Origin of the sequence: Bradyrhizobium sp. SEMIA (assembly GCF_014844175.1) — a bacterium.
GTDB lineage: Bacteria > Pseudomonadota > Alphaproteobacteria > Rhizobiales > Xanthobacteraceae > Bradyrhizobium > Bradyrhizobium arachidis.
The window spans coordinates 851,291-906,995 of the sequence record NZ_CP046601.1 but is presented as its reverse complement, the minus strand read 5'-3'; the positions used below and the strand labels follow the sequence as shown (position 1 = coordinate 906,995).

55 protein-coding genes and 3 pseudogenes (2 of these 58 cut by a window edge) are annotated in these 55,705 nt (G+C 65.0%); 28 read left to right on the top strand and 30 right to left on the bottom strand.

The genetic code is table 11. From position 1 onward, the window contains the following. Positions 1-734 carry the 3' portion of a winged helix-turn-helix domain-containing protein gene (locus tag FOM02_RS04330; protein ID WP_027562004.1) on the top strand. Its footprint begins 817 nt before the window's first position, so only the last 734 of its 1,551 coding nucleotides appear in the window; its start codon lies beyond the left edge, outside the window; its stop codon occupies positions 732-734. A gap of 46 nt (positions 735-780) precedes the next feature. Here the strand turns inward: FOM02_RS04330 and FOM02_RS04325 are convergent, their stop codons facing one another. From FOM02_RS04325 to FOM02_RS04310, 4 genes are all read right to left on the bottom strand, one after another. After that, on the bottom strand, positions 781-1,620 hold the full coding sequence (locus FOM02_RS04325) for an alpha/beta fold hydrolase (RefSeq protein WP_159073947.1): 840 nt from the start codon (positions 1,618-1,620) through the stop codon (positions 781-783). A gap of 79 nt (positions 1,621-1,699) precedes the next feature. After that, on the bottom strand, positions 1,700-2,269 hold the full coding sequence (locus FOM02_RS04320; RefSeq protein ID WP_027562002.1) for a DUF2147 domain-containing protein: 570 nt from the start codon (positions 2,267-2,269) through the stop codon (positions 1,700-1,702). 32 nt (positions 2,270-2,301) lie between these two features. Next, positions 2,302-2,958 (bottom strand): DUF3313 domain-containing protein, encoded by a 657-nt coding sequence (locus tag FOM02_RS04315; RefSeq protein WP_027562001.1) that lies wholly within the window; start codon positions 2,956-2,958, stop codon positions 2,302-2,304. Positions 2,959-3,238: 280 nt separating this feature from the next. Beyond that, a complete protein-coding gene (locus FOM02_RS04310) occupies positions 3,239-3,877 on the bottom strand; it encodes a TetR/AcrR family transcriptional regulator (protein ID WP_027562000.1) in 639 nt (212 codons plus the stop codon). 216 nt (positions 3,878-4,093) lie between these two features. Between FOM02_RS04310 and FOM02_RS04305 the strand changes: the two genes are divergently transcribed. The 4 genes from FOM02_RS04305 to FOM02_RS04290 all read left to right on the top strand — a co-directional run bounded on the left by FOM02_RS04305 (position 4,094) and on the right by FOM02_RS04290 (position 9,292). After that, positions 4,094-5,644 (top strand): ABC transporter substrate-binding protein, encoded by a 1,551-nt coding sequence (locus FOM02_RS04305; protein ID WP_027561999.1) that lies wholly within the window; start codon positions 4,094-4,096, stop codon positions 5,642-5,644. A 218-nt stretch (positions 5,645-5,862) separates the two neighbouring features. Then, positions 5,863-6,834 carry an ABC transporter permease gene (locus FOM02_RS04300; protein WP_027561998.1) on the top strand — a complete coding sequence of 324 codons (972 nt, stop codon included), beginning with the start codon at positions 5,863-5,865 and terminating at the stop codon, positions 6,832-6,834. Continuing rightward, positions 6,831-7,670 (top strand): ABC transporter permease, encoded by an 840-nt coding sequence (locus FOM02_RS04295; RefSeq protein ID WP_027561997.1) that lies wholly within the window; start codon positions 6,831-6,833, stop codon positions 7,668-7,670. Before FOM02_RS04300 ends, FOM02_RS04295 begins: the two co-directional genes overlap by 4 nt. 2 nt (positions 7,671-7,672) lie before the next feature. Then, positions 7,673-9,292: an ABC transporter ATP-binding protein gene (locus tag FOM02_RS04290; protein ID WP_027561996.1), complete on the top strand. Its 1,620-nt coding sequence runs from the start codon at positions 7,673-7,675 to the stop codon at positions 9,290-9,292. Positions 9,293-9,307: 15 nt separating this feature from the next. Here FOM02_RS04290 and FOM02_RS47055 read toward each other — a convergent pair whose 3' ends face one another. Continuing rightward, a complete protein-coding gene (locus FOM02_RS47055; protein WP_084334632.1) occupies positions 9,308-9,577 on the bottom strand; it encodes a hypothetical protein in 270 nt (89 codons plus the stop codon). Between the two features lie 291 nt (positions 9,578-9,868). Between FOM02_RS47055 and FOM02_RS04280 the strand changes: the two genes are divergently transcribed. The 3 genes from FOM02_RS04280 to FOM02_RS04270 all read left to right on the top strand — a co-directional run bounded on the left by FOM02_RS04280 (position 9,869) and on the right by FOM02_RS04270 (position 11,334). Continuing rightward, positions 9,869-10,045, top strand: a complete 177-nt coding sequence (locus FOM02_RS04280; protein WP_156950906.1) for a hypothetical protein — start codon at positions 9,869-9,871, stop codon at positions 10,043-10,045. Beyond that, entirely contained in the window at positions 10,042-10,251 is a 210-nt protein-coding gene (locus FOM02_RS04275; protein WP_027561994.1) for a hypothetical protein, read from the top strand. The genes FOM02_RS04280 and FOM02_RS04275 overlap by 4 nt, the downstream gene beginning before the upstream one ends. A 153-nt stretch (positions 10,252-10,404) precedes the next feature. Continuing rightward, positions 10,405-11,334, top strand: coding sequence for an AEC family transporter (locus FOM02_RS04270; RefSeq protein ID WP_027561993.1), 930 nt, complete (start codon positions 10,405-10,407; stop codon positions 11,332-11,334). 12 nt (positions 11,335-11,346) lie between these two features. Here the strand turns inward: FOM02_RS04270 and FOM02_RS04265 are convergent, their stop codons facing one another. Both FOM02_RS04265 and FOM02_RS04260 read right to left on the bottom strand, forming a co-directional pair. Further along, positions 11,347-11,631, bottom strand: coding sequence for a hypothetical protein (locus tag FOM02_RS04265; protein ID WP_027561992.1), 285 nt, complete (start codon positions 11,629-11,631; stop codon positions 11,347-11,349). Positions 11,632-11,672: 41 nt separating this feature from the next. Next, positions 11,673-12,437: an ArsR/SmtB family transcription factor gene (locus tag FOM02_RS04260; RefSeq protein ID WP_051378605.1), complete on the bottom strand. Its 765-nt coding sequence runs from the start codon at positions 12,435-12,437 to the stop codon at positions 11,673-11,675. Between the two features lie 115 nt (positions 12,438-12,552). On the opposite strand from FOM02_RS04260, the gene FOM02_RS04255 reads away from it, so the two are divergent. The 7 genes and pseudogenes from FOM02_RS04255 (at position 12,553) to FOM02_RS04225 (ending at position 23,299) form a co-directional block, all read left to right on the top strand. Further along, a complete protein-coding gene (locus FOM02_RS04255; protein ID WP_027561991.1) occupies positions 12,553-12,957 on the top strand; it encodes a RidA family protein in 405 nt (134 codons plus the stop codon). Between the two features lie 84 nt (positions 12,958-13,041). Further along, positions 13,042-13,362: a hypothetical protein gene (locus tag FOM02_RS04250; RefSeq protein ID WP_027561990.1), complete on the top strand. Its 321-nt coding sequence runs from the start codon at positions 13,042-13,044 to the stop codon at positions 13,360-13,362. A gap of 223 nt (positions 13,363-13,585) precedes the next feature. Further along, positions 13,586-14,311 (top strand): outer membrane protein, encoded by a 726-nt coding sequence (locus tag FOM02_RS04245; RefSeq protein WP_027561989.1) that lies wholly within the window; start codon positions 13,586-13,588, stop codon positions 14,309-14,311. A gap of 166 nt (positions 14,312-14,477) precedes the next feature. After that, the gene (locus FOM02_RS04240; protein WP_027561988.1) at positions 14,478-16,631 is read left to right on the top strand and encodes a methyl-accepting chemotaxis protein; all 2,154 of its coding nucleotides are present in this window, start codon (positions 14,478-14,480) and stop codon (positions 16,629-16,631) included. A gap of 218 nt (positions 16,632-16,849) precedes the next feature. Beyond that, positions 16,850-17,911, top strand: coding sequence for an MBL fold metallo-hydrolase (locus tag FOM02_RS04235; RefSeq protein WP_027561987.1), 1,062 nt, complete (start codon positions 16,850-16,852; stop codon positions 17,909-17,911). Positions 17,912-18,154: 243 nt separating this feature from the next. Next, the gene (gene hemA / locus FOM02_RS04230; protein ID WP_027561986.1) at positions 18,155-19,384 is read left to right on the top strand and encodes a 5-aminolevulinate synthase; all 1,230 of its coding nucleotides are present in this window, start codon (positions 18,155-18,157) and stop codon (positions 19,382-19,384) included. Between the two features lie 407 nt (positions 19,385-19,791). Next, positions 19,792-23,299: pseudogene (locus tag FOM02_RS04225) on the top strand (NahK/ErcS family hybrid sensor histidine kinase/response regulator). Between the two features lie 7 nt (positions 23,300-23,306). Here the strand turns inward: FOM02_RS04225 and FOM02_RS04220 are convergent. The 4 genes from FOM02_RS04220 to FOM02_RS04205 all read right to left on the bottom strand — a co-directional run bounded on the left by FOM02_RS04220 (position 23,307) and on the right by FOM02_RS04205 (position 26,249). After that, complete coding sequence (locus tag FOM02_RS04220) at positions 23,307-24,128, bottom strand: SDR family NAD(P)-dependent oxidoreductase (protein ID WP_027561984.1); 822 nt, start codon at positions 24,126-24,128, stop codon at positions 23,307-23,309. A gap of 18 nt (positions 24,129-24,146) precedes the next feature. Further along, positions 24,147-24,701, bottom strand: coding sequence for a cytochrome P460 family protein (locus tag FOM02_RS04215; protein ID WP_027561983.1), 555 nt, complete (start codon positions 24,699-24,701; stop codon positions 24,147-24,149). A 71-nt stretch (positions 24,702-24,772) separates the two neighbouring features. After that, positions 24,773-25,801, bottom strand: a complete 1,029-nt coding sequence (locus FOM02_RS04210; protein WP_027561982.1) for an alpha/beta fold hydrolase — start codon at positions 25,799-25,801, stop codon at positions 24,773-24,775. A 28-nt stretch (positions 25,802-25,829) separates the two neighbouring features. Then, positions 25,830-26,249, bottom strand: a complete 420-nt coding sequence (locus tag FOM02_RS04205) for an organic hydroperoxide resistance protein (RefSeq protein ID WP_027561981.1) — start codon at positions 26,247-26,249, stop codon at positions 25,830-25,832. Between the two features lie 198 nt (positions 26,250-26,447). Between FOM02_RS04205 and FOM02_RS04200 the strand changes: the two genes are divergently transcribed. Continuing rightward, positions 26,448-29,288 carry an ATP-binding protein gene (locus tag FOM02_RS04200; RefSeq protein WP_265441458.1) on the top strand — a complete coding sequence of 947 codons (2,841 nt, stop codon included), beginning with the start codon at positions 26,448-26,450 and terminating at the stop codon, positions 29,286-29,288. A 105-nt stretch (positions 29,289-29,393) separates the two neighbouring features. Here FOM02_RS04200 and FOM02_RS04195 read toward each other — a convergent pair whose 3' ends face one another. Then, a complete protein-coding gene (locus FOM02_RS04195; RefSeq protein ID WP_027561979.1) occupies positions 29,394-30,065 on the bottom strand; it encodes a response regulator in 672 nt (223 codons plus the stop codon). 340 nt (positions 30,066-30,405) lie between these two features. On the opposite strand from FOM02_RS04195, the gene FOM02_RS04190 reads away from it, so the two are divergent. Next, a complete protein-coding gene (locus FOM02_RS04190; RefSeq protein ID WP_181411734.1) occupies positions 30,406-32,031 on the top strand; it encodes an MFS transporter in 1,626 nt (541 codons plus the stop codon). Positions 32,032-32,153: 122 nt separating this feature from the next. On the opposite strand, the gene FOM02_RS04185 is transcribed toward FOM02_RS04190, so the two are convergent. Both FOM02_RS04185 and FOM02_RS04180 read right to left on the bottom strand, forming a co-directional pair. Then, positions 32,154-32,627, bottom strand: a complete 474-nt coding sequence (locus FOM02_RS04185) for a secondary thiamine-phosphate synthase enzyme YjbQ (protein ID WP_027561977.1) — start codon at positions 32,625-32,627, stop codon at positions 32,154-32,156. Between the two features lie 132 nt (positions 32,628-32,759). Next, a complete protein-coding gene (locus FOM02_RS04180; RefSeq protein ID WP_027561976.1) occupies positions 32,760-33,293 on the bottom strand; it encodes a hypothetical protein in 534 nt (177 codons plus the stop codon). Positions 33,294-33,651: 358 nt separating this feature from the next. On the opposite strand from FOM02_RS04180, the gene FOM02_RS04175 reads away from it, so the two are divergent. The 5 genes from FOM02_RS04175 to FOM02_RS04155 all read left to right on the top strand — a co-directional run bounded on the left by FOM02_RS04175 (position 33,652) and on the right by FOM02_RS04155 (position 36,286). After that, positions 33,652-34,026 carry an AtpZ/AtpI family protein gene (locus FOM02_RS04175; RefSeq protein ID WP_027561975.1) on the top strand — a complete coding sequence of 125 codons (375 nt, stop codon included), beginning with the start codon at positions 33,652-33,654 and terminating at the stop codon, positions 34,024-34,026. 111 nt (positions 34,027-34,137) lie between these two features. Continuing rightward, a complete protein-coding gene (locus FOM02_RS04170; RefSeq protein WP_027561974.1) occupies positions 34,138-34,887 on the top strand; it encodes a F0F1 ATP synthase subunit A in 750 nt (249 codons plus the stop codon). Between the two features lie 53 nt (positions 34,888-34,940). Further along, a complete protein-coding gene (locus FOM02_RS04165) occupies positions 34,941-35,168 on the top strand; it encodes a F0F1 ATP synthase subunit C (RefSeq protein WP_018643436.1) in 228 nt (75 codons plus the stop codon). Positions 35,169-35,228: 60 nt separating this feature from the next. Beyond that, the gene (locus FOM02_RS04160; RefSeq protein ID WP_027561973.1) at positions 35,229-35,795 is read left to right on the top strand and encodes an ATP synthase subunit B; all 567 of its coding nucleotides are present in this window, start codon (positions 35,229-35,231) and stop codon (positions 35,793-35,795) included. A gap of 5 nt (positions 35,796-35,800) precedes the next feature. Next, positions 35,801-36,286 (top strand): ATP F0F1 synthase subunit B, encoded by a 486-nt coding sequence (locus FOM02_RS04155; RefSeq protein WP_265441457.1) that lies wholly within the window; start codon positions 35,801-35,803, stop codon positions 36,284-36,286. A gap of 453 nt (positions 36,287-36,739) precedes the next feature. Here the strand turns inward: FOM02_RS04155 and FOM02_RS04150 are convergent, their stop codons facing one another. From FOM02_RS04150 to FOM02_RS04130, 5 genes and pseudogenes are all read right to left on the bottom strand, one after another. Continuing rightward, positions 36,740-37,396, bottom strand: coding sequence for a hypothetical protein (locus FOM02_RS04150; protein WP_027561971.1), 657 nt, complete (start codon positions 37,394-37,396; stop codon positions 36,740-36,742). Between the two features lie 129 nt (positions 37,397-37,525). Next, a complete protein-coding gene (locus tag FOM02_RS04145) occupies positions 37,526-38,113 on the bottom strand; it encodes a GNAT family N-acetyltransferase (RefSeq protein WP_011084002.1) in 588 nt (195 codons plus the stop codon). A gap of 40 nt (positions 38,114-38,153) precedes the next feature. Then, complete coding sequence (locus tag FOM02_RS04140) at positions 38,154-39,443, bottom strand: M16 family metallopeptidase (RefSeq protein ID WP_027561970.1); 1,290 nt, start codon at positions 39,441-39,443, stop codon at positions 38,154-38,156. Continuing rightward, a pseudogene (gene thrC, locus FOM02_RS04135) lies at positions 39,440-40,753 on the bottom strand (threonine synthase). The gene FOM02_RS04140 and the pseudogene thrC overlap by 4 nt, the downstream one beginning before the upstream one ends. Positions 40,754-41,299: 546 nt before the next feature. After that, positions 41,300-41,944 carry a response regulator transcription factor gene (locus tag FOM02_RS04130; RefSeq protein WP_027561968.1) on the bottom strand — a complete coding sequence of 215 codons (645 nt, stop codon included), beginning with the start codon at positions 41,942-41,944 and terminating at the stop codon, positions 41,300-41,302. A gap of 86 nt (positions 41,945-42,030) precedes the next feature. Here FOM02_RS04130 and FOM02_RS04125 point away from each other — a divergent pair, with 86 nt between their 5' ends. Beyond that, the gene (locus FOM02_RS04125; RefSeq protein WP_027561967.1) at positions 42,031-43,374 is read left to right on the top strand and encodes a histidine kinase; all 1,344 of its coding nucleotides are present in this window, start codon (positions 42,031-42,033) and stop codon (positions 43,372-43,374) included. 97 nt (positions 43,375-43,471) lie between these two features. Here FOM02_RS04125 and FOM02_RS04120 read toward each other — a convergent pair whose 3' ends face one another. The 9 genes and pseudogenes from FOM02_RS04120 to coxB all read right to left on the bottom strand — a co-directional run bounded on the left by FOM02_RS04120 (position 43,472) and on the right by coxB (position 50,575). Next, positions 43,472-43,837 carry a nuclear transport factor 2 family protein gene (locus FOM02_RS04120; RefSeq protein ID WP_027561966.1) on the bottom strand — a complete coding sequence of 122 codons (366 nt, stop codon included), beginning with the start codon at positions 43,835-43,837 and terminating at the stop codon, positions 43,472-43,474. Between the two features lie 116 nt (positions 43,838-43,953). Then, positions 43,954-44,706, bottom strand: coding sequence for an SURF1 family protein (locus FOM02_RS04115; RefSeq protein ID WP_027561965.1), 753 nt, complete (start codon positions 44,704-44,706; stop codon positions 43,954-43,956). Beyond that, complete coding sequence (locus tag FOM02_RS04110; protein WP_027561964.1) at positions 44,703-45,104, bottom strand: DUF983 domain-containing protein; 402 nt, start codon at positions 45,102-45,104, stop codon at positions 44,703-44,705. The genes FOM02_RS04115 and FOM02_RS04110 overlap by 4 nt, the downstream gene beginning before the upstream one ends. A gap of 99 nt (positions 45,105-45,203) precedes the next feature. Beyond that, positions 45,204-46,100 (bottom strand): cytochrome c oxidase subunit 3, encoded by an 897-nt coding sequence (locus tag FOM02_RS04105; protein ID WP_027561963.1) that lies wholly within the window; start codon positions 46,098-46,100, stop codon positions 45,204-45,206. A 76-nt stretch (positions 46,101-46,176) separates the two neighbouring features. After that, complete coding sequence (locus FOM02_RS04100) at positions 46,177-46,830, bottom strand: cytochrome c oxidase assembly protein (RefSeq protein WP_027561962.1); 654 nt, start codon at positions 46,828-46,830, stop codon at positions 46,177-46,179. Between the two features lie 5 nt (positions 46,831-46,835). After that, entirely contained in the window at positions 46,836-47,000 is a 165-nt protein-coding gene (locus tag FOM02_RS04095) for a hypothetical protein (protein ID WP_018644977.1), read from the bottom strand. Positions 47,001-47,007: 7 nt separating this feature from the next. Then, a pseudogene (locus tag FOM02_RS04090) lies at positions 47,008-47,950 on the bottom strand (heme o synthase). A gap of 60 nt (positions 47,951-48,010) precedes the next feature. Continuing rightward, positions 48,011-49,627, bottom strand: coding sequence for a cytochrome c oxidase subunit I (gene ctaD / locus FOM02_RS04085; RefSeq protein WP_027561960.1), 1,617 nt, complete (start codon positions 49,625-49,627; stop codon positions 48,011-48,013). 90 nt (positions 49,628-49,717) lie between these two features. After that, positions 49,718-50,575, bottom strand: a complete 858-nt coding sequence (coxB, locus tag FOM02_RS04080; protein WP_027561959.1) for a cytochrome c oxidase subunit II — start codon at positions 50,573-50,575, stop codon at positions 49,718-49,720. A gap of 447 nt (positions 50,576-51,022) precedes the next feature. Here coxB and FOM02_RS04075 point away from each other — a divergent pair, with 447 nt between their 5' ends. Beyond that, on the top strand, positions 51,023-51,568 hold the full coding sequence (locus FOM02_RS04075) for an invasion associated locus B family protein (RefSeq protein ID WP_027561958.1): 546 nt from the start codon (positions 51,023-51,025) through the stop codon (positions 51,566-51,568). A 6-nt stretch (positions 51,569-51,574) separates the two neighbouring features. Here the strand turns inward: FOM02_RS04075 and FOM02_RS04070 are convergent, their stop codons facing one another. Beyond that, on the bottom strand, positions 51,575-51,862 hold the full coding sequence (locus tag FOM02_RS04070; RefSeq protein WP_035730640.1) for a hypothetical protein: 288 nt from the start codon (positions 51,860-51,862) through the stop codon (positions 51,575-51,577). Between the two features lie 170 nt (positions 51,863-52,032). On the opposite strand from FOM02_RS04070, the gene tldD reads away from it, so the two are divergent. Genes tldD through FOM02_RS04050 form a run of 4 tightly spaced genes read left to right on the top strand, consistent with a single transcriptional unit; the run spans position 52,033 to position 55,166 of the window. After that, on the top strand, positions 52,033-53,460 hold the full coding sequence (tldD, locus tag FOM02_RS04065; RefSeq protein ID WP_027561956.1) for a metalloprotease TldD: 1,428 nt from the start codon (positions 52,033-52,035) through the stop codon (positions 53,458-53,460). Beyond that, a complete protein-coding gene (lepB, locus tag FOM02_RS04060) occupies positions 53,457-54,233 on the top strand; it encodes a signal peptidase I (protein WP_027561955.1) in 777 nt (258 codons plus the stop codon). Before tldD ends, lepB begins: the two co-directional genes overlap by 4 nt. 10 nt (positions 54,234-54,243) lie before the next feature. Further along, entirely contained in the window at positions 54,244-54,591 is a 348-nt protein-coding gene (locus FOM02_RS04055) for an MmcQ/YjbR family DNA-binding protein (RefSeq protein WP_027561954.1), read from the top strand. Positions 54,592-54,599: 8 nt separating this feature from the next. Next, complete coding sequence (locus FOM02_RS04050; RefSeq protein WP_027561953.1) at positions 54,600-55,166, top strand: nucleotidyltransferase family protein; 567 nt, start codon at positions 54,600-54,602, stop codon at positions 55,164-55,166. Between the two features lie 132 nt (positions 55,167-55,298). On the opposite strand, the gene FOM02_RS04045 is transcribed toward FOM02_RS04050, so the two are convergent. Then, a protein-coding gene (locus FOM02_RS04045; RefSeq protein WP_027561952.1) for a PAN domain-containing protein crosses the window boundary here: on the bottom strand, positions 55,299-55,705 show its 3' portion. Its footprint extends 172 nt past the window's final position; only the last 407 of its 579 coding nucleotides appear in the window; its start codon lies off the right edge, out of view; its stop codon occupies positions 55,299-55,301.

Below are 55,705 nucleotides of genomic sequence, written 5' to 3'. Positions count from 1 at the left end.
TGCGGGCGCTGTCGCATTACTGGCGGGTGACGCGGCAGGATCACGAGGCCGCGCAGGCGCTGCTCGAGCGCGCGGTCGGGATCGATCCGAACTACGGCCAGGCATTGTCGGTGCTGGCGGCCAACCACATGTTCGGCGTGCATCTCGGCTGGGCCGAACTTGCCAGTGTGGCGCCGGCCGCGGAGGCCGCCGCGCTCAGTGCGGTGCGCTGCGACCACGAGGATGCCTGGGCGCATGCCGCGCTCGGCAGCGTGTTCTTCTCGACCCGCAGGCTTTCGAACGCGCTGTCCGAGTTCGAGCAGGCGCTCGCGCTCAATCCGAACTTCTCGCTGGCGCAGGGCTATTACGCGCTGGCGCTGTCCTATGCCGGACGCTCACGGGACTCGTTCGACGCGGCGCAGCGGGCGATCCGGCTTTCGCCGCGCGATCCATCGCTGGCGATCTATCACGGCATCGCCGGCTATGCCCGCTTCACCGAGCGGCACTATGACGAGGCCATCGCGCTCGCGCGCGAGGCGATCCGCTACCGCGGCGACCTCACCGGCGCCTACCGCGTGCTCGCGGTATCCGCCGGCATGATCGGCGACAGCGCGCTGGCGGAGAGCGCGTTGGGCGAGCTGCGCCGCACCCAGCCGGGCATCTCGCTGCACTGGATCGCGACGCAGCTGCCCTGGGCCACCGAGGCCGACCGCGAGCATTATCTGGAAGGGTTCCGGCGAGCGGGGTTGCGGTGAGGCACCCTCCCTTACCCTCCTCCTCCGGGGGAGGGTAAGGTCGCACTCACACCTCCGACGCAAACGCGTCGAGCAGCGCGTTGAAGGCGTCGGCCTTCTCCCATTGGGTGGAATGGCCGGCGCCGGCGACGATCTGGACTGCGCTGCGCCACAGCGTCGGCGCGGTCAGGCGCTGGAGATAGCCGAGACCGACGATCTGCTCCTCGCTGCCCTGCACGATCGCCAGCGGAACCTTCAGGTTGCGGACAATCTCGATCTCGTCGGCGAGGCCGCCTCCTTGTGCGACGGCGCCAAGGCAGGCGCGGGCATTGCCGTCGGTCCTGCGAAAATCCTCAACAACGAAATCGGGCACCGGCGCATAGCCGGGCGCAAAGGCCGTATGCACCCATTCCGCGATCTGGGCCTCGGTCGGCGCAGCCGTGAAGGCGGTGGGCGAGAGGTTCTTAAATCCGGCAAAACCCTGCGGTCCGCTGCCGACCGGCGGCGTGCCGAAGATCATCAGGCCCGCGGCCATGGGCAGCAAGGCTGCCGCGTTGAGCACGGCGTGACCACCAAGGCTCCAGCCGACGACCACCGCATTCCTGAGATTGAGCTCGTGCGCCACGGCCGCGATCGCCGTAGCATAGCCACGGCCGGAATAATCGTTCGCGGGGTTTGGCGGCGGCGAGGACTGACCATGTCCGGGCAGATCGATCGCGATGATGCGGTACTTGGTCCCGAGCGGGCCCTGCAACTGCTTCTGCCAGATGTGCGACGAGGAGGAATTGCCGTGGATGAGGAGGATCGGACGCCCCTCACCTGCGCTTTCAAAACCCGCGATGGTCTGCGCGCCGATCTTCAAGTGCAAGGGGCGCAATTCTGGGTTCGGAAACGGCTGGTCGCTCATATTGCCCCCCGGCATGGTTCTCGATGTTGATTGCGAACCAATCTGGCATGCCGGACCCAACAGCGCCACCGCAGGTCCGCTACTTCGCCTTTACCTGGATCGGCTTCGGCGCCGGCACAGCGGCCCATTCCTTGTCCGCGCGGGGGCCGTTGAGATCACCGGTCAGGCCGACGAGCTGGCCGGGCAGCACGTCGAGCGTCTGCTGCCAGGTCTGGGTCTGGCACAGGAACTTTATGAGACAGCCCTTGAGCTTGAGGCGGTCGGAAGACTCGCGCCAGAGCGAGACCGAATAGAACTTGCCGTCTTCGGCATTATAGATTTCGCCGGCAAACCGTCCCTCGGCCGTCGCCTGCAGGCCCATGATGAGCTGATGACCGAGCAGCGCGCGGGCACGCTGGTCGGGATCCGGATTCTGGCTGTCGCGATAGGGCTGGCCGCGCTTGTCGGCCGGCTCCTTCATCCAGACGATGAAGCCGCAGATGCGATCGCGCGAGGGACCGCAGCGCTCGAGCCGGATGCGGGCGCGGCCGTCCTCGACCAGCCAGGTGCCGCTCGGATCAGGCGGCGCGGCGGCGCCGGCGCGGCCGCCAAAAGCCATCAGGACGATCGTGATCACGATGCGCAGCACGAAACGAAGCAAGAAATTCATCAATGGCACCTTTCGTTGGATGGGTCGCAGCGTCAGTTCAGTTGCGTCATCAGCGCGTCGGCGCCCTTGTCGAGGCCGGCGGTAGCGGCCGCGAGCGCACCTGCGGTGGCCTTGATGTCGTAGGCGCCGGGATATTGCTTGGTGACGTAGGCGCTGATCAGCCTGGAGGTCGTGGCGTCGAAGATCTCGACGCCGTAGATGACCGAGCCGGTCAGCATGCCCTCGCCGTCGCGCGCGGCCTGCACGCCGTTATAAACCGCGCCGGCCATGTCGAAGCGGGAGAGTGTACCCAGCACCGGCGTGTTGGTGACGGCGCCGGTGAGCGTCAGCCTGATCCGCAGCGTGTTCGGCCCGCGCTCGCGCACCAGCGCGAAGCGGCCGCGCAGCCGGTCGGCGAAGCAATTCTGCATGTAGGCGGCGAGCGTCGCCTTGTCCTTGTTGGACATGTCGCCGAACTGGTGATCCTTGCCGCGATAGATCAGGACCGGATCGAGGATCACTTTATTATAGGCGCGCCAGTCGACCGGCGTGGAATAGCGATAGGGCACACGCCCGTCCGACTTGTCCGGCGCCATGTAGGCCGACGACGCCATTTCAGAATAGGGCACCGGCGCGACCGTGGCGCAGCCGGCTGCGGCCGCGCAAAGCACCAGCGTTCCCAGACCGCGCAACGCGATCGAGCGATCCATTCCAGACTCCTCTAGCGGCTTTTGTGAAAGGCCGATTTTGAACAAGGCCTTAGGAAAGACTCGGTGACCGCAGCCGCGTATGGGACCAGACGCGGCTGCGGCGCTCACCATCGCCGGCCCGGGGCTTCGTCCGGGGCCAATTCGGAAGCCCCGGGTCGTCTCAGTGTTTCGATTTATAAAACCGACCAGTTGGTTTGTAAAGCCGCGAAATGACAGCCTGACGCATTTGGCCGCAGGCGCGGCTTTGTGCAGGTCATGGCAAGGTTTCGTTAACGATGAATCAGGCGCGCTTGCGCCGGGTTGCGGCCTTTGCCGCCGATGGCGCGGCGGATTTGGTGCTGCGCGTAGTGGCCGGCTGCTCGAGGCCGGTCCATTGCGCGTCATCGAGCAGACGCGCGAACAGCCGCTGGTGCTCGTCCTTGCCGAGCGGCGACATGCCGAACAGCGAGCTCAGCAGCAGCCCCATCGCGCCGGCCCAGCGCAGCATCGCTAAATCGGGATCGGCGGCCTCGTCCCTGATCGCCGCCATCCGCTCCATCTCGCGCTCGCGCGGCAGCGCCATCAGGCGGGGATTCTCGACCATGGCCGCAACCAGCGCCAGCGCGGCGGAATTCGGCGAGGTCGCGGCTTCGCGCACGGTGGCAAGCTGGGTCGCCAGATTGGGATTGGCGGAGGTCTTGCTTACCTTCGCCATGTAGGCTGTCGAGAATTCCTCGAAATGCGCCATCTGCCGCTCGAGCAACGCCTTCAGCACCGCCTCCTTGGTGCGGAACTGATGCATCACGCCGCCCTTGCTGAGGCCGCTCTCGCGCGCGATCGCGTCGAGCGTCAGCCGGCCGGGGCCGTCGCGCGCAATGATCGCGATGGCCGCTTCGAGCGCGGCATTGCGGGATCGTTCGGAGCGGGTGGCGTTGTCCATGGCCGACTTGTCTCCGTGACAAGACAATGAATCAAGTGAAAACGGGACGCGCTGTACATTTTTTGTGCGAACGCTGTCGAGACTTTCATCTTGCGGCGCCGAACGGGACTGTGTGAGCCTCGATATTGGATGGGGACTGGGATGGGCCGGCCGCGGCTTCGCGCGCGAGGACGTTGCGAAGCATCTGCGGCTGGTCTCGCTTGAGAAAGATACGACATGCCAAAACGAGTGTTGCTTGGTCTCCTCCTGGCTTGCGGCCTCATGGCCCCGGCCCTGGCGCAAGAGCCGAAGACAGGAGGCGTGATCAACGCCGTGATCCAGCCCGAGCCGCCCGGCCTGATGCTAGCGATGATCCAGAACGGTCCGACCCAGATGGTGTCGGGCAACATCTTCGAGGGCCTTTTGCGCTACAGCCCCAAGCTCGAGCCGCAGCCGGAGCTCGCCGAAAGCTGGAGCGTCAGCGAGGACGCCAAGACCTACACCTTCAAGCTCAGGAAGGGCGTGACATGGCATGACGGCAAGCCCTTCACCGCCGCCGACGTTCTGTTCTCGATCGAGATGCTGAAGCAGACGCATGCGCGTGCCCGCACCAATCTGGCGCAGGTCGACAAAGTCGAGGCGCCGGACGACTACACGGTGGTGTTCACGCTGAAGCAGCCGTTCGGCCCGTTCCTCGGAATCTTCGAGGTCGGCTCGATGCCGATGGTGCCGAAGCATCTCTATGAAGGCACCGACTTCAAGACCAATCCCTACAACAACGCGCCTGTCGGCACCGGTCCCTTCATGTTCAAGGAATGGCAGAAGGGCTCGTTCATCCGGCTGGTCAAGAACCCGAACTATTACGAGAAGGGCAAACCCTACATCGACGAGATCTACTGGCAGATCATTCCCGACGCGGCCGCGCGCTCCGTGGCCTATGAGACCGGCAAGGTCGACGTGCTGCCCGGCGGCTCGGTCGAGAATTTCGACGTGCCGCGGCTGTCCAAGCTGAAGGACACCTGCGTCACCGGCGCCGGCTGGGAGTTCTTCTCGCCGCTGGCCTGGCTGTGGCTCAACAATCGCCAGGGTCCGCTCGCCGACAAGCGGGTGCGGCAGGCGATCATGTTTGCGATCGACCGTGATTTCGCCAAGGATGTGATCTGGAACGGGCTCGGCAAGGTCGCGACGGGCCCTTCGTCTTCGGCCATCAAATATTACACCGACGACGTGAAGAAGTACCCGTACGATCCGGCCAAGGCCAAGGCGCTGCTGAAGGAAGCCGGCTACAAGGGCGAGAAGATCCGCCTCTTGCCGCTCGCCTATGGCGAGACCTGGCAGCGCTGGGGTGAAGCGGTGAAGCAGAACCTCCAGGACGTCGGCATGAACATCGAAACCATCGCCACCGACGTTGCCGGCGGCAACCAGAAGATCGGCGACTGGGATTACGACATCGCCTTCACGTATCTCTACCAGTATGGCGATCCCGCGCTCGGCGTCGGCCGCAACTATATCTCCAGCAACATCGCGAAGGGACAGATCTTCAACAACGTCGAGGGCTACGTGAACCCGGAGATCGACAAGCTGTTCGCCGACGGCGCGATCGCAACGCCGGACTCGAAGCGCAAGGAGATCTATGAGAAGGCGCAAAAAATCCTGGTCGAGGACGTGCCGGTGGCCTGGATGCTCGAGCTGCAATTCCCGACCATCACGCGCTGCAAGGTCAAGAACCTGATCACCACGGGGATCGGGGTCAATGACGGCTTCAAGGACGCATGGCTCGACAAGTGATGAGCCTCTTACCTCTCCCCGCCTGCGGGGAGAGGTCAACACGCCCCGAGCGATGCGAAGCATCGTCTCGCGCGTGGCGGATGAGGGGGGTACAGGTCCATGAGCATACTCATGCGTGGAGAGAAGCCCCTCACCCCAACCCTCTCCCCGCAAGCGCGGGGCGAGGGAGCACACTGCCCCAGTCGCTCCTGGACACCTCACCAAGATGACTTTCTAAGATGCTCTCCTTCGTTGCCCAGCGTGTCCTCAAGGGCGTGATCGTCCTGCTCGCGATCGTCGTCCTCAATTTCTTCCTGATCCGCCTTGCGCCCGGCGATCCCGCGGTCGTGATGGCGGGCGAAGCCGGAGCCAGCGACCAGGTCTTCGTCAAGCAGCTCCGCGAAAAGTTCGGCCTCGACAAGCCGCTGCCCGAGCAGCTCTTCATCTACGTCAAGGGCGTCGTCTCCCTCGACCTCGGCTTCTCCTTCCGCCAGCAGGCGCCGGTCGCAAAGCTGATCGGCGAGCGGCTACCGGCGACGCTGCTGCTGACGCTGACGGCGTTCGCAATCTCACTCGCGCTCGGCGTTCTCTTCGGCACCTTCGCCGCGCGCTTTGCCGGGACCTTCCTCGATACGGCGATCACCGTGTTCGCGCTGATCTTCTATGCCATGCCGATCTTCTGGGTGGCGCTGATGGGCATCCTCTTGTTCTCGGTCACCATGGATTGGCTGCCGAGCTTCGGTTACGAGACGGTCGGCGCCAACTACACCGGGCTTGCCCATGCGGTCGACGTCGCAAAGCACCTGATCATGCCGGCGATGACGCTCGGCCTGTTCTTCATGGCGACCTACACCCGCATGACGCGCGCCTCGATGCTAGAGGTCAAGCGGCTCGACTTCGTCAAGACGGCGCGTGCGAAAGGCCTCTCCGATGCCGTGATCCAGCGCCGTCATGTGCTGCGCAACGCGCTGCTGCCGGTCGTGACGCTGGCCGGCGTGCATTCCGGCACGTTGATCGGCGGCGCCGTCATCACCGAGACCGTGTTCGCCTGGCCCGGCATCGGGCGCCTGATGTACGACGCGCTGCTGCAGCGCGACTACAACCTCCTGCTCGGCGTCTTCGTGATCTGCTCCGCCATGGTGCTGATCTTCAACCTCATCACCGACCTGGTCTATCGCCTGGTCGACCCGCGCATCGAATTCGCCTCATGAAACAGTTCTGGAAATCGATGCTGAGAAGCCCGAGCGGCGTCATCGGGCTCGTCATCCTCCTCTTCGCGATCTCGGTCGCGGTGTTCGGACCGATGCTGTTCCCGAACTCGCCCTGGCGCATGGTGCAGCGGCCGTTTCTGCCGCCGTTCACGCTCTCGACCGTGCCGCTCGGGACCGACGCGCTCGGCCGCGACGTGTTCGCCGGCATGATCTTTGGCGCCCGCGTCTCGCTGCTGGTGGGGCTCGTCTCCACGCTGGTCGCACTCGTCGTCGGCGTGCCCATCGGCGCCATGGCCGGCTATTTCGGCGGCAAGGTCGACGACGCCCTGATGCGCTTCACCGAATTCTTCCAGACCATCCCGAGCTTCGCGCTCGCGATCGTGCTGGTCGCGATCCTGCAGCCCTCGATCTATTCGATCGTGGCCTCGATCGCGGTGGTGAGCTGGCCGCCGGTCGCCCGCCTCGTGCGCGGCGAAGTGCTGTCGTTGCGCACGCGCGAATATGTCCAGGCCGCAATCGTTACAGGCCAGAGCAACAGCTGGATCATCCTGCGCGAGATTCTGCCGAATGCGCTGTCGCCGGTGATCGTGCTGGCTTCGCTCATGGTGGCGACCGCGATCCTGCTGGAATCCTCGCTGGCGTTCCTCGGCCTTGGCGATCCCAACCTGATCTCCTGGGGCTACATGGTCGGCGCCGGCCGCACCGTGATCCGCCAGGCCTGGTGGATCACGGTGTTTCCCGGCGTCGCGATCCTGATCTCGGTGCTCGGCCTCAATCTGATCGGCGAAGGCCTCAATGACGCGCTCAATCCGCGCCTGTCGCGGGAGGGACGCTGATGATGACCGCCCCGCCCGCCGTCTCCATCAAGAACTTGCGCATCGCGCTGCCCAAGGGCGCCGAGCGTCCCTTCGCCGTCGACGGCGTTTCGCTGGACTTGCGGCCTGGCAAGATCGTCTGCGTCGTCGGCGAATCCGGCTCCGGCAAGTCGATGTGCGCGCATGCGCTGATGGGCCTGTTGCCGGACACTGTCTCGGTCACATCAGGTGAGATCCAGTTCGAAGGCCGCGACCTGCTCAAGCTCGATGACGACGACTGGCGCGATCTGCGCGGCCGCCGGCTCGCGATGATCTTTCAGGAGCCGATGACCGCGCTCAATCCGTTGATGCGGATTGGCGACCAGATGGCGGAGATGTTCGAGGCCCACGGCCTACTGACGCCAAAGGAGCGGCGCGCGAAGGCATTGTCGCTGGCGCGGGAGGTCGGCCTGCCGGACCCTGAAAGAATCGTGCGCGCCTATCCGCACCAGCTCTCCGGCGGCCAACGCCAGCGCGCCATGATCGCGATGGCGCTGGCGCTCGAGCCGGCCGTGCTGGTCGCGGACGAGCCGACCACCGCGCTCGACGTCACCACGCAGGCGCAAATCCTGAAGCTGATCCGCAACCTCCAGCGTAACCGCAACATGGCGGTGATGTTCATCACCCATGACTTTGGCGTCGTCGCCGACATCGCCGATCAAGTGGTGGTTCTCAGGCACGGCAAGGTCGTCGAGGAAGGCCCCGCCGCGACCGTCTTCAACGAGCCGCAACACGACTACACCAAGGCGCTGCTTGCCGCCGTGCCGTCGATGGACCCGCCGGCGCGCGCGCCCCTCGACGACCAGGCACGGGCCGTCGAGGTGATTGGGCTGGACAAGACCTACGTCACCTCGGGCGGCTGGTTTCGCGAGGATCGCCGCGTCGATGCCGCGCGCGCCGTCAATTTCAACATCCTCAAGGGCGAGACGCTCGGCCTCGTTGGCGAATCCGGGTCCGGCAAATCGTCGGTCGCGCGGCTGGTGATGCGGCTGATCGAGGCCGACCGCGGCACGGTGCGGATCGGCGAGACCGACCTCACACAGCTCTCGGGCAAGGCGCTGCGCACCGAGCGCCATCGCATCCAGATGATCTTCCAGGATCCGTTCGCCTCGCTCAATCCGCGCCGCAAGATCGGCCACATCATCGCCGACGGGCCGATCGCGGCCGGCACCGATTCCAACATCGCGTTCGACCGCGCCCGCGATCTCCTCAAGATGGTCGGCTTGGACGCCGGCGCGCTCGAACGCTATCCGCACGAATTCTCCGGCGGCCAGCGCCAGCGCATCGGAATTGCGCGCGCGCTCGCGCTCGAGCCCGAGATCATCGTCGCGGACGAAGCCGTCTCCGCCCTCGACGTCTCCGTGCAGGCGCAAGTCTTGAAGCTGCTCGAAGATCTCAAGGCGCGCCTCGGCCTCTCGATGCTGTTCATCACCCACGACTTACGCGTCGCGGCTCAAATCTGCGACCGCATCGCGGTGATGCAACGCGGCGCCATCGTCGAGCTGAAGCCGACCGCGCAGCTCTTCGCCGCGCCGGAGCATCCCTATACGCGCGAGCTGCTCGCGGCGGTGCCTGGACGGAAGGAGCGTGCGCCGGCAGCGTAACGCCGCAAATCGCGGCTATCGTTTGGCCGGAGGGTTCGTATTGTTCCAGTTGGGGACCGAGTTGGTCACACCGACGGACGGCTGGTTAGACGTTCCGACCGATGGCGCGGTGACCGTTCCGGTAGTTTGTCCCGAACTTCCGTATGTGCCCTGTTGTGCCGGCACGCCCGGGCTGAGCCGCGTGTTGCTTTGTGAGCCCGCCGACGTCTGGGCGCTTGCGGCGAGCGGCACCGCCGCCAATCCAAGTGTGAGAAGTGTGGCGATAGCGCGTCTTGTTCTTGTCATGACTGATCCTTTCGAACGCGTTCCCTTGATCGTTCAGGTCGAACCGCTCGTGCATTGAACGACTGTACAACTACACGCCCGCGAAAATGTGCCGCGGCACGCCATCACGATGCCGGAAGCGGCTAATGCGGCGTGAGGCGGGACGTCGCTGAGGTATTACGTTCCGCTTAGGAACGGATCGGTCACGGGCTTTTTATCCCTTGTGACCGCCTGCACCGCTGCAAAGACGAACCTGCATCCCATATCCCGATGGAATGATTTCCATCATCTGATGATGGATCGAGGATCATATTGGAGGCCGACATGGGCCAGGTTATTCAGTTTGTGTCAAAGTCGGAGCGCGAACGTCTTCGCCTCATCCAGGAAGCGCGCGCGATTTACGACAGCATTTTCCCGCCGGCTGATCCGGCCGGCGATCAGTCGAGCGGAGCCAATGCGCGCCAGAGCGACAGGGGCAACCTCGCATGATCAAGATCATCGCCGTGCTTTGCAGCCTCGCCTCTCCGACCAATTGTCACGAGCAGCTCGTGACCAGCTCGGACTTTGCGCAGGTCTCGGTGCAATCCTGCCTGATGGGCGCGCCGCAGCTCGCCGAATGGATGAACCAGCATCCGGCCGAACGGCTCGCCGCATGGCGCTGCGTGATCGGTCAACAGAACGGCCGGGGCATTTAAGCGCGCGGCCGCTTTCCCGAACGGTCCGGCCCGGCGGGCCGTCAGGGCTGATATAACCGACGATCTTTCGAGCCAGGAACGGCTCGAACACGGTGACGACAATCCATTGCCGGAGTAACCTCTCCTGCGCCATTGGCAGCAGGGGGAAATCGGATGGAGGTCGCCAGCCTCGTTCTTCCCGTATTCGCGATCATCGTCACCGGGTGGCTCGCCGGCGAGCTCGGCTATCTCTCGCGCTCGCTCGCCGATGCGCTGGTGCATTTCGCCTACAACGTGGCGATGCCGGCACTGCTGATCGTCACCATCGCCCAGGAGCCGGCGCGCAACCTGCTGGAATGGCGCTTCCTGCTCGCCTTCGGCGGCGGCTCCCTCGTCTGTTTCGCGCTGGTCTTCGTCGCTGTTCGCGGAAAGCATGATCTCGCCAGCAGCACGATCCATGGCATGGCGGCGGCGATGACCAATACCGGCTTCGTCGCGCTGCCGATCCTGCATGCGATCTACGGCCAGCCCGCCGTGCTGCCTGCCGCGGTGGCGACAGTGTTCGTGGCCGCCGTGATGTTTCCGATCACCGTCATCCTGCTGGAGCGGGACGCGCGCGGGCCTGCGCATTCCGCCGGCCTCGCAAGGCAGATCCTGCTCAATCCGATGGTGCTGTCGACCCTCATCGGGCTCGTCTGGTCGATCACGGGCTTGCCGATTCCAGCAGCCGTTGCGGCCTATCTGAACATGATCGCGGCCGCGCTCACACCGTGCGCGCTGTTTGCCATCGGCCTCGGCCTGTCGGTCGAAGGCCTTCGCTCGAACCTGAAGGCATCGTTCGCACTCGCCGCCGTCAAGCTGGTGATCATGCCGCTGCTCGTCTACGGGCTTTGCGTGATGCTGGGCCTCAACCCGCTCTACACGGTCGCCGCCGTCATCTGCGCGGCCGTGCCCACGGCCAAGACCGTGTATGTGCTGGCGCACGAGCACAAGGTCGAGGAGAGGCTGGTTGCGGCCACGGTCTCGGTCACGACGATGCTGTCGGTCGGAACGTTGCTGGTCGCGCTCTACCTGCTCTCGGGCCTCGCGACGGGACCGCGCTGATCCAGATCGGCCCTATCGGGTGGTGTTGCTCCAGGTCGGCACCGAATTGGTCACGCCGACCGACGGCCAGTTGTACGTTCCGATCGACGGCGCAGTGACCGTACCGACCGTCTGTCCGGACGAGCCGTAAGACGTCCCGGGCTGCGCGACCGGCGCGCCGACGCCACGATAGGTCGGGGCCACCACGCTGGTGCTGTAGTGCCGGCTGGACCGGTGCTTCTTCGCTTCAGCCGCATAGGGCGCGGCAAGCAGTCCGGTCGTGATGAGTGCGGCAATGGCGAATTTCATGCTGGTCATGGCTGATCCCTCGGTCGGTGGGAGCCCCTTGTGCCATGTGTTCATTCGCCGGCGGATGTCCATAGGCACGCGTTCATAACTCCGTGCGCGGGCGAATGCGCCGGACCGCGGCTGGCGCCAAGGTCGATGCCGAATGTCTTGGTTAGGCCGATCTGCCCGGCCGGCGTGATGCGCACGATCCGGCTGTCGCGGTCCCGCCTCAGCCAGCCGCGCTCGAGGCAGCAACGGTGGATCTCCGCACCGATGTGACCGGCAATGTGATAGCGACGCTCGCTCCAGTCGAGACAAGGCCGGCAGAAGATGCGCCGGCTCCCGGATTTCAGGGCCGGCGCCGCGCCGAACGCGGCGAGGAAGTCCGTCCCTGAAGCCGTCACCTCGCCGCCGTCATCGGTCAGGACAACGTGCCCTTTGGCGATGAGCGCGTCGGCGATGGCGACCCCGAGATAACCGGCCAGATGGTCATAGCAGGTGCGCGCGAAGCGAAGCCTGTCGTCGGTGAGCGAGCGTGGCTGGTGGCGCTGCGGAAGCTCGATGGCCGCGACCGCCTTGATACCCTCCAGCATTCTGGCAACGAGCGGCGAGGCGATGCGGTAGTAGCGGTTGCGGCGCTTCTGCGTCACGGCGAGCAGCCGAGCGCCGACCAGCTTGCCGAGATGTCCGCTGGCCGTCGATCGCGATATCCGCGCGCGCGAGGCGAGCTCGCTTGCGGTCAGCGCCTGCCCGCCCATCAGCGCCGCGAGCATCGTGGCCCGCGCGGTGTCGCCGACCAGCGCTGCCACCTCGACCATGTTTGCCGCTGCGACCATGGCGAGACGGTATCGCGGCGGCCTTCGCGCGACAACGGCAATGGTTTGGCGGCGGCCGAACCATTTGGCACTGCGCACACACTACGGTGGCCGTCCGCAATCCGGGAGAAGTCATATGAAGAGTCTCCGCGTGGAGCCGATATCGAGCTATCTGGAGCGCCGCCGCAAAGGCCCGATCTACCCGGTCGTCGTCGCCGGAGGCCTGGTCTATCTGTCCGGCCTGCCGCCGTTCGACCCTGACACGGGCGAGGTCAGGCTGCTGCCGTTCGCGCGGCAGGCCGAGATCGTGCTCGACCAGATGCAGCGCTGCCTGGAAGCGGCGGGGTCATCGCTGGCCGAGGTGATCAAGTGCAATGTCTACTGCACGCCCGATCCGGCTCATTTCGCCGCGTTCAACGAGGTCTACGCCCGTTACTTCCAGGACCATTCGCCTGCACGCATCTTCGTTCACGTGCCGTCGTGGCCAGGGCCGTTCGACGTCGAGGTCGATTGCATCGCCCTGGCAGGGCGCGATGGATGAGTTTGTCGCGGACAGCCGCCTTCGGATGGACCCGAATCAGCGCTAGTGCATTGCCTTCAGTGATGTCCCTGGACGAAAAGCAGCATGACCGGCGCCGAACTGAAGCAGCTCCGCAACGACCTCTCCGATGCCCTCGGACGGAAGCTCACCGCGGCCGATATGGCAAAGCTTTGCGGATTGCCGGAGAAGGGCGGCGCCGACACCATCCGGCGCTGGGAGGTGAGCGGGCCGTCGCCGTCTGCGACCAAGGTGCTCCGCGTGCTCGCGATGGCGAGCGAGCGCTATCCGATCATGGAGAAGTTCGACATCTTCGATCGTCACGACGTGCGCGAGGAAGACCGGCCGGCCAGGCGCGCCGCGTTCCGCGAGCAGATGCGTGACGAAGCGCGGCGGCGTCTTGGTTAACGAAAGCCGCGCGAAGGTTGCTCGATCGGCTGTGAATTAAGCCTTCCTTCAGCATTTCTTAAGCCGCCATTAAGCACGAAAATCATTTGCAACCCAATACGTTAGGTTGGGTGCCGCTGTGCCACGGATGTGACAGCATTTTCGACAAAAGCGAGCTATCTGCAAAACCAACGCGGCGCGGACAGCGCGCCTGCCGGGGACCTTTAGTGTTGGAGTTTGGACTATGAAGAAGATTCTGATTGCGACCGTCGCGCTGCTCGTGGCGGGCGCTGCCGCGCCGGCGCTCGGCGCCGATCTCGGTAACCGCAACTACTACAAGGCGCCTGCCCCGGCCTATGCCGCACCGATCTACAACTGGACCGGCTTCTATATCGGCGGCCATGTCGGCGGCGCGTTCTCCAGCGACAACAATTTCAACGGCCTCTCCACCGGCAACAACGGCAACGGCCGTTTCCTCGGCGGCGTGCAGGTCGGCGCGGACTGGCAGTTCAACCCGAACTTCGTGGTCGGCGTCGAGGGCCAGTATTCCTGGCTCTCCGGCAGCGTCGGCGCGGTGTTCCCGGGCGGTATCGCCTACACCAACGACCAGCGCGGCCTCGGCTCGCTCACCGGCCGCGTCGGCTACACCTGGGGTCCGGGTCTCGTCTACGTGAAGGGCGGCTACGCCTATTCCAACAACAACGAGAAGGTGACCGTCGGCGGCGTGCCGACCGCCTTCGTCATCGATGGCGATCACAAGAACGGCTACACCGTTGGCGCGGGCATCGAGTACATGTTCGCCCCGAACTGGTCGGCCAAGGCCGAGTACCAGTACTACAATTTCGGCGATGCGCACTTCACCGGGGGCCCGCTGGCGGGCACCGGCAACTTCACCACCGACGACCACACCGTCAAGGCGGGCGTCAACTACCGCTTCAATTGGGCGAGCCCGGCCGTCGCGCGCTATTGATCGGTTAGCAAAGTCTTATCCCGACCAAGGGGCCGGCGTTCGCGCCGGCCCTTCTTTTTTCGCTCTGCGGAACCAATGCAAGCAATTGCACCAATTGCGATTTTTTAACCGGCCCTGCGGATACTGCCCGCCACAAAACAGAAGCAAGAGCGTGGGGGAATTTTCGATGGCGATCCGTCTGGGCGTTGGCCGTTTGCTCGGTCGATTCAAGCCTCGCGTCAAAATGCCGAAATGGGGCGTGCGCGGCAGCCTGTTCGCGGCCTTCGGCGTGATCGCAGGCATGGGCCTCGTGATCGCAGCCGGCGCCGGCCTTGCGCTGCAGAATCTCGGCGGACGCATGACCGAGCTGAGCGGGCGGGACATTCCGCGCCTTGCCGCCAGCCTGCAATTGTCGGCCCTGAGCGCGAGCCTTGCGGCACAGGGACCGGCCCTGCTTGCAGCTCAAAGCGAGGAAGCGCTCAACGAACGCACCAAGAAGCTCAAGGAATTGCAGGAGCAGACGCAGCAGAAGCTCAACGAGATCATCGAGCTCGGCGGCGACAAGTCCGTCGTCACCGGACTCAGCGAGACGATGAAGAGCATCAACGAGGCGGCCCAGAGCCTGGCCAAGGCCGCCCGCGAACGGCTGGACATCGCGGCGCTCCATGACAAGCAATACGACGCGCTGCGCAACGCGCAGGGCGCGTTCGTCGGCGCGGCCAGTCCGGCGATGCTGGAGGCGCAGACCCGCGTCAACGCCATTCTCGGCTCGGCAAACCTGTCGGCCGAAGATGCCACCGAAGCGGCGCAGACGGTCGGCCAGCTCGGCAACATCGTCGCCAGCGGCAATCTCGCGGCCGCCGACATGAGCGCCGCACTGTCGGCGAGCACGAGCGACAAGCTCGACGACATCCAGAAGGAGTTCAAGACGGCCCAAGGACGCCTGCGGTCGAACCTCGATCTGCTGCCGGACAATGAGGGCAACAAGATGCTGCGCGCGACAGCGGAAAAGCTGCTCGCGCTCGGCACCGGCAAGACCGGCGTGTTCAATCTGCGTGAGAAGGAGCTCGACTCCATCGACTACGGCCAGACCATCCTGGACGAGACGCGCAAGCTCAATGTGGGCCTCGGCATCAGCGTGCAGCAGCTCGTCGACGGCGTGCAGAAGGAGACCAACGCCTCGACCTTCCAGGCGCGGCAGGAGACCTCGCTCGCGACCTCGGTCATGCTGGCTCTAGGCGCGCTGATGCTGGTCGGCTCCGCGCTGTTCGTGTGGCTCTATGTCGGCCGCAACATTCTCCGCCGCATCCGCGAGCTTCAGCGCGCCATGCAACTGCTCTCGGCCGGCGACCTCGACACCGAGATCGTCCGCTCCCGGCAGAATGACGAGATCGGCGCGATGAAGGAAACGCTGACGGTGTTCCGCGCCAGCATGATCGAAGCCCGCGCGTTGGCGAGCGAGCAAGACAAGGATCGCGTCGCCAAGGCCGAACGCGCCGCCCATGTGGAAGCCAGGATCGCGGAATTCGAGGGCACGGTGCGAACCGCGCTCGACAATCTGGCGCAATCGGCCAATTCGATGCAGTCGACCGCACAGAGCATGTCGAATACCGCCGATCAGTCCAACGCGCTGGTGAACGCGGTCGCTTCCGCCGCGGAAGAGACCTCGGTCAACGTGCAGACCGTGTCATCGGGCACCGAGCAGCTGTCGTCCTCGATCGAGGAGATCAGCAAGCAGGTCGTCACCTCCGCCGCGATCGCCAAGAAGGCCGTCGATGAGGCCGGTGCCACCGACACCACGGTGCAGAGCCTTGCCGACAGCGCAAGCCGCATCAGCGTCGTCGTCGACCTGATCCAGACCATCGCCTCGCAGACCAATCTGCTCGCACTCAATGCCACCATCGAAGCGGCGCGCGCCGGCGAGGCCGGCCGCGGCTTCGCGGTGGTCGCCTCCGAGGTGAAGAGCCTCGCGAGCCAGACCGCCAAGGCAACGGAAGAAATCCGCACCCAGATCGCCAGCATGCAGCAGGTCACGACCTCCGCGGTCGGTGCGATCCAGGGCATCGGCCGGATCATCGGCGAGATCAACGACGTCACCACCACGATCGCGGCCGCAGTCGAGGAACAGGGCGCGGCCACCCGCGAGATCGCGCGCAACATCCAGCATGCTGCGGGGGGCACCAGCGAGGTCTCCAGCAACATCGTCGGCGTCTCCACCGCCTCGGCCGAGGCTGGCGCGGCAGCAGGCGAGGTGTTGAGTGCGTCGGACGCGCTCCGCCGCGAGGCCGACATGCTGCGCGGAGAGATCGACGCGTTCCTCAACAATATGCGGGCGGCCTGATTGTCATTCCGGGACGGCGCGTCGCGCCGAACCCGGAAGCTCGCGCGACAACCTCCAGATTTGCGGGTTCGCGCTCACGCGCGCCCCGGAATGACTGCGTTTTTGGCAGGCTTCAACCGGCACACGGAAATACACCGTCCGGTATGACCGCCATGCGGAGACCACGGCCCAGCCTTTTTCGGCTGGCGCCTCGCCCGCGCTGGGTTTAAGCCGGTAGCATGAACGCGAAAATCGACACTGTGCAGTCCTCGGCCGAGGCCTTGCGCTATCCCTGGGACCAGCATCCCGGCCACGAAGAGGTCGTCGAAGTGCGCCCCGGCGTGCTGTGGGCGCGGCTGAAGCTGCCGTTCCGCCTCAACCACGTGAACATCTATCTGCTCGCCGATGGCGACGGCTATGCGATGGTCGATGCCGGCTTCGGCAATGAGGAGACGATCGAGGCCTGGACCAAACTGTTCGACGGGCCGCTGAAGGGCGTCAACATCACACGCCTGATCGTCACCCATTCGCATCCCGATCATGTCGGGCTCGCGGGCTGGATCGTGGAGCGCTTCGGCTGCCCGCTGATGATGTCGCAGGTCGAATATCTGCAATCGGTCTATCATCAGAACCGCGGCACCGAGGAGCGGCGCAACGCGCAGCGCCTGTTCTTCCGTCGTCACGGCATGGACGAATCGCTCACCGAAAAGCTGCTCGGCCGCGGCCAGGATTATCTCAAGCAGGTGTCGGTGCTGCCGCCGTCCTACCGCCGCATCTCGCATGGCGACGAGATCGTGATCGGCACGCGCCGCTTCAAGGTGATCACCGGCGGCGGCCACGCGCTCGATCAGGTGATGCTGTATTGCGCCGACGACAAGCTGTTCCTCTCCGCCGACCAGGTGCTGAGCAAGATCTCGCCCAATGTCAGCGTGTGGGCGGTCGAGCCCGACCAGAACTCGCTCGGCGAATATCTGGCTTCGCTCGCGAGCCTCACCACCACCCTGCCCTATGACTTGCTGGTGCTGCCCGGCCATGGCGTGCCGTTCTACGGCCTCAAGACGCGCATCAAGCAGCTCGCCGACCATCACGAGGAACGCTGCCGCCTGATCGCGGAGGCCTGCCGCGAGGTGCCGCAGACCTCGCGCGCCCTGGTGCCCGTCGTGTTCAACAAGCACGTGCTCGACGAGCATCAGATGGGCTTTGCCGCCGGCGAGCTCGTCGCCCACGTCAACTACATGATCGTCGAGGGCCGGCTGACGGCGGAGACGAAGGACGGCGTGCTCCAGTTCAGGACGACGTGAGGGGCTTCTTCACCTCTCCCAGCTTGCGGGGCGAGAAAGCACACCGTCAGCACCGCAGCGGATTGTGCGGAGCAGCATTGTACCTCGCGCGAGCTTGATCGGGATCAAGTTTCAAATCGCACGATAGGGCATTTTGCCCAAATGCCCCGCACGCCTAAATGTGGGATAGCGCATAGACATTGGAGCTGGAAAAGCTCTAAGAAGATGCGCCCTTTTTGGTCAGTTCCGTCTCAGGTTTTGCCGATGGATTACAGCCAGTTCTTCAATTCCGCCCTCGATCGTCTCCACACCGAGCGGCGCTACCGCGTGTTCGCCGATCTGGAGCGCACCGCCGGCCGGTTCCCGCACGCGGTCTGGCACTCGCCCAAGGGCAAGCGCGACGTCGTGATCTGGTGCTCCAACGATTATCTCGGCATGGGCCAGCACCCGAAGGTGGTCGGCGCCATGGTCGAGACCGCGACCCGCGTCGGCACCGGCGCTGGCGGCACCCGCAACATCGCCGGCACGCATCATCCGCTGGTACAGCTCGAGGCCGAGCTCGCCGACCTCCACGGCAAGGAAGCCGCGCTGCTGTTCACCTCGGGCTACGTCTCGAACCAGACCGGCATCGCCACCATCGCCAAGCTCATTCCGAACTGCCTGATCCTTTCGGACGAGCTCAACCATAATTCGATGATCGAGGGCATCCGCCAGTCCGGCTGCGAGCGCGTCGTGTTCCGCCACAACGATCTGGCTGATCTCGAAGAGAAGCTGAAGGCTGCGGGTCCGACCCGGCCGAAGCTGATCGCCTGCGAAAGCCTTTATTCGATGGACGGCGACGTCGCGCCGCTCGCAAAGATCTGCGATCTCGCCGAGAAGTACGGCGCGATGACCTATGTCGACGAGGTCCACGCCGTCGGCATGTACGGCCCGCGCGGCGGCGGTGTTGCCGAGCGTGACGGCGTCATGCACCGTATCGACATCCTCGAAGGCACGCTCGCCAAGGCGTTCGGCTGCCTCGGCGGCTACATCGCCGCCAACGGCCAGATCATCGACGCCGTGCGCTCCTACGCGCCGGGCTTCATCTTCACCACCGCGCTGCCGCCGGCGATCTGCTCGGCCGCGACCGCCGCGATCAAGCATCTGAAGACCTCGAGCTGGGAGCGCGAGCGCCATCAGGACCGCGCCGCCCGCACCAAGGCGATCCTGAATGCCGCCGGCCTGCCGGTGATGTCGAACGACACCCACATCGTGCCGCTGTTCGTCGGCGATCCCGAGAAGTGCAAGCAGGCGTCCGACCTGCTGCTCGAGGAGCACGGCATCTACATCCAGCCGATCAACTATCCGACCGTCGCCAAGGGCACGGAGCGGCTGCGCATCACGCCCTCGCCCTATCATGACGACGGCCTGATCGATCAGCTCGCCGAAGCCCTGCTGCAGGTGTGGGACCGCCTGGGCCTGCCGCTGCGCGAGAAGTCGCTGGCGGCGGAGTAGGCGTTTTCTCCTCTCCCTAACCCAACCCGCACCGCCTCTGGAGCTACCCCTCTCCCCAACCCTCCCCCACAAGGGGGGAGGGAGCGAGGCAGGCGTGCCTACCTCACGTTGATCTGTCGCCCCAACTCCGGCTCGCCGCCGACGCGACAATCGGCACTCTTTCCGTTCCCTCCCCACCTTGCGGGGGAGGGTCAGGGAGAGGGGTGCCACACGGGGACTCTCTCGGTGGGCCAAGAACGCCCCGGGCGGCGCACCTTAACGACACCGCCAGTTCCCACTCCCGCCCGCCATTTCGCTGTCGCCTCCACCGGCCCAACGCGCTAGATTTGCAGGGAAAATGAGATCGGGCGCCTCGCGCGCCTTCGGAAGATCGGGCGCTACCGCGCCATGGGAGAAGCACGCTCGCCATGCTGCACGACTGGGGCGTGATCGCCGCCGCCTTCGGCTATATCGGCTTTCTGTTCCTGGTGGCGAGCCATGGTGACCGCCGCTCGCCGGCGGGGCCCGGCCGCGCGTCCGGACTGATCTATCCGCTGTCGCTGGCGATCTACTGCACCTCCTGGACCTTCTTCGGCTCGGTCGGCTTCGCCACCCGCACCTCGACCGACTTCCTCGCGATCTATGTCGGCCCGATCCTGATGATCGGGCTCGGGGCCGGCGTGCTCCGCCGCGTGATCCAGCTCGCCAAGACCCACAACATCACCTCGATCGCGGACTTCATCGGCGCGCGCTACGGCAAGAGCCAGGCGGTGGCGGCGACCGTGGCGCTGATCGCGATCATCGGCTCGGTGCCCTACATCGCACTCCAGCTCAAGGCGGTCGCCTCCTCGCTCGAAACCATCCTCAGCGAGGACCAGGCGTTCTCCCACATCCCGATCCTCGGCGACATGGCGCTGATGGTGACGCTGGCGATGGCGGCCTTCGCCGTGCTGTTCGGCACGCGCCAGACCGATGCCACCGAGCACCAGCACGGATTGATGCTGGCGGTCGCGACCGAATCCATCGTCAAGCTGGTCGCCTTTCTCGCCGCCGGCATCTTCGTCACCTTCTGGATGTTCTCGCCGCATGAATTGATCGAGCGCGCGATGAAGACGCCGGAGGCGGTGCGCGCCATCAACTATTCGCCGTCGATCGGCAACTTCCTGACCATGACGCTGCTGTCGCTCTGCGCAGTGATGCTGCTGCCGCGCCAGTTCCACGTCAGCGTGGTGGAGAATTCATCCGATGCCGAGGTCGGCCGCGCGCGCTGGCTGTTCCCGCTCTATCTCGTCGCCATCAACGTGTTCGTGATTCCGATCGCGCTCGCCGGCCTCGTCACCTTCCCGTTCGGCACGGCCGAGCCGGACATGTACGTGCTGGCGCTGCCGATGGAGGGGGGCGCGGACCTGCTCAGCGTCGCCATCTTCGTCGGCGGCCTGTCGGCGGCAACCGCGATGGTGATCGTCGAATGCGTCGCGCTGTCGATCATGGTCTCGAACGACCTCGTGGTGCCCTTGGTGCTGCAACGGCGGCCGGAGGGACGCACCGGCGGGGCCGATTTCAGCGACTTCCTGCTGCGCTCGCGGCGCCTTGCGATCTTCGCCATCATGGTGATGGCGTATTTCTACTACCGCGCGCTCGGCAACACCCAGCTCGCGGCAATCGGCCTGCTCTCCTTTGCCGCCATCGCCCAGCTTGCACCGAGCTTCTTCGGCGGTCTGTTGTGGCGGCGGGGGACCGCGCGCGGCGCAATCGGCGGCATGATGGTCGGCTTCGCGGTGTGGCTCTACACGCTGTTCATGCCGAGCTTCATGGATTCCTCGACCACAGGCATCCTGCTGCTCCAGCACGGCCCGTTCGGAATCGAGGCGCTGCGGCCGCAGGCCTTGTTCGGCGCCGACCTGCCGCCGCTGATGCATGGCGTGATCTGGTCGCTGTCGCTCAACATCCTCACCTATGTGCTGCTGTCGCTGGCGCGCCAGCCGTCCTCGATCGAGCTGGTGCAGGCCGACCTGTTTGTGCCCAACACGCTGGCGCCGATCTCGCCGAGCTTCCGCCGCTGGCGCACCACCGTCACGGTGCAGGACATCCAGACCACGGTCGCGCAATATCTCGGGCCGGACCGCGCGCGGCATTCGTTCGAGGCCTTCTCCGCCAGACGCAACGTGCGGCTGGAGCCTGCGGCGCCCGCCGATTTCGAGCTGCTGCAGCACGCCGAGCACCTGATCGCTTCCTCGATCGGTGCGGCCTCCTCGCGCCTCGTGATGTCGCTGCTGCTGCGCAAGCGCACGGTGTCGGCGAAAGCCGCGCTGAAACTGCTCGACGATTCGCACGCCGCGCTGCATTTCAACCGCGAGATCCTCCAGACCGCGCTCAACCATGTGCGCCAGGGCATCGCGGTGTTCGACGCCGATCTGCAGCTGATCTGTTCCAACCGGCAGTTCGGCGAGCTCCTCAACGTTCCCCCGCATTTCATCCAGTTCGGCACGCCCTTGCGCGAGATCCTGGAATTCATGGGCGTGAGCGATTCGGCCGGCGACACCGAGCGCGAGGCGATGATCGAGCAGCGGCTCGTCGCCTACACCACCGACAGCGAGCCCTATCTGGAGCGCCTGCCGGAACGCCACATGGTGATCGAGGTACTCACCAACCGGATGCCCGGCGGCGGCTTCGTCATCACCTTCACCGACGTCACGCCGACCTTCGAGGCCGCTGAAGCGCTGGAGCGCGCCAATGCGTCGCTGGAAAAGCGCGTGCGCGACCGCACCGAGGAATTGACGCGGCTGAACTCCGAGCTGGCGCTGGCCAAGAGTGCGGCGGAGGATGCCAGCAGCTCCAAGACACGCTTTCTTGCAGCGGCCAGCCACGACATTCTCCAGCCGCTGAACGCGGCGCGGCTCTACATCACGAGCCTCGTCGAGCGCCAGCACAGCGGCGAGGAGACGCGGCTGGTCGAGAACATCGACGAATCGCTGCAAGCCATCGAGGAGATCCTCGGCGCGCTGCTCGACATCTCCAGGCTCGATGCCGGCGCGATGACGACCTCGATCTCGAGCTTCAGGATGGCGGATCTGATGCGCTCGCTGGAGATCGAGTTCGCGCCGATCGCGCGCGCCAAGGGCCTCGCGCTCGCCTTCGTGCCCTGCTCGCTTCCCGTCGAATCCGACCGCCTGCTGCTGCGGCGCTGCTCCAGAACCTGATCTCCAACGCCATCAAGTACACCCCGCGCGGGCGCGTGCTGGTCGGCTGCCGCCGCCGCGGCCCCTCGCTCAAGATCTGCGTCTACGACACCGGCGTCGGCATTCCCTCAGCCAAGCGCGCCGAGATCTTCAAGGAATTCCACCGCCTCGAGCAGGGCGCGCGGATCGCGCGCGCCTCGGGCTCGGCCTCTCGATCGTCGAACGGCTGGCGCGCGTGCTCAAGCACGGCATCGCCATCGACGGCAACAAGAGCGGCGGCTCGGTGTTCTCGGTGACGGTGCCGACGGCGAAGGCGGTCACGCATACGGCCGCCGTGACCAGCGCGACGCCGCTGGCGCGCACGCCGATCTCGGGCGCCCTGATCGTCTGCATCGAGAACGACGCGGCGATCCTCGACGGCATGCGTACACTGCTGAAAGCCTGGGACGCCGAGGTGATCGCGGTCGCCGATCCCGAAGGCGCGATCGCGGCGATCGAAAAAGCCGGCCGCCGCGTCACCGGCCTGCTCGTCGACTATCATCTCGACCGCGGCAACGGCATCGCAGCCATCCGCGACATCCGCCGCCGCTTCGGCGACACCATCCCCGCGATCCTGATCACCGCCGACCGCAGCCCCGCGGTGCAGGTCGCCGCGCGCGATGAAAAGATCGCAGTGCTCAACAAGCCGGTGAAGCCGGCCTCGCTCCGCGCCCTGCTCGGCCAGTGGCGGACGCAGCAGATGGTGGCGGCGGAATGAGACGCGGTCAGTAGTCGGTCGAGACGCTCAGCGCGCGCCACCTCTCGAGCTCTTCGAGGCGCTGGCGATCGGTCGCTGCGATGGCGTTGACGGCATCACTCCCGAGCGCAATCCGCAGAGGCGGGCGATCCATGTTGGCAAGCTTCAGCACGACAGCCGCGGCCTTGGCCGGGTCGCCCGGCTGGCGGCCATCGTAATCACGCTGCATCCGGACGGCGGCGCCGACCACCGCGTCGTACTCCGGACGCCCCTCGTCGGTGTCATGCGCGGCCTGAGCAAAGCCCGTCCGGAAACCGCCGGGCTCGACGATCGTCACATGCACACCGATCAGCGCCATCTCGCGCGCCAACGATTCCGAAAAGCCTTCGATCCCCCATTTCGCCGCCGAATAAGGTGCGCGGGCCGGCGCGCCGATCCGGCCACCGACGGACGAGACCTGCATGATGTGCCCGCGACGCTGCCGGCGCAGGACGGGAATCGCCGCCTTGGTGACGATGATTGTGCCGATGAGATTCGCCTCGATCTGCTGCCGAAAGGACTCCAGGCTGGTATCCTCGACCGATCCGAGGTCGCCGAAGCCTGCGTTGTTGACGACCACGTCGAGGCCGCCGAATGCCGTCACGGCAAGATCGATCGCCGCCTGAGCGGCGGCCTCGTCGGTGACATCAAGCCTTGCGAGCCGCAGTCTTTCTCCGAAACGTTCCCGCAAGGGCTCGAGCGGGCCGAGGCTCCGAGCCGTGGCAACCACCTGGTCGCCCGCCGCGAGCACGGCTTCGGTGATGGCACGGCCAAGCCCGCGCGAGCTGCCGCTGATAAACCAGGTCTTCATGCCAGCCTCCGCAAGATCTCAAGGCGCGAGCCGCGTGAAGACGTAGTCCCGGCTCTTGGCGCGGGCCTCGTGGCAGCCCCAGCAGGTGCGGTGCTGGGCCTCATCCACCGGCTTGCCATTGGCGAAGCGGCCAAAGCCCCAGCCACCGGTCGAGGCATACTTCTTGGAATCCTTGACCATCACCTGCACTGTGGTAGCGGCGCCGGGGATCGTCGCGGATGCGAACTCGGGCGACTGTTTCCGCTTCCAGGCGCGCTTGACCAGAATGGTGCCGTCGGGGAACGGAAGTTTTCCGGCCTGATAGGCCTCGATTGCGATCTGGTTGCCGACCACGGCGCGAAGCTCGTCGAGCGGCGCGGCTTCTTCGGCCGGCGCGATCAGTTCCCACTGCTTGTAGCCGGGCGGAATCGTGACACCGAAGATCGGCGAGGCGTCGGCCGCCGCGCCGCCTTCCGCGAGCGCGATCGAGACCAGATATGGCACACTCGTCAGGAGAACGACGAGAAGCAGCACGGCGAGCACGATCACCGTGGAGAATGAGAATCTCTTGTTTTCAGATTCGGTTGGCATCATGACGTTTCTTCAAGCGGGATCACGGCACGTCCCCGGTCCAGACGTGCTGGACCGGAGCATTGGATGAATGCTCAGGCGCCGTCGGCGTCGATGACGGCCTTGGCAAAGGCTTGCGGCGCTTCCTGAGGCAGATTGTGACCGATACCGCCGGTGATCAGGCGGAAGTCGTATCGGCCCTCGAACTTCTTGGCATAGGCGCTGGGATCGGGGTGCGGCGCGCCGTTGGCGTCGCCCTCCATCGTGATCGCCGGCACGCGGATCACCGGCGCTGCGGCGAGCTTCTTTTCGATCTCTTCGTACTTCGCTTCGCCCTGGGCGACCCCGAGCCGCCAGCGGTAATTGTGGATCGTGATCGCGACGTGATCCTTGTTGTCGAGCGCCGCCGCGCTCCGGTCGAACGTCGCGTCGTCGAACTTCCATTGCGGCGAGGCGAGCTTCCAGATCAGTTTTGCGAAATCATGCGTGTACTTCTCGTATCCGGCGCGGCCGCGCTCGGTCGCGAAATAGAACTGGTACCACCATTGCAGTTCGGCCGACGGCGGCAGCGGCGCATTTCCCGCGGCCTGGCTCGAGATCAGATAGCCGCTGACCGACACCAGTGCACGGCAGCGGTCCGGCCACAGCGCAGCGATGATGTCGGCGGTGCGCGCGCCCCAGTCGAAGCCGGCGACAACCGCCGTCTTGATATCGAGCTTGTCCATCAGCGCGATGATGTCGACGGCCATCGCGACGGGCTCGCCGTTACGCGGCGTCTCGCTGGAGAGAAACTGCGTCGAGCCGTAGCCACGCAAATATGGGATGATGACACGATAGCCGGCCTTGGCCAGGATCGGCGCGACATCGACGAAGGCGTGAATGTCGTAGGGCCAGCCGTGCAGCAGGATCGCGACGGGACCGTTCGACGGGCCAGCCTCGGCATAGCCGACGTTGAGAACGCCGGCATCGATCTGCTTGATCGGACCGAAGGACGCGTTCGATGCCTGGGATCGCTGCGCCTCCGTCTGGGCAATGGCGAGGTCGATCACGCCGAGGCCGACGGCGACGGTCCCTGCGGCGACGCCAAAAAACTTGCGACGATGCTGGTCGATGAGTTGCTTCATGATGGTGCTACCCGGTTCGTGGTGATGGTCAGATCAGTGCGACTGTGACGTCGATGTTGCCGCGCACGGCCCTGGAATAAGGACAGGTCTGGTGCGCCTCATCGACGATGCCGCGCGCGACCTCGTGATCGAGGCCCGGCAGGCTGACATTGAGGCGCGCCCGCAGGGCGAAAGTGCCATCGTCGTGCAGAAGGTCGATTTCCGCATCGATCGCACTTTTCCTGGGAAGCACGATTTTCCGCTTCCGCGCGGCGATCTCCATGGCGCCTTCGAAACATGCCGACCAGCCCGCCGCGAACAACTGCTCGGGGTTGGTGCCGACGCCTGCTCCGCCCGGCGGCGACAATTTGACATCCAGGCGGCCGTCGGAGCTGCGGGACATGCCATCCCCTCGTCCGCCGCTGGTGTGGGTCCTCGCCGTATAGATCAGCTTTGTCGCTTGTGTCATGAAAGTCTCCTTGCCGTCGCGCATCTGACTAGCAGCCACCTCCGCGGCGCGCCCGTTGGGAGTTGTGAGAAATTGTGAGACCGGCAGGGAACCCGGTCAGGGAGGCCCTGCAGACGAGGTCTGATGCCGATGCAAAGCCGGTCTTGCCGGATCGACGTCCGCTCGTTATGCGGTCCTGCAAATGAGCAAGATTTCGTGATGACTGAGCCGGCCGCGCCCGCGGCATCGACATTGTCGTTCGGGCCATTCACCGTGACGCCGCATGAGCGGCTCGTCATGCGCGGCGGCGTCGCGCTGCCGATGGGCGCCAAGAGCTTCGATACGCTGATCGCGCTGATGTCGCGGCCGAACGAGGTCATCAGCAAATGGGAGCTGATGGCGCAGGTCTGGCCCGGCATGGCCGTCGAGGAAGCCAATCTGCGCTTCCACATTGCAGCGCTTCGCAAAGCCCTCGGCGACGGGAAAGACGGCGCGCGCTACATCACCACGCTCTCCGGCCGCGGCTATTGCTTCGTGGCGGCGATCTCGCAAGTGGAGATTCCCGCAGAACGCCGCCCAGCACCGCGGCGCGAACTGCCGCCGGTGAAACTTCCCAACCGGCTGCAGCGGATGGTCGGGCGTGATGATGCCATCGCAGCCATCTCGGACAGGCTCACGACTTCACGATTCGTCACGATCGCCGGTCCCGGCGGTGTCGGCAAGACCGCTGTCGCGGTGGCGATCGCTCACGACCTGCTCGAGACATTCTCGGACGCCGCGCACTTCGTTGACCTTGCTGCGCTCAGCGATCCCGATCTCGTGATCACCTCGATCTTGCTGATGCTGGGTCTGCCGGCGCAGGCCGACGACCCGCTGCCCGCGTTGCTTGCCCATCTGCAGGACAAGCGGATGCTGCTGATCCTGGACAATTGCGAGCATGTCATCGCCGCTGCGGCGTCTCTCGCAGCGGAGATTTTCCACGCCGCGCCGCATGTCCATATCCTCGCCACGAGCCGCGAAGCCCTGCGCGTCGAGGGCGAGCAAGTCTATCGGCTGGCGCCGCTTGCCGTTCCGCCCGACGGCACCGAGCTGACGGCAGCGACAGCACAGACCTATCCAGCGCTCCAGCTTTTCCTCGAGCGGGCGTCAGCCGGCGGCGCGCAGATCGCGCTCGACGATGCCAATGCCGCGATCGTCGCGAACATCTGCCGCAGGCTCGACGGCATGGCGCTGGCGATCGAGCTCGCCGCGGGCCGGGTCGATGCCTACGGCCTGGAGCAGACGGCCACGCTGCTCGACGAGCGCCTCAATCTGCTCTGGCAGGGCCAGCGCACCGCGCCGCCTCGCCAGAAGACGTTGCAAGCGACGCTGGACTGGAGCTACGGCCTCTTGTCCGACACCGAGCGTCTCGTGTTGCGCCGCCTCGCGGTCTTCGCAGGCCACTTCACCATCGACGCCGCGCTGGAAGTCGTGCCGGACGAGCGCGTCGACCGCTCCCGCCTATTCGACGCCATCGACAGCCTCGTCGCCAAGTCGATGGTCGCGCCGCGCCCCATCGGCGCCATGATGCGCTATCGCCTGCTCGACACGACGCGGGCCTATCTGCTCGAGATCGAACCTGATGAGGCGGCACTCGCGGCCCGCCACGCAACCTATTATCGGCGATGGTTGGAACAGGCTGGCGCGATATGGGCCACCATACCGAGCGCCGACGAGCGCGCGATCCATTTCTCCGCGCTTCACAATGTGCGCGCCGCGCTCGACTGGTGCTTTGGCGCGAGCGGCGATGCGGGCATCGGCATTGCGCTCGCGGCATCGGCATCCCCGATGTTCCTGGCGATGTCGCTGCTCATCGAATGCCGGCGCTGGTCGGAACGGGCACTGCTTGCGATTGATCCGTCAACGCGCGGCAGCGCCGAGGAAATGCACGTCCAGGCCGCGCTCGGCCTGACCTTGATGTTCACGCGCGGCGGCAGCGAGGCGGCGCGTGGGGCACTGGAGAGAAGTCTCGCGATCGCCGAGGCTCGCGGCGATGCGCCGAACCAGCTCCAGCTGCTTGGCCGCATGCATATCTTCCACGAACGGATGGGACGGTTCGACGCCGCGCTCGGCTACGCCCAGCAGAGCCTCAAGGTCGCCGAAGCCCTCGGCGATGCTGCTTCAATTGCCCTCGCAAGGTCGCTCCTGGGTGTCTCCTTGCATCTGGCCGGCGAGCATCGCGACGCGCTGACCATGCTGGAGGCGGCTTGGCAAGGCCCGGGCACGGAGCGGATCAGCACGATCCACGGCTTCGATCACCGCAACCGGGCCGGCATCTCGCTCGCGCGCGAGCTTTGGTTGCAGGGCCGGTCCGAGGATGCACAGCGACTGGCGCGACAGACGGTCGATGATGCCGCGCAGATGGACCATCCGATCACGCTCTGCATCGCGTTGATATGGCTGGTCTCGATCGATCTCTGGAGCGGAAACCTCGACAGCGCGGAAGAGAACATCGACCGCTTCATTGCCCATGCCAATTCGCGCTCGATGGGCCCCTATCTCGCGGTTGGCCGCGGCGTCAAAGGCGAAATCGCGATCCGGCGCGGCGATGCCGCGGTCGGTGTCGAGACGATCACAGCCTGCCTGCGCGAGCTTCACGACGCCGGTTACGAGCTGCTCACCACGACGTTCAACATCGCTCAGGTCCACGGCCTGCTGGCGCTCGGCCAGATCGAACGGGCCGCGAGCCTGATCGACGATGCCATCGGCCTCGTCGAACAGAGCGGCGACCATCTCTACATGCCCGAGCTGCTGCGCATGAAGGCCAAGATATTGCTGTCGCTACCGGAGCCGAACACCGGCGACGCTGAGGCCTGCCTCATGCGATCGCTGAAGCTCAGCCGCGACAAGGGCGCGAAAGCCTGGGAGCTGCGAGTGGCGATTGATCTTGCGCAGCTTCTCGCTGAATGGCGCAGCCGCAAGGACGCAAGGCAATTGCTCCAGACGGCGCTCGAAGGTTTTGCCGATGGCTCCGAGACGGCTGATATCAGGGCGGCCGGCGTGCTGCTGGCGACGCTGTAGCGGACTAAAGCGCGACGAGATCAGGACGAATCGTCATTGCGCTTTAGGTTATTGTTTGAGCATGATCTTTTCGGAAAACCGCTGCGCACTTTTCCGGATCATGCTCTACCCCGTCGGGGTGCCCTGCTTCCATTGGCCGCCGGCGATCTTGGCGGCGGCGATCACGGCCTGCGTCCGGCTCTCGACGCCGAGCTTTTGCAGGATCGCCGAGACATGCGCCTTGATGGTGGCCTCGGACACGCCGAGCTCATAGGCGATCTGCTTGTTGAGGAGGCCTTCCGACAGCATCATCAGCACCCGCACCTGCTGCGGCGTCAGCGTCACCAGGCGGTCGCGCAGGCGCGTCATGTCGGGATCGGCAGCGGCGGACAGGTCGGTGTCGGCGGGAACCCAGACGTCGCCCTCCATCACCTTGAGGATGGCGTCGCGCAAGGTCTCGACGCCGAACCGCTTCGGAATGAAGCCGGAGGCGCCGAAATCGAGCGAGCGGCGGATCGTGGCATTGTCGTCGGAGGCCGAGACGATCACCACCGGGATCGCCGGATATTGCGCGCGCAGATAGATCAGGCCGGAAAAGCCGGAGATCCCGGGCATCGACAGGTCGAGCAGGATCAGATCGACGTCGGAGGCCTGTTCCAGAAGCCTGGTCAGATCCTCGAACGATCCGGCCTCGTCGATCCTGGCAGAGGTCAGGACGCCCGCCACCGCCTGCCGCAGCGCATCGCGGAACAGGGGATGGTCATCGGCAATGACGAGATGGGTCGAGGGAGCGTTCATCGTTCTCTTGCTGGCAATCACCGGCCAGTAAGCCGGTCCGGGGCCTCGGTCAATTCTTTCCCGACCCGCCGTGGCATGCAAGCAGACAATATCCCTTTGCGGGAACGGGGTTAATCCAAAGTCGAGCACTATCGTGCCACCTGGAGGCTGCGCGCCGTCAGGTGCGCGTCAGTGCGCAAGGCCGAAAGTCGTATTGGGGCGGGTTTCACGCCGATGTTACCTTGCGCCCCAAGACCTGGGTTGATCCGGCATGCCCGGACATCCGGGGCGCGAGGAAACGCATTTCGGGGAGCGACTCAACATGTCGACAATGGCTGTGTCTCAGACAGGCGCAGGAGGGATGACGAAGGACGAACGTTTCGTCATTCTCGCCTCCTCGCTCGGTACCGTCTTCGAGTGGTACGACTTCTATCTCTACGGTTCGCTCGCCTCGATCATCGGCGTGCAATTCTTCTCGGACTATCCGCCGGCCACACGCGACATCTTCGCGCTGCTGGCATTCGCCGCGGGCTTCTTGGTCCGGCCGTTCGGCGCCATCGTGTTCGGCCGTGTCGGCGACATCGTCGGCCGCAAATACACCTTCCTCGTCACCATCCTGATCATGGGTCTGTCGACCTTCATCGTCGGTCTCTTGCCCAACGCGGCGACGATCGGCATCGCGGCGCCGATCATCCTGATCGCGCTGCGCCTCGCCCAGGGCCTGGCCCTCGGCGGCGAATATGGCGGTGCGGCGACCTATGTCGCGGAGCATGCTCCGAACGGCAAGCGCGGCTACTACACCTCCTTCATCCAGACCACCGCGACGCTCGGCCTGTTCCTGTCGCTGCTGGTCATCCTGTTCACCCGCACCGCGACCGGCGAAGCCGAGTTCGCGAAGTGGGGCTGGCGCATCCCGTTCCTGGTCTCCGTGCTGCTGCTCGGCATCTCGGTCTGGATCCGGCTTCGCCTCAATGAATCCCCGATCTTCCAGAAGATGAAGGATGAAGGGAAGAGCTCGAAGGCGCCGCTGACGGAAGCCTTCGGCAACTGGCAGAACGGCAAGCTCGTGCTGCTCGCGCTGCTCGGTGGCGTGATGGGCCAGGGCGTGGTCTGGTACACCGGCCAGTTCTACGCGCTGTTCTTCCTGCAATCGATCCTGAAGGTCGACGGCTACACCGCCAACCTCCTGATCGCCTGGTCGCTGCTGCTCGGCACCGGCTTCTTCATCGTGTTCGGCATGCTCTCCGACAGGATCGGCCGCAAGCCGATCATCCTCGGCGGCTGTCTGATCGCGGCGCTGACCTTCTTCCCGATCTTCAAGATGATCACCACCAACGCCAACCCGGCGCTGGAAAAGGCGATCGAGTCGGTCAAGGTCGACGTGTTGGCGGATCCCGCAGGCTGCGGCGACCTGTTCAACCCGGTCGGTACCCGCGTCTTCACCGCGCCCTGCGACACCGCGCGCGCCTACCTGTCGCAGTCGTCGGTCAAGTACTCGACCACGTCGGGCCCGGCCGGCTCCGGCGTCAAGGTGGTGGTCAACGGCAAGGAAGTTCCGTACACCAGCGCCAAGGACAGCAACCCGGCCGTTCTCGCCGCGGTGCAGGCGGCCGGTTATCCCAAGACCGGCGATGCGGGCATCGTGAAGATGGCGCATCCGTTCGACATCTTCCGTCCGCAGGTGGCCGCGACCATCGGGCTGCTGTTCATCCTGGTGATCTTCGTCACCATGGTGTACGGCCCGATCGCCGCGATGCTGGTTGAACTGTTCCCGACCCGCATCCGCTACACCTCGATGTCGCTGCCCTACCACATCGGCAACGGCTGGTTCGGCGGCCTCTTGCCGGCAACCGCCTTCGCGATCGTGGCCTCGACCGGCGATATCTATGCAGGTCTCTGGTACCCGGTCATCTTCGCGGCCATCACCGTCGTGATCGGTTTCCTGTTCCTGCCCGAGACCAAGGACGTCGACATCAAGGCGACCTGATCGACACAGCGATCGACACCACAAGCCGCCGCGGAGCGATCCGCGGCCGGTTTCATTTTGTGGATTCCTGGTTTGACGCGTTCTCTTCACGCGAACCGGTACCCACTTCGCTCGAAAACGCTCTACTGATTGCTGCCGATGAATTGCAGCACGACCTCGCGCCGGTGCGGGCGCGCGCGATGCTCGATCAGATAAATCGCCTGCCAGGTGCCGAGCGCGAGCCTGCCGTTCAGGACCGGCACCTGGAGCGAAGTCTGCGTCAGCATCGTCTTGACATGCCCGGGCATGTCATCCGGTCCTTCCGTGTCGTGTGTCCAGCCGGCATTCTCGGGCGCTAGCCGCGACAGTGCCGTGGTGAGATCGACCAGCACGGACGGATCGGCATTCTCCTGGATCGTGAGCGAGGCAGAGGTGTGCCGGATGAACAGCGTCAACGCGCCCTCACGCGCGCGGGCCTCGTCGATGAATTTCGTGGCTTCGCTGGTGAGATCGGTGAAGCCGCGGCCCGGCGTCTGCACGGTCAGCAGCGACGATGCGATCGTCGTGGCTTGCACTGACGACGGCGCCGAGCGGGTGACGGATTTGGTGGATGTCATCGAAATCTCTCAACTCGGGAAGCTGCCGTAGGGTGGGCAAAGCGGAGCGTGCCCACCAATGTGCGCGACGACATCAAGGTGGTGGGCACGGCGCTTTGCGCCTCTGCCCAACCTACGGCAGCTCGTCGCGCATCAAATCTTCCCCGACACGTCCTTCTGCACGCGATTGGCCATGTCGATCAGCCGGCGCCAGGCCTTTTCCAGGAACGACATCACGCGGTCCATGTCCTGGTCGCTCGGCAGCGGAATCTCGATCTTGCGGTCGCCCTCGGCGACCTTCGGCTCCGCCTTCTTGAGCGGATCGGATTTCGGCAGCGCCTCGTCGATCTTGCCCGAGACGGTCGGCCCGGCCGCGAGCTGCCCCTTCAGCTTCTCGACTTCGGCCTGGAGCCGGCCGATCTCGGCGTCGAGCGCAGTCCGTTCGTCGGGCACAGCGTAACAGGCCCAGCCGGCGCCGTTCTTGGTGCAGGTCGACACCGTGCCGGTGCGGGTGTCGAGCCGCAGCACGCCCTCGGGAATCGGCGTCATGCTGTAACGGCCGTTTTCACTGTCGGGCGCGGATTGGGCGGCAACGATGCCGCCGCCGGCGGTCATCGCCGCGGCGAACGCCATCGCCGCAAGCCAAGATGCCGTGCAAGTTGTTGTGGATGGTTTCGCAGGTCTCATCGCGCTCTCCGCCACGACGCGCCGGTGGCGCTCTCGCAATTCTACACCCCGGCCGGCGATCCGCCGCCCAAAACGCGCGCACGGCATCAACGATCACGGCGGCCCCTTTGATCCCGGCAGCACGGCGAAATGGGGACCGCTTCCCCCGATCATGCCGAGAGCTGCTGCGGTGCGGCGTCACGCTGTGTGCAGCACTGCCGCGCGCGGCGATACCATAAACAAAATCAGCTAGATAGCAGAAAGCGACGCAATCGTGACTTGGCTTGACTTGATTATGGGCCATCAGTATGGTCCGCGCGGCTTTTGAGGGTGGCGGGCGTAGTTTCCATTCAACCGCGGCGTTTCTGGTCTTCGTGGCATGGCTCAAGACACGGGACACGACGAGAATGGAAATCGCGATAGATCGCCCGAGGAAGCTGCGCTTTCCGAACGGCTCGGAAGTCTTGATAAGCGGTTGTCCGAAATTCGCGGCCGCCACATCAAGACCGAGCAACCCACAGGTGACAGTGGAGACGGAGCGGCCAGAGCCTCGGCGATGGCGCTTGGTTTTCGGTTATCCTCGGAGTTGGTCGCCGGTGTCGCTGTCGGAGCGGGGATTGGCTGGGGGTTCGACCGCTTGCTGTCGACGTCGCCTTTCGGGTTTATCGTGTTCCTGCTGCTGGGCTTCGTCGCCGGCGTGGTGAATGTGGTGAGATCGGCGGGCGCGGGTCAAAACAGGCGCGGTGGTTCGTAAGCCGATCCCACAGGAGAGGAATGATCGCGCCGGCTTCGCCGGTGCGGGCCGGCCCGGCCGGCAGACCGAGACCCGCCGGCATTGCCCGGCAGACCAAGAGATGCCGCGCTGATGAAAATCGACCCGATCCACCAGTTCAACATCGAGCCTCTCTTCACCCTGGGCCATATCGGCAATCACACGATCGCCTTCACCAATTCATCGCTCTACATGCTGGTGGCGGTCGCCATCATCTCGATCCTGATGCTTGCCAGCGGCACGCAACTGGTTCCCGGGCGTCTGCAGTCGGTCGCCGAGATCTCCTACGAATTCGTCGCCTCGACCATCCGCTCGACGGCCGGCGCGGAAGGCATGAAGTTCTTCCCGCTGATCTTCTCGCTGTTCATGTTCATCTGCGTCTCGAACCTGGTCGGCATCATTCCCTACACCTTCACGATCTCGAGCCATCTGATCGTCACCGCCGGGCTGGCGCTGCTGGTCTTCTTCACCGTGCTGATCTACGGCGTCGCCAAGAACGGCCTGAAATTCTTCTCGATTTTCGTTCCCCACGGCGTCCCCGGCTACGTCCTGCCGCTGGTCATGTTCATCGAGATCCTGTCGTTTTTCCTGCGGCCGGTCTCGCACAGCATTCGTCTGTTCGCCAACATGCTGGCCGGCCACATCGCGCTGAAGGTGTTCGCGGGCTTCGTCGCCATGCTTGGCTTCTCGCTCGGCGCCATCGGCTGGGTCGGCGGCGTGCTGCCGCTCGCGCTCACGATCGCGCTCTACGCCCTCGAGATCCTGGTCGCGTTCCTGCAAGCCTATGTGTTTGCGATCCTGACCTGCATCTACCTCAACGACGCCATTCATCCGGGACACTGAGCGGTCCGGGGAATTTCCACCCACAACCCAATCTTTCTTCCAAGGAGTCTAAAATGGATCCGGCAGCAGCAAAACTTATCGGCGCGGGCATCGCGTGCATCGGCATGGGCGGTGCGGGCGTCGGCGTGGGCGTGATCTTCGGCAACTACCTCGCCGCAGCCGTCCGCAATCCGTCCGCCGCTCAGGGCCAGTTCGGCAACCTGATCTTCGGCTTCGCCGTGACCGAAGCGCTCGGCATCTTCTCGCTGCTGATCGCTCTGCTTCTGCTGTTCGTTTTCTAAAGAACGACCTCTTCCGCGCGCTTCATCCGAAGCGGCGCGTGACAGCAACAGGAGTACTCCATGGCCGAGAGTCATGGCGGGGCGAAAGGTCCGGCGACTGACGCCCACACCGAAGCCGACGGCGGTCATCACGGCGGCGGCTTTCCGCCGTTCGAGACCAGCACCTTTGCTTCGCAGCTGGTGTCGCTCGCGATCTTCTTCGTCCTGCTTTACGTGATCGTGTCCAAGCTCGCTCTGCCCAAGGTCGGCGGTGCGATCGAAGCGCGTCAGAACAAGATCGAGGGTGACCTCACTGAGGCGCAGGCGCTGAAGGACCAGTCCGAGGCGGCGCTGAAGGCCTATGAAAGCGAGCTCGCTTCGGCGCGTTCGCGGGCGCAGGCGATCGGCAACGAATCCCGCGACAAGGCGAATGCGCAGGCGGATGCCGAGCGCAAGGCGCTGGAAGAGCAGCTGGCGGCCAAGCTCGCCGAGGCGGAGAAGACCATCGCCTCGACCCGCACGACCGCCATGAGCAACGTCCGCGGCATCGCGGCCGATGCGGCAGGCCAGATCGTGCAGCAGCTCACCGGCGTCGTTCCGGATGCGGCGTCGGTCAATGCCGCCGTTGATGCGTCCTTGAAGGGTTAGTCGAGATGTTCTTCGATCCTGAAACCTGGGTCGCCGTCGCCTTCGTGATCCTGATGGTCGTGTTCGGCTATCTCGGGGTGTTCAAGTCGGCGCTGACCGCGCTCGATCATCGCGCCGAGCGCATCAAAGCCGAGCTCGACGACGCCACGCGCCTCAAGCAGGAAGCGGCCAAGGTGCTCGCCGACTACAAGGCGCGCAGCGCCACCGCCGAGCGCGAGGCTGCCGACATCATCGCCAATGCCAAGTCCGAAGCCGAGCGCATCGCGAGCGAGGCCAAGGCGAAGATGGAGGATTTTGTCGCCCGCCGCACCAAGACCGCAGAGAGCAAGATCGCGCTCGCCGAAGCCCAGGCGCTCGCCGATGTCCGCGCCGCAGCCGCGGAAGCCGCCGTCCAGGCCGCCTCGACGATCCTGTCGCAGTCGGTCAAGGGCCAGGTGGCCGACGATCTGCTCGCCAAGGGCATCAACGAGGTTCGGCAGAAGCTGAACTGAGAACAGAAGCCCTCACCAATCAAAAAGCCGGCGCGATGAGCGCCGGCTTTTTTGTTGGCCTAGGTCGATCGTAGACGGATCGGCCGTTTGGCTGTCTAATCGAGCGATCCGGGCCATGATCTTTTGAGATCGCATGAAAACTGTCCAATGCAGTACGCACGGTCGGCAGCCGATGACGTTCGTGTGCCAGCACGTCGTCCATGGCCTCACGAGGCGCGAACGCGTTGGCTTCTTCTGGGCATCTGATTCAGGGAATCCAAGATCCGATGCATGGTGCGGTGAGTGCAATAACCGGGTTGCCGAAACCGGCGGTGAGTGGATCGGTGATGCATTGGAGCATCTCGATCCAAAGGTGCTTTGCGGAGCCTGTTACGACCTCGCAAAGCTCTTCCATATGGGCGGAAACCCCTGGTCCTAGCGTCACCCGAGGGTGACGCTGCCCAGAGATACAGCCTACTTCTTCTTCCCTCGCCCCTTCGGCTCGGGCGAGAGCGCCTGCGGGTCGAAGCCAACATAGAAGATGTAGGAATCGGCGACCGCGGCCGACGGCACCGGGTAGGACAGGTCCTCGGCAACGAAGGTGAACGGCACGCTGCCGCCCTCCGCCATCTCGACCGTGGTCCGGTAGGCCTTCGAGGCGATCACTTTCTCGCCGACGCCGCCCTGCACCACGGCGACGCGCAGGGGCACTTCGACCGTCGATGGCGCGCCGGCAGGACCGGCGATGACGCGGCCCTGGATGCCGATCCGGGCCGTGATCTCGCCGCCGTTCCGGACACATTCGCGCGCCATCTTGGTGATCGAGGCCTGGAAGCGGACGTCGTTGCCGACGGCCGGCTTGCCGGTAGAGCCGACCCCGTAGGTCGAGGCGCCAGCGCGCACCGTGACCTGCGGGCAATCGACGTCGTCATCGGCGGCCGGCTGGCCCGGCGCGGGCGCCGGCTTGGGCTGGGCCGGCTCGTCGGACTTGCCGCCAAAGAGGTTCTTGAAGCGGTCGGTGAGCGACTGGGCCGCCACCGGAGAGACCGAGGCGAGCGCAACCGACAACGCCAGCGCGATCCCCGTCCCCCGTCGCAACGCATTCCGCGATGACCGAAGCTCCTGCACCATCGACACCCATACTCCATGACAAATACCGGCCGATCACCGCCGGCCATGCGCGTTATATCGTCAAAATCGGCGAACCCAAGGCAGCAAAAGGCCGTCGCAATGCGACTTTGGCCACAGGAAGGGCTGGGTTCAGCCGCGGAAATCCTCGTGCAGCAGGCCGAACAGCAGATGGTCCTGCCAGACCCCGTTGATGCAGAGATAGCGCCGCGCGAGCCCCTCGCGGGAGAAGCCGCACTTCTCCAGGACACGGATCGACGGCGCATTGGTGGGGATGCAGGCGGCCTCGACCCGGTGCAGATTGAGCTCGCCGAACAGCGTCGGCAGCAGCACCCGCAGCGCCGCCGTCATGTAGCCGCGATGGGCATGGGGCTGGCCGACCCAATAGCCGATGGTGCCGGCCTGCACGATGCCGCGGCGGACATTGGCGAGCGTGATGCCGCCCACCATGGCCCCATCGAGCTCGCGGAAGATCAGGAAGGGGTAGGAGCGGTCCGCAGCAATGTCCTCGGAATAGCGGCGCAGACGGCGGCGGAAGCCAGACCGGGTGAGATCGTCCGACGGCCAGATCGGCTCCCAGGGCGTCAGGTAATCGCGGCTGCTCTCGCGCAGATGCGCCCATTGCAGGAAGTCCGACATCTGCGGCGCACGCAGCAGCAGCCCGTTGCCGCGCGGAGCGAGGGCGGCGGGTCCACTGGAAGGCAGGCGAAAGAGAGCCATGGTGATGCTTCCCGAAGGCGGAGGCTCCGTGGCGCGGCTCCTAATGCAGCCGCGCCTTGGCGCGCGCCCGCGTCAATCCTTCCGCAAAAGACACCGCCGTGTCCAGACCCCTGCCGCTGCCCAATGCGACAACTGCAGGGCGGCTACGCGAAAGCAGCGCACGCGCGGCATCCCGGGTCGATTCGACACTGACCGCGTCGATCCGGGCCACCAGTTCCTGCACCGTCTGCGGCCTTCCATAAGCCAGCACGTGCCGGGCGAGTTGCTCGGCGCGGGACGAGCAGCTCTCCAGCGCCATCAGCAGGCCTGCCTTCATCTGCGCCTTGGCCCGCGCGATCTCGGCCTCGGCCAGGGTCTCGACCGAATCATTCATGATGTCGACCACGACCTCCATCATCTCCGGCGCGTCGGCCGGATCGGTTCCGGTGTAGAGGCCGAAGAAGCCGGTGTCGGTATAGGGGGCGTGGAACGAGTAGATCGAGTAGCAGAGGCCGCGCTTCTCGCGGACCTCCTGGAACAGCCGCGACGACATCCCGCCGCCCAGGATGTTGGTGAAGACCTGGAGCGAGAACAGCGACGGGTCGGTCTGGGGCACGCCTTCCAGCGCCAGCGTCAGATGCGCCTGCTCGAGCTCGCGATGCACCACCTTGGCGCCGCCCTTGCCGAACTGCGCCGACTGCGGCTTCGGACCCGGCGTCGCCTCGAAGCTTGCAAAGCGCTGCTCGACCTCAGCAACCACTTGTTGGTGATCGACCGCGCCAGCGGCCGCCACCACCATGTCGGGGCCGCGATAATGCGTCGACAGATAGCCGCGCAGCATGTCGCGGTTGAAGCTGCGCAGCGTCTTCGCGGTGCCGAGCAGCGAGCGGCCCATCGGCTGGTCGGGATAGCAGAGCTCGTTGAGATGCTCGAACACGACGTCGTCGGGCGTGTCCTGCGCAGCGCCGATCTCCTGCACGATGACGTTCTTCTCGCGCTCGAGCTCGTCGGGCTCGAAGGCGGGATTGGCGAGGATATCGGCGAGCACATCGAGCGCCAGCGGCACGTCGGCCTTCAGCACCCGCGCGTAATAGGATGTCGTCTCGGTCGAGGTGCCGGCATTGAGGTCGCCGCCGACCGCCTCGATCTCCTCGACGATCTCGCGCGAGGAGCGCCTGGTCGTGCCCTTGAACGCCATGTGCTCAAGGAGATGCGAGATGCCATGCTCGTTCGGCTTCTCGTCGCGGCCGCCGACGCCCGCCCAGACGCCGAGCGCCGCGGTCTCGAGATGGGGCATCTTGTCGGTGACGACGGTTAGGCCGGAGGCAAGCTTGGAGATCTCGACGCTCATCCGGCAACTCCCTGTTTTGCGGCGCGGCTGACCGACAGCACGAACCGCTCGACCTCGGCCTGATCGTTTTTCATCACCTTCATGTGTTCGGATTTGGTCATGAGACCGTCGAGCCAGGCCGGCAGTTGCGGCCGCTGGCCGCAGGTCGCCTCGACCGCGTCCGGGAATTTGGCCGGATGGGCCGTAGAGAGGGATCGCAGCCGCGGTCTCGGTCTCGTCGGCGCGGCCTGCGTCGAACTCCTCCCGGATCGCCGCCAGCGTCGCATCGGGCAGCACGAAGCGCCCCGACTGCTTCAGCGAGTCCATCAGGCGGCGCACGCCGGCCGCATCGCGCTTGCCGGCTTCGAACAGCAGCCGCTCGAAATTCGAGGAGATCTGGATGTCCATCGACGGCGAGGCGGTCGCATGCACCTCGCGCACCTCGTAGATGCCGGTCTTCAGCGTGCGCGCCAGGATGTCGTTGACGTTGGCGGCGATGCAGAGGGTACGCACGGGCAGGCCCATGCGCTTGGCAACATAGCCGGCAAAGATGTCGCCGAAATTGCCGGTCGAACGATGAAGTCTACCGCGCGCGCCGGCGCGCCGACGGCAACGGCCGAGGTGAAGTAGTAGACCACCTGGGCGACGATGCGCGCCCAGTTGATGGAATTGACACCGGAGAGCGAAGTCGCATCGCGGAAGCGATGGTTGTTGAACATCCCCTTCACGAGCGCCTGGCAGTCGTCGAAGGTACCTTCGATGGCGAGCGCATGGACGTTGGCCGCGCCCGTCGTCGTCATCATCCGCTGCTGCACCTCGGAGATGCGGCCGTGCGGAAACAACACGATGAGATCGACATTCTCGAGGCCTGCGAAGGCTTCGACCGCGGCGCCGCCGGTGTCGCCCGACGTCGCGACCACGATGGTGGTGCGCTGGCCGCGCTTGGCGAGCACATGGTCCATCAGCCGCGAGATCAGCTGCATCGCCACGTCCTTGAAGGCGAGCGTCGGACCGTGGAACAGCTCCAGCACGAACTGGTGCGGCGCCATCTGGCGCAGCGGCACCACCGCGGGATGGCGGAAGGTGGCGTAGGCCTCGTTCGCCATGCGGCCAAGCTCGGCGTCCGATATCTCGCCGCCGGCGAAGGGGCGGATCACGTCGACTGCGACCTCCCAATAGGGGCGACCGAAAAAGCCGGCGATGGCTTCGGTCGAGAGCTGCGGCCAAATGGCCGGAACATACAGGCCGCCGTCACGGGCAAGCCCAGTCAGCATCACGTCGCAGAAGCCGAGTTCGGGGGCCTCGCCCCGGGTCGAGATATAACGAGTCAAACTGCCCTCCAAAGGCCGGCCGGGCCAAAGCTCGATCCGTAAGCCTTTGATTTTACGAAAATACTTGTTAACAGCCAGAGGCTTTGGGCCACCATAAAGTGTTTTGCGGCGTCGGGAAACCGCTTCCCGTCGAGGCCTCTGCAACGAAAAGGGCTGCGGCGATGCCGCAGCCCTCTCTTGGAAGGTCTGTCGTTGAGTGTGCAGACCGGTTTGCCTCGTGCGGGTCGCGGGCCCGCTAAACTATCGGCACCAGCTTTCGTTGCCTGTCATCAGATCGTCAAGAGCGAAAACTGTGTACGCCGAAAGATGTTCCCTGTTTTTCCCGGGATGCTTCGGCCCGCTCTTTGGCATTCGCATGCAGGTTCATTCCTGACTTTGCCACGTTTTCCCGAATTTATCACCCGCCTCGGGAACGAATGACCCGGCGGCCGATTGTGTCGGCGGATGGCACCCGCCGTCATCCACGCATTGCCCGGCCGACGGCGGCGCCGATCCGTCGACCGAACCGCTGCATCCTGGAGCAGCCGGTTCGGTCGCCGACGGATCTCAGCTCATCCCGATTTCCACCGCGATCCTGATCAGGTCGGAATGGTTCTTGGCCCCTAACTTCTGCTTGAGCAGGGACGTGGTGTTCGCGACGGTCTTGTAGGAGATGCCGAGCGCCTCGGCGACCTCGACGATCTTGTCGCCGCGCCCGAGCAGGCGAAGAATCTCGAGCTCCCGCGGCGTCATCTGCGAAGCCGGATTGGCCTTGATCGCGGCGCCGGAGAACGTCACGGCCTCGGCGAGTTGCGGCGAGATGAAATTGTCACCTGCGACGACCTTGCGCACGGCTTTCAGCAGGATCCTGGGATCGTCGCCCTTGGAAACATAGCCCTGCGCGCCGAGCTCAACGGCCCGCACCACGAAGGCCGGATCGTCGTTCATGCTGAACATGATGATCTTGGCGTCCGGATCGTCCTTGCGGATGCGTCGCATTAGCTCGAAACCGGAGACGTCGGGCAGGCTGATATCGATCACGGTGACGTCAGGCCGCTTGCTGACATAGGCGCGATGTCCGGATTTAGCATCCGTCGCCTCGTCGATGCGGATCGAATGGTCGGACGCGAAAAGCGTCCGGCATCCGGACAGCACCACAGGATGGTCGTCGACGATCAGAACCTTGGTCGCCGGCTTGGCGGTATCTTGCATCGCGCGCTCTCTTGTTTTTCGACTCATAGACCGGCGGGAACAAATGGAAAGAGCAAATCGCCCCGATGCGCGTTAGAATTGACCTAATGTGGCAACGGCTCTCGTTCAGAACCCAACTGTTTCTTCCGCTCGGCTTGAGCTTTCTAGCCGCGCTGGCCATGGGCGGCGTGCTGCTCCAGACATTCGCGACCGGCCAGCTGGCCGACGAGAACGAGCCAGGTCGGCGCTCGACCCGGACCGTCGCCGTCGCACTCAACAACGCCCTCGGCGCCTCGGATAACCCGCGGAAGATCCTCGATGCGTTCGTCCATTCGCTGGATCCCTCCTCTGATATCCAATTCCGCCCCATGGAAGCAGGTCCCGCGCCCCCTGTGAAGGACCGTCTGCACGATCTGCATGGCGTGCCGCAATGGTTCGCAGACCTGATCGTCATTCCGGACATGGACGCGGCCTCACCTGTCATCATCGACGGCAGGCGTGTCGGTGACATCGTCTTCATGCCTGACCTGTCGGCCGACCTGTTCGAGAAATGGATCGGCTTTCTGGCGCTGACAAGTCTGATCGCCGTATTGACGGTTCTGACCGGCACGATCGCTTATCTGTTCACAGAATCAGCGCTGCGCCCTCTGCAAAAGCTCGGCGCAGGCCTCACCCGAATACGGCGCGGCGATTACGCGATGCCGATTCCGGTGGCAGGGCCGCCGGAGATCCGGCAGAGCTGCGAGGAGGCCAACGCGCTGGCAACGACGCTGGCGGAATTGAGCCAGGACAATCGCGACCTGCTGCATCGCCTGGTGTCGCTCCAGGACGACGAGCGGCGCGACCTCGCCCGCGAGCTGCATGACGAGCTCGGACCGCTGCTGTTCGGCATCCGCGCCAGCACCATCGCCCTGGCCGAGGCCTCGCCACGGGCAGGAAATCTCGGCAATTCGGCGCAGGAGGTGATGCGGTCGGTCGAGGCGCTCCAGCAGGCCAATCGCCGCATCCTGGACCGGCTGCGGCCGCTCTACATCGAGCAATTGGGGCTCCAGACCAGCTTGCAGACGCTGCTCCAGAACTTTCGCAGACAGGCGCCGCATGTCAGCCTGACGGCCACGATCGATGCCGCTCTGAACGAGATCGACGGACCGCTGGCCCAGACCGTCTATCGCGTGATCCAGGAGGCGCTAACCAACGTGCTGCGCCATGCCAATGCCCGCAACGCCCATGTGCAGGCCACCATGGCGGGCGAGGCGCTCGCCATCGAGATCTCCGACGACGGCGGCGGCTTTCCAGAGAGCAACGTCTTTGGCCGGGGTCTGACCGGCATGCACGAGCGCGTGCGCGCTCTCAGCGGATCATTGTCATTGCTGCGCGCGGACGATCGAACCTATGTGCGCTGCCAGCTGCCGGTGGATGCGACGCGAGAAGAGCAGCGGCCGCGGAGCTAAAGCGCGATGAGATTGGGATGAATCGTCATCGCGCTTTAGGTTGTTGTTTGAGCATGATCTTTTCGGAAAACCGCTTCGCACTTTTCCGGATCATGCTTTAGCACGCGCAGCCATCGTGGGAGTTCTGCGGCGACGGCGTGCACAGCGTACTGTAAATCTTGCCTTCCGCGCTGAAGCGGAACGAGGCGTGGATGCGCAGTGAGCCCGCGATGGAATATTCGAGATCGATGCCGTGCGGCACAGGATTGATTTCTTCGAGGCCGAATCCGACCGACGAGAAAGTGCTGAGCCGGGGTCCCCAATAGGTTTCGAGCTCGTTTCGCCCACGATAATGTTGCGTGCCGTTGCAGGTGCATTCGACCCGGGCGTCGTCCGCATAGAGGTCGAGCAGGCCCGCAAGGTCGCCTGTGCGGCAGGCGTCGACCCAGTCGACGACGATTCCCATCTGATCAATATCGCTCACGCCAACATCCTGTTTGCCGCGAAAATTTTCGCGCGGCTTAGGGCCACAGTCGTGAATATGCGCTGAATAATAAAGCCCGGATGATTGCGGGTTCCCTCTGGGAACCTGCGGTCATGTCAGGCCGGGCGTCGTCCTTTCATCCAGACGCCGAACGCGATCAACACCGCGCCTGCGAGGGCGAACCAGGTGATGGCGTATTGCAGATGATCATCCTTCAGATGCACGTCGAGCGGACCCGGGCGCGGGATGCCGTTCTCGGGCGCAGGCCGCTCCAGGTCGATATAGAACGGCGCAACCGTGCCCCAGCCCAGCGCGCTTGCGATTGCCCGATGATCGCGCACGAACCAGAGTCGCTTGTCGCGGTTCTCCGCCGGCGTCAGCCAGCCCGACGCCTCGGGAAAGCGCAGATAGCCGGTGAGCACGACGGGCTGCCCGGTGACGAGCTTCTTCACCGCACGATCCTCGACGCCGCGGTCCTGCATCGTGTTCTCGACGAAGCCGGCGTCGATCACGATCGTCTCACCGCTCGGAAGGCGCGCCGGCAGGAAGGCCCAGGTGCCGGGGCCGGAGGCGTCCTTGCGCACGGCCGAGCCGGAGGAATAGATCATCGCATCAGGAAGCGGCGCATAGGTCGCGGTAAAGCTGACGCGGCGGAATTCGTCGTGCGCGGGATCGAGCGCGGTCCACTGCGACGGCGGCGGCAGCGCGACGGGCGCTTCGGCCAACCGCTCGGTGAGCGCCGCGATCAGCTCGTGCTTGGCGGTCCGGCGCTGCAATTGCCAGACTCCGAGCGAGATCAAGACCACCGTCAGGAACAGCGTGAACAGCGCGAAGCCGGCCACGCGAGGCTTGCGCGCCGGCTCGTTCATTTCGCGCGGTCGACCAGCCGGCCCGGCGCCGCCTTGTGGTGGAATTGCAGCGCGATCAACAGCGACTTCATCGCACGCAGCGGCAGCAGCGTGGTGGCGAGGATCAACGGCAGCCAGAGCGCTGCATGCAGCCAGAACGGCGGCTGGTACTTGACCTCGACGACGAGCGCGCAGCCGACCACGATCGCACCGGCCAGCATGATGATGAAGATCGCCGGACCATCGCCGCTGTCGATGAAAGCGTAATCGAGGCCGCAGCGGTCGCAGGACGGCGCGAGCGTCAGGAAGCCCGCGTAGAGCTTGCCCTGGCCGCAGCGCGGACACTTGCAGGCAAGCCCGCGCATCGCGCTTTGCAGGACGGTTGTCTCGGGCTCGGATGTGCCGGTGGCGTCGTTCATGATCGCGGGACTCTATCACAGTTTCCGCCGAAACTTGCGGCGGCAGAAAATGCGAAAGGGCGGCCCTGCGGCCGCCCTTTCTGATCAATTCACGACGACTTAGTGCGCGCCGTGGGCCATGGTCTCAGCACCGTGTCCCCACACATAGATGCAGAGGAACAGGAACAGCCAGACCACGTCGACGAAGTGCCAGTACCAGGCGGCGAACTCGAAGCCGAGATGCTGCTTCGGCGTGAAGTGGCCGGCATAGGCGCGGAACAGGCAGACCAGCAGGAAGATGGTGCCGACCAGCACGTGGAAGCCGTGGAAGCCGGTGGCCATGAAGAAGGTCGCGCCATAGACGTTGCCGGCGAAGGAGAACGCCGCGTGGCTGTACTCATAGGCCTGCACGCAAGTGAAGAGCGCGCCGAGCACGACGGTGAGGATCAGGCCGTACTTCAGGCCCTGACGATCGTTCTCGAGCAGCGCATGGTGAGCCCAGGTCACCGTGGTGCCTGAGGTCAGCAGGATCAGCGTGTTCAGCAGCGGCAGGTGCCAGGGATCGAAGGTCTCGATGCCATGGGGCGGCCAGGTGCCGGGGACCGCGCAGGCACCGGCCTGGGTGCCGAGGCCGCAGCCGAACACCGCATCGCGGGTGGCGTGGACGGCGTCGGCCGGGAACAGCGCCGCATTGAAATAGGCCCAGAACCAGGCCACGAAGAACATCACCTCGGAGGCGATGAACAGGATCATGCCGTAGCGGTGATGCAGCTGCACGACGCGGGTGTGGTCGCCCTTGTACTGGGCTTCCTTGATCACGTCGCCCCACCAGCTCGCCATGGTGTAGAGCACGCCGACGGTGCCGACACCGAACACGATCGGCGCGGCCGAGAACATGTGGTGCATCCAGGCGATCGCGCCGACCGCCATGATGAAGGCCGAGAGCGAACCGACCGCCGGCCAGGGAGAGGGATCGACCAGGTGATAGTCGTGATGCTTGCCTTGCGCGGTAGCCATTTGCGGTCTCTCTCCTCAATCCCGTGCCTGTCCGGCACTTATCCCCTTGTTTCCAACCCCTGGGCGAGCCCGGCGATCAGAGATTTCCCTTGCGTTTGTCGTTCTCGCCGGAGGCGAGCGGCTTCACCACCGGATCCTTCACCGGATAGAACGTGTAGGACAGCGTGATCGTGTTCAGCCCGTCGTTCTCGTGATCGTCGGCGATCGACGGATCGACATAGAACACGACCGGCATCTCGCGCTTCTCGCCCGGCGCCATGGTCTGTTCGGTGAAGCAGAAGCAGTTGATCTTCTGGAAGTAGGACCCGACCGTCAGCGGCGCGACATTGTAGGCGGCCTGGCCGGCGGTGGTGCGCGCGGCCTGGTTGGTCACAGTGTAGAACACAGTCACGACCTGGCCGATATTGACCTCGATCTCGTTCTGCTCCGGCTCGAACTTCCAGGGCAGGCCGGGCGCGACGTTGGAATCGAAGCGCACCGAAATCTTCCGCGCGATCGGGCCGCTGGCGGGCGCGGAGGTCGCGACTTGCGTCGTGCCGTTGAAGCCGGTGGCGCGGCAGAACCAATTGTAGAACGGCACCGCCGCATAGGAGGCGCCTACCATCAGCGCGACCACGCCGCCGCAGATGGAAGCAACCACCACATCGCGGCCCAGCCCGCCACCCTTGGCCGGCTTACGATTGGCCGGCTTGGCGCTGACGTCCTCCAATATGGTCGGCTCGTGATCCATGATTCCTACATCGGCCGGACTAGCACTGCCGGTCCCTTGACCATGGTGACGGCGAAGAACAGCACGACGAGCACGCCGAGCGCCAAAGCAATGGCAATGGAGCGCTGACGACGACTCTTCTTCTGCGCCTCGGTGAGGACGATTCCATCTGGCTCGGGTTTGTCGGCCATTCCTGCCTCATGCGCCCCCAACCATCGGAGCAAGCGCCCTGAACACGACCTCGGCCAGCAGGGTCGCGAACAGCGCGAACAGATACAGGATCGAGAAGGCGAACAGCTTTCGCGTCGCGCGCAAGGACTGGCTGCGCTCGCGACGGACGTAGACGTTGATCGCGAGCACCAGCATGCCGGCGCCGAGGATCAGCGAGACGACGCCGTAGACGGCGTCGAAATAGCCGAGCGCCCACGGCGCGGCGGCGACCGCGATCAGCACGATGGTGTAGAGCAGGATCTGGAGCCGCGTCGCGTCGGGGCCGGCGACGTTGGGCAGCATCGGAATGCCGGCGCGCGCGTAATCGTCGGAGCGGAACAGCGCCAGCGCCCAGAAATGCGGCGGTGTCCAGAAGAAGATGATCGCGAACAGCAGCAGCGGCTCGACGTCGACCGTGCCCGTCACCGCGGCCCAGGCCACCACCGGCGGCAGCGCACCGGCGGCGCCGCCGATCACGATGTTCTGCGCGGTCCAGCGCTTCAGCCACATCGTGTAGATCACGACGTAGAAGAAGATAGTGAAGGCGAGCAGCGCGCCCGCGATCCAGTTGACGAGGATGCCGAGCGTCATCACCGAGAAGAAGGCGAGCGTCGTACCGAACGCCATGGCCTCAGGGCGGGTGATGCGGCCGCGCGGGATCGGCCGGTTCGCCGTGCGCGACATTTTCGCGTCGATGTCGCCTTCGAGCGCCATGTTGAGCGCGCCGGAGGCGCCGGCGCCGACGGCGATGCACAGCAGCGAGGTGATCGCGAGCACCCAGTGGAAATGCCGGCGCCATCGCCATGCCGACCAGCGCGGTGAAGATCACCAGCGACATCACCCGCGGCTTGAGCAGCGCGATGTAGTCGCCAACCTCCGCTTCGGAGATGCGGGGATTGATGTCGATGGCGTTGTGGTCGAGAACGGACACTAATCTAACTCGCTTCGTTATAGAGCCGCGGCGCCCATGACGGGCGCCGCGGAAGATGGCTTACTGCACGCGGGGCAGCACTTCGAACTGGTGGAAGGGCGGCGGCGAAGGCAGCGTCCACTCCAGCGTGGTCGCACCTGCACCCCACGGATTGTCGCCCGCCGGCACCTTGCGGGCGAAAGCGTCGATCACGCAGTAGAGGAAGATCAGGACGCCGAAGCCCGAGATGTAGGAGCCGACCGACGAGACCAGGTTCCAGCCGGCGAATGCATCGGGATAGTCGACGTAGCGGCGCGGCATGCCCGACAGGCCGAGGAAGTGCTGCGGGAAGAACACCAGATTCACGCCGATGAAGGTGACCCAGAAGTGCGCCTTCGCCAGCGTCTCGTTGTACATGTAGCCCGTCATCTTCGGGAACCAGTAGTACCAGCCGGCGAAGATCGCGAACACCGCGCCGAGCGACAGCACGTAGTGGAAGTGCGCGACGACGTAATAGGTTTCCTGGAGCACGCGATCGACGCCCGCGTTCGCCAGCACGACGCCGGTGACGCCGCCGACGGTGAACAGGAAGATGAAGCCCACCGCCCAGATCATCGGGGCGCGGAATTCGATCGAGCCGCCCCACATCGTGGCGATCCAGGAGAAGATCTTCACGCCGGTCGGCACCGCGATCACCATGGTCGCGGCGACGAAATAGGCCTGTGTCGCCGAGGACATGCCGACCGTGTACATGTGGTGCGCCCACACTACGAAGCCGATGCCGCCGATCGCAACCATGGCGTAGGCCATGCCGAGATAGCCGAACACGGGCTTGCGCGAGAAGGTCGACACGATCTGGCTGACCATGCCGAAGCCCGGCAGGATCAGGATGTACACTTCGGGGTGGCCGAAGAACCAGAACAGGTGCTGGAACAGCACGGGGTCGCCGCCGCCGTCGGGCGCGAAGAACGTCGTGCCGAAATTGCGGTCGGTGAGCAGCATGGTGATCGCGCCGGCGAGCACCGGCAGCGACAGCAGCAGTAGGAACACCGTCACCAGGATCGACCACACGAACAGCGGCATCTTGTGCAGGGTCATGCCCGGCGCGCGCATGTTGAAGATCGTGGTGATGAAGTTGATTGCGCCGAGGATCGACGAGGCACCGGCGAGATGCAGCGACAGGATCGCGAAGTCGACGGCCGGGCCCGGATGGCCGGAGCTCGACAGCGGCACGTACATGGTCCAGCCGGCGCCGACGCCGTTGGCGCCCGGCTCGCCCTCGACGAAGGTCGACATCAGCAGCAGCGCGAACGAGGCCGGCAGCAGCCAGAACGAGATGTTGTTCATGCGCGGGAACGCCATGTCGGGCGCACCGATCATCAGCGGCACGAACCAGTTGCCGAAGCCGCCGATCATCGCGGGCATGACCATGAAGAAGATCATGATCAGGCCGTGGCTGGTCACGAAGACGTTGTAGGTGTGCGTCTCGTGGAAGATCTGCACGCCCGGATACATCAGCTCGGCACGGATCGCGATCGACATCGCGGCACCGATGATGCCGGCGACGACCGCGAAGATCAGGTACATCGTGCCGATGTCCTTGTGATTGGTCGAATAGACGTAGCGCCGCCATCCCGTCGGATGGGCGTGCTCGTGGTCATGCGCGTGATCGCCGTGTGCCGCTGCGCTCGTTGCCATTTTCAAATCCTGCCTTGCGTCCCGTTCGGACCTTTTTGGAGGTCCCGCCCTTTATCTCGCTTACAGTCCCCTCGAGCCGTCACCCGACGCTTACTGCGTCGGGCCGGCCGCGGAGGCGTAGGTGCTGGTGCCGCCGCTTGCAAATTTCTTCTTCGCCGTCTCGACCCAGGAGGCGAATTCCTGGTCCTCCACCACGCGGATCGCGATCGGCATGAACGCATGGTCCTTGCCGCAGAGCTCCGAGCACTGGCCGTAGAACATGCCGGTCTTGGTGGCCTTGAACCAGGTCTCGTTCAGCCGCCCCGGAATGGCGTCGATCTTGACGCCGAAAGCCGGCAGCGCGAAGGCGTGGATGACGTCGGCGCCGGTGACCTGGACGCGAATCACCTTGTTCACCGGCACCACCATCTCATTGTCGACGCCGAGCAGGCGGGGCTGCTTGTCCTGGGCCATCAGCGAATCGAACTCGAACTTGCCGTTATCCGGGTAGGCATAGGACCAGTACCACTGCTTGCCGGTCGCCTTGACGGTGATATCCGCCTTCGGCACGTCGAGCTCCAGGAACAGAAGCCGGAACGACGGCACCGCGATGCCGACCAGGATCAGCACCGGAACCAGCGTCCACACCACCTCGATCAGCGTGTTGTGGGTGGTCCGCGACGGCACCGGATTGGCCTTCGCATTGAACTTCAGCACCACGATCACCAGCAGCGCCAGAACGAACAGCGTGATCAGGGTGATCAGTACGAACAGGAAGTTGTGGAACCAGACGATGTTGTCCATCACCGGCGAGGCGGATTGCTGAAGCGTCCATTCCCACGGCGCCGGTTGCCCGAGCTCTGCGGCGAATGCCTTCCCGCCCGTCGCCAGCGTCATGCCAGCCGCCACCAAGGCGATGGTGGCCATTCCCAGCAAATGCCGGCCCACCCGACCCATCGACATCCTCATGCCGTTCGCGCTCCCCTTACGAAATCACCCCAAGTGCGCTCCCCTATTTTTGGGAAACGCTTATTCGATCCGCCCGTCTGACAAACCGCCGCGCAAGAATACCTCTAAGAGGAATTGGGGCCAGATCGCTAGAACGCCGAAATCAAGCCTCTCAAACCATAATTCTTGATCTATCGCAATGCAGTCTTGAGCCCGGTCTGTCAGCGATCACCCGCAAGATATTTCCTAGTAACATCAGACAAAAATACCGTTTCCCGGGATGCTGCGGCTTGACAGCGGCATTGCCCGCGGTAGGCACTGGCGAACAGCCGCGCAGGAACCTGATTCGTGCTGATGCTGGCGGTGTGAGCGGCGCGGAATTTGCTAGGGAATCGCCTTCAAGCCGCCGTCATTCCCGTATCAGTCCGCCAGGTGCGAGCGACCCAGGCGAGCAGAGGGACCGACCCGATGGGGTTTTCGAGATGCATGGCGAGGCTGGCTAAAAGGCAGGCTGACGGCCTCACGGCGCTGGCGGCCCTGCTGGCTGCGGTCGTCCTGCTGGCGCTGCCCGGCCTTGCCCATGCGCAGGGCGCGGTGCGCTCCGTCCATGGCGACTGGCAGATCCGCTGCGACACCCCGCCGGGCGCCCAGACCGAGCAATGCGCCCTGATCCAGAGCGTGGTCGCCGAGGACCGCTCCAATGCCGGCCTGACCGTGATCGTGCTCAAGACCGCCGACCAGAAGAGCCGCCTGATGCGCGTGGTCGCCCCGCTCGGCGTGCTGCTGCCCTCCGGCCTCGGGCTGAAGCTCGACAATCAGGACGTCGGCCGCGCCGGCTTCGTCCGCTGCCTGCCCAATGGCTGCGTCGCCGAGGTCGTCATGGACGACAAGCTGCTCGGCCAGCTGCGCAGCGCCAAGACCGCGACCTTCATCATCTTCGAGACCCCGGAAGAAGGCATCGGCTTCCCGCTCAGCCTGAACGGGCTCGGCGAGGGCTACGACAAGCTGCCGTAGCACCGCTCACGCCGCGTCGACGCAATAGAGCTCCGTGTCGCACCAGCCGCAACGATAGATGCGGCCTCTTCCGGCCACCGGCCCGACCAGCGCCTTGCGCCGGCATGTCGCGCAGACGACGCCGTCCACCGTGTCGCAGCCCGGGTGAGCTGCGACATAGGCCTCACGGGTGGGATAGGAGGTCCAGTAGCGGCGGTAGACGAACTGGTTGAACAGCAGGACCAGCCCCAGCGCGCCAAAGCCGATGATCAGGCCGTGATACTGATCCCAGAACACAAGCAGGGAATTCCACATGCTTTTGCCGGCAGATCTCTCACCAAGGGTCGCCCTCGATAGCCCGAAATCCTGAAAGCCGGTTTAAGGGGAAGCCGTACCTATCGTTTCCGTAATGTGACGGCCCGGCCCTCGCGGAACGCGCGGGAAACCATTATCTTGCCCAACATCCCCCGATAATGGACGGACGCATGACCAATCCTGCCACAACCTCCCTGCTCGACCGCGCCAATCTCGATCGCGACCAGGTTCGCAACGAGGTCGCGCGCGGGCTTGCCGGCGCCGACGACGGCGAATTGTTCCTGGAATACAGCCAGACCGAAGCGCTGATGTTCGACAATGGGCGGCTGAAGCAGGCGACCTACGACACCTCGCAAGGTTTTGGCCTGCGCGCCGTCAAGGACGACGCGGTCGGCTACGCGCATTCCTCCGACGTGTCGCTGCCGGCGCTGATTCGCGCCGCGGACGCGGTCGCGGCGGTGCGCGGCGGCTATTCCGGCAGCTTCGCCGCCCCGCCGGCGCATACCAACGTGCGGCTCTATAGTGACGACAATCCGCTGGATGCGCCGGGCTTCGAGACCAAGGTCAAGCTGCTCGCCGAGATCGACGCATATCTGCGCGACAAGGATCCGCGCGTGCGGCAGGTCAGCGTCAGCCTGGGCGCGACCTGGCAGGTTGTCGAGATCCTGCGGCCCGACGGCGAGAGCTATCGCGACATCCGCCCGCTGGTGCGCGTCAACATCTCCGTCGTCGCCGGCCAGGGCGACCGCCAGGAGAGCGGCAGCAAGGGTTACGGCGGCCGCGCCGGCTATGCCGAATTCATCGAGAGCAGGAATTGGCGCGAGGCCGCCGACGGCGCGCTGCGCGAGGCCCTGGTCAATCTGGAATCGATCCCCGCCCCTGCCGGCGAGATGGACGTCGTGCTTGGCGCCGGCTGGCCCGGCGTGATGCTGCATGAAGCGGTCGGCCACGGCCTCGAAGGCGACTTCAACCGCAAGAAGACCTCGGCGTTTGCCGGCCTGATGGGCCAGCAGGTCGCCGCCAAGGGCGTCACCGTCGTCGACGACGGCACCATCGCCTCGCGGCGCGGCTCGCTGTCGATCGACGACGAGGGCACGCCGACCAACCGCACCGTGCTGATCGAGGACGGCATCCTGGTCGGCTACATGCAGGACCGCCAGAACGCGCGGCTGATGAACATGAAGCCGACCGGCAACGGCCGCCGTCAGGGCTATGCCCATGTGCCGATGCCGCGCATGACCAACACCTACATGCTCGCGGGCGACCGCGACCCGGCCGAAATCCTCGCCTCCGTGAAGAACGGCGTATTCGCCGCGAATTTCGGCGGCGGACAGGTCGACATCACCTCGGGCAAATACGTGTTCCAGTGCACCGAGGCCTACAAGATCGAAAACGGCAAGATCGGCGCGCCGCTGAAGGGCGCCATGCTGATCGGAAACGGGCCGACGGACCTGCATCGCATCCGCATGATCGGTAACGATCTCGCGCTCGATACCGGCATCGGCACCTGCGGCAAGAACGGTCAGGGCGTGCCTGTCGGCGTCGGCCAGCCGTCACTTCTGATGGAACGCATTACGGTAGGTGGAACAGGCGCATGAGTGTCGAGAAGGTAACCGTCCCCGCCAAGCGGCGGACCAGCGGCTGGGGCGGCCAGCTGATGCAGCTCGCCGGCATCGTTGCCGCCGTGTTCATCGCCAAGGGCGCGCTCGCCGAGCCGTTCTATGTGCCGTCGGGCTCGATGGAGCCGACGCTGCTGATCGGCGACGCCCTGCTCGCCTCGAAATTCCCCTACGGCTACGGCACCTCCTCGCTGCCGATCCAGATCAACCTGCCCGAGAGCGGCCGCGTGTTCGCGGAGACGCCGAAGCAGGGCGACGTCGTCGTGTTCCGCTGGCCCGGCGATCGCTCGCAGGCCTGGGTCAAGCGCGTCGTCGGTCTGCCCGGCGATCGCATCCAGATGCGGCAGGGCCAGCTCTTCATCAACGATCGGCCCGCCGAGCTGAAGCCGGATGGCATCGGCCAGGCCGAGGACGACAATGGCGGCAGCGAGCCCGCCTACCGCTACGTCGAGACGCTGCCGAACGGCGTCTCGCATCTGATCTTCAAGATGCGCGACAACGGTCCGCTCGACAACACGCCCGAGGTGACGGTGCCGCCCGGCCATCTGTTCGTGCTCGGCGACAACCGCGACAATTCCGCCGACAGCCGCGTGCCGCTGCGTTCCGGCGGCGTCGGCATGCTTCCGATCGACAACCTGGTCGGACGCGCGGATGCCGTGCTCGGCTCCTGGGATCTCGGCATGCGCGGCCAGCCGGTGTGGACCTGGCTCTCCGGCTTCCGGCTCGCGCGGTTCTTCACCGCCGTGCACTGAGCTGATCCTCATGACCTTCGACGACGTCAGAAAATTCGCGCTGACGTGGCCGGAGGTCGAGGACGGCACCTCCTACGGCACGCCGGCGCTGAAAGTACGCAAGAAGCTGCTGGCGCGCCTGAAAGAAGACGGCGACAGCCTGGTGATGCCGGATGTGCCGATCGACGAGCGCGCCATGCTGGTCGAGAGCCAGCCAAAAATCTTCTATTTCACCGATCACTACGCCGACTATCCGATCGTGCTGATCCGCCTGTCGAAGGCGAAGCGCGCGATCGTCGAACCGTTCCTGCGGCGGCGCTGGCGCGCGCTGGCCTCGAAGACGGCGCGCGCCCAATATGACGCGCGCGAGGACGTATGAGCCACGCGATGGACGAGGCGCGCTTTCTCGCGCTGGCGCTGAAAAATCCGGTCAATGCCGCGATCGTCGATGAACTCCATCGCCTCGCGCTGCCGGATGCGTGGCTGGTTGCGGGGTGCCTCGCGCAGACCGTGTGGAACGTGCTGACAAAGCGCGCGATCGATCACGGCATCTCCGATTATGACGTCTTCTATTTCGACCCAGACACCTCGTGGGACACTGAGGATGCCGTGATCCGAAAGCTGCATGCGCGGCTCGGGCACCTCGGCGCCAAGATCGAGATCCGCAACCAGGCGCGCGTGCACTTGTGGTATCCCGCCAAGCACGGCCTGCCTTATCCGCCGTTGACGTGTTCCACTGACGGCATCGACCGCTTCCTGACGCAGAACACGCAAGTCGGTGTCAGGCGCGCGGGCGATGGCCATGAGGTCTACGCGCCGCATGGCTTCGACGACATCGCAGGGCTGATCGCGCGACCCAATCGTGCGCTGAATTTTTCCGCCGCGAACTACGCCGCGAAGGCGGAGCGATGGAAGAGGCTGTGGCCGGAGATGACGGTGATTGCCGCGGAGTGAGATCTCGTAGGGTGGGCAAAGCGAAGCGTGCCCACGACTTCTTCGCGATTACAGAGAGATGATGGGCACGGCGCTTCGCGCCTTTGCCCACCCTACGGCACTAACCCACCCTGCGGGACTACGGCACCTTCCCTACCGCACCACGCCCGAGGTGAACCCGGCCTTCCTGCGCGGCGGCTTGATTTCCTTTTTCAGGAAGCAGCGCGCCTCGCGCCCGGTGTAGCCAGGGCGGGCATAGGTGAAGGCGCGACATTTGTTGTCGGCGATGCAGGCCGCCTTGCAGGCCTCCTCGCCCTCGCCCTCCTTGAGCTCGAAATTGCGCAGATCGCCGCCGGGGCGGTCGATCGACGTCTCCACGCCTTCGACCCGCGGTTCGATCACGCCGGCACCGCGCACACCGGAGATGCAGCAATTGCCCGGCACGCGCGGCGGCACGACGTTCTTGAGCCAGCACACGGCCGAGCCGCCTTCGACGTCGGGATAGCTGAAGCTCCAGGACCGACAGCGGCGGTCGCGTTCGCAGAGCAGCGCGCAATCCT

Coding starts and splice junctions, on each gene's coding strand:
- FOM02_RS04325 (WP_159073947.1), bottom strand. CDS start 1,620: ATGAGCGACCAGCCGTTTCCGAACCCAGAATTGCGCCCCTTGCACTTG.
- FOM02_RS04320 (WP_027562002.1), bottom strand. CDS start 2,269: ATGAATTTCTTGCTTCGTTTCGTGCTGCGCATCGTGATCACGATCGTC.
- FOM02_RS04315 (WP_027562001.1), bottom strand. CDS start 2,958: ATGGATCGCTCGATCGCGTTGCGCGGTCTGGGAACGCTGGTGCTTTGC.
- FOM02_RS04310 (WP_027562000.1), bottom strand. CDS start 3,877: ATGGACAACGCCACCCGCTCCGAACGATCCCGCAATGCCGCGCTCGAA.
- FOM02_RS04305 (WP_027561999.1), top strand. CDS start 4,094: ATGCCAAAACGAGTGTTGCTTGGTCTCCTCCTGGCTTGCGGCCTCATG.
- FOM02_RS04300 (WP_027561998.1), top strand. CDS start 5,863: ATGCTCTCCTTCGTTGCCCAGCGTGTCCTCAAGGGCGTGATCGTCCTG.
- FOM02_RS04295 (WP_027561997.1), top strand. CDS start 6,831: ATGAAACAGTTCTGGAAATCGATGCTGAGAAGCCCGAGCGGCGTCATC.
- FOM02_RS04290 (WP_027561996.1), top strand. CDS start 7,673: ATGACCGCCCCGCCCGCCGTCTCCATCAAGAACTTGCGCATCGCGCTG.
- FOM02_RS47055 (WP_084334632.1), bottom strand. CDS start 9,577: ATGACAAGAACAAGACGCGCTATCGCCACACTTCTCACACTTGGATTG.
- FOM02_RS04275 (WP_027561994.1), top strand. CDS start 10,042: ATGATCAAGATCATCGCCGTGCTTTGCAGCCTCGCCTCTCCGACCAAT.
- FOM02_RS04270 (WP_027561993.1), top strand. CDS start 10,405: ATGGAGGTCGCCAGCCTCGTTCTTCCCGTATTCGCGATCATCGTCACC.
- FOM02_RS04265 (WP_027561992.1), bottom strand. CDS start 11,631: ATGACCAGCATGAAATTCGCCATTGCCGCACTCATCACGACCGGACTG.
- FOM02_RS04260 (WP_051378605.1), bottom strand. CDS start 12,437: ATGGTCGCAGCGGCAAACATGGTCGAGGTGGCAGCGCTGGTCGGCGAC.
- FOM02_RS04255 (WP_027561991.1), top strand. CDS start 12,553: ATGAAGAGTCTCCGCGTGGAGCCGATATCGAGCTATCTGGAGCGCCGC.
- FOM02_RS04250 (WP_027561990.1), top strand. CDS start 13,042: ATGACCGGCGCCGAACTGAAGCAGCTCCGCAACGACCTCTCCGATGCC.
- FOM02_RS04245 (WP_027561989.1), top strand. CDS start 13,586: ATGAAGAAGATTCTGATTGCGACCGTCGCGCTGCTCGTGGCGGGCGCT.
- FOM02_RS04240 (WP_027561988.1), top strand. CDS start 14,478: ATGGCGATCCGTCTGGGCGTTGGCCGTTTGCTCGGTCGATTCAAGCCT.
- FOM02_RS04235 (WP_027561987.1), top strand. CDS start 16,850: ATGAACGCGAAAATCGACACTGTGCAGTCCTCGGCCGAGGCCTTGCGC.
- hemA (WP_027561986.1), top strand. CDS start 18,155: ATGGATTACAGCCAGTTCTTCAATTCCGCCCTCGATCGTCTCCACACC.
- FOM02_RS04220 (WP_027561984.1), bottom strand. CDS start 24,128: ATGAAGACCTGGTTTATCAGCGGCAGCTCGCGCGGGCTTGGCCGTGCC.
- FOM02_RS04215 (WP_027561983.1), bottom strand. CDS start 24,701: ATGATGCCAACCGAATCTGAAAACAAGAGATTCTCATTCTCCACGGTG.
- FOM02_RS04210 (WP_027561982.1), bottom strand. CDS start 25,801: ATGAAGCAACTCATCGACCAGCATCGTCGCAAGTTTTTTGGCGTCGCC.
- FOM02_RS04205 (WP_027561981.1), bottom strand. CDS start 26,249: ATGACACAAGCGACAAAGCTGATCTATACGGCGAGGACCCACACCAGC.
- FOM02_RS04200 (WP_265441458.1), top strand. CDS start 26,448: ATGACTGAGCCGGCCGCGCCCGCGGCATCGACATTGTCGTTCGGGCCA.
- FOM02_RS04195 (WP_027561979.1), bottom strand. CDS start 30,065: ATGAACGCTCCCTCGACCCATCTCGTCATTGCCGATGACCATCCCCTG.
- FOM02_RS04190 (WP_181411734.1), top strand. CDS start 30,406: ATGACGAAGGACGAACGTTTCGTCATTCTCGCCTCCTCGCTCGGTACC.
- FOM02_RS04185 (WP_027561977.1), bottom strand. CDS start 32,627: ATGACATCCACCAAATCCGTCACCCGCTCGGCGCCGTCGTCAGTGCAA.
- FOM02_RS04180 (WP_027561976.1), bottom strand. CDS start 33,293: ATGAGACCTGCGAAACCATCCACAACAACTTGCACGGCATCTTGGCTT.
- FOM02_RS04175 (WP_027561975.1), top strand. CDS start 33,652: ATGGCTCAAGACACGGGACACGACGAGAATGGAAATCGCGATAGATCG.
- FOM02_RS04170 (WP_027561974.1), top strand. CDS start 34,138: ATGAAAATCGACCCGATCCACCAGTTCAACATCGAGCCTCTCTTCACC.
- FOM02_RS04165 (WP_018643436.1), top strand. CDS start 34,941: ATGGATCCGGCAGCAGCAAAACTTATCGGCGCGGGCATCGCGTGCATC.
- FOM02_RS04160 (WP_027561973.1), top strand. CDS start 35,229: ATGGCCGAGAGTCATGGCGGGGCGAAAGGTCCGGCGACTGACGCCCAC.
- FOM02_RS04155 (WP_265441457.1), top strand. CDS start 35,801: ATGTTCTTCGATCCTGAAACCTGGGTCGCCGTCGCCTTCGTGATCCTG.
- FOM02_RS04150 (WP_027561971.1), bottom strand. CDS start 37,396: ATGGTGCAGGAGCTTCGGTCATCGCGGAATGCGTTGCGACGGGGGACG.
- FOM02_RS04145 (WP_011084002.1), bottom strand. CDS start 38,113: ATGGCTCTCTTTCGCCTGCCTTCCAGTGGACCCGCCGCCCTCGCTCCG.
- FOM02_RS04140 (WP_027561970.1), bottom strand. CDS start 39,443: ATGAGCGTCGAGATCTCCAAGCTTGCCTCCGGCCTAACCGTCGTCACC.
- FOM02_RS04130 (WP_027561968.1), bottom strand. CDS start 41,944: ATGCAAGATACCGCCAAGCCGGCGACCAAGGTTCTGATCGTCGACGAC.
- FOM02_RS04125 (WP_027561967.1), top strand. CDS start 42,031: ATGTGGCAACGGCTCTCGTTCAGAACCCAACTGTTTCTTCCGCTCGGC.
- FOM02_RS04115 (WP_027561965.1), bottom strand. CDS start 44,706: ATGAACGAGCCGGCGCGCAAGCCTCGCGTGGCCGGCTTCGCGCTGTTC.
- FOM02_RS04110 (WP_027561964.1), bottom strand. CDS start 45,104: ATGAACGACGCCACCGGCACATCCGAGCCCGAGACAACCGTCCTGCAA.
- FOM02_RS04105 (WP_027561963.1), bottom strand. CDS start 46,100: ATGGCTACCGCGCAAGGCAAGCATCACGACTATCACCTGGTCGATCCC.
- FOM02_RS04100 (WP_027561962.1), bottom strand. CDS start 46,830: ATGGATCACGAGCCGACCATATTGGAGGACGTCAGCGCCAAGCCGGCC.
- FOM02_RS04095 (WP_018644977.1), bottom strand. CDS start 47,000: ATGGCCGACAAACCCGAGCCAGATGGAATCGTCCTCACCGAGGCGCAG.
- ctaD (WP_027561960.1), bottom strand. CDS start 49,627: ATGGCAACGAGCGCAGCGGCACACGGCGATCACGCGCATGACCACGAG.
- coxB (WP_027561959.1), bottom strand. CDS start 50,575: ATGAGGATGTCGATGGGTCGGGTGGGCCGGCATTTGCTGGGAATGGCC.
- FOM02_RS04075 (WP_027561958.1), top strand. CDS start 51,023: ATGGGGTTTTCGAGATGCATGGCGAGGCTGGCTAAAAGGCAGGCTGAC.
- FOM02_RS04070 (WP_035730640.1), bottom strand. CDS start 51,862: ATGTGGAATTCCCTGCTTGTGTTCTGGGATCAGTATCACGGCCTGATC.
- tldD (WP_027561956.1), top strand. CDS start 52,033: ATGACCAATCCTGCCACAACCTCCCTGCTCGACCGCGCCAATCTCGAT.
- lepB (WP_027561955.1), top strand. CDS start 53,457: ATGAGTGTCGAGAAGGTAACCGTCCCCGCCAAGCGGCGGACCAGCGGC.
- FOM02_RS04055 (WP_027561954.1), top strand. CDS start 54,244: ATGACCTTCGACGACGTCAGAAAATTCGCGCTGACGTGGCCGGAGGTC.
- FOM02_RS04050 (WP_027561953.1), top strand. CDS start 54,600: ATGGACGAGGCGCGCTTTCTCGCGCTGGCGCTGAAAAATCCGGTCAAT.